Raw genomic sequence first — 57,671 nt, forward strand, 5'->3', positions numbered from 1 at the left:
ATCGAAGACCTTGCGGGCAATGATTTTGCCGGAACCAGCGCCTATGACTTTGCCACGGTTCCGCCTGCGGACACCGCCGAACCGGTCGCCACAAGCTTCTCGCCGACCGACGGCGCGATCAATGTCGCGGTGGGCAGCAATGTTGTCGTCAACTTCTCCGAGGCCATTCAGCGCGGCAGTGGCACGGTCGAGATCCGGAGTGGGTCTGCGACTGGGCCGGTGGTCGAGGCGTTCAATGTCGCCAGCAGCAACCGGATTGCGATCAGCGGATCAACCCTGACCATCGATCCGACGAGTGCTCTGGCACAAGGCACCACCTATTTTGTGGTCATCAACCCCGGTGCTATCGAAGACCTTGCAGGTAACGATTTTGCCGGAACCAGCACCTATGACTTTGCCACCGCCTTGCCCGAGAATCCTGGCGAGCAGCCGGTGATCACCTCCAGCGGCGGTGGTGCGAATTCGGCTGTTTCGGTTCTTGATGGCTCCGCCCTGGTTATCAGGGTTGAGGCGACCGATCCCAACAGCGATATCCTGACCTATTCGATCACAGGTGGGCTTGATGCAGGTTTCTTCACCATCAACCCGCAAACGGGTGCGCTTGCGTTTATTGCAGCGCCAGACTTCGAGACCCCGGCTGATAGCGACCGCGACAATCGCTACGAGGTGATCGTCACGGCATTTGATGGGGTATTTGCTGATAGCCAGACGCTTAATGTCACGGTTGATGATCGCAGCGTGGCCCCGCGGCTGATTGTGCCCGATAGCTTTGCCGGCGGGATTGGCGGGACCACAGCGGTGTTCCTAACCTCCGGCTCCCAGGATATCCGCATCATCGATGCACCGGGCAACATCACGCTAAGCGGCCCTCCGGGCGGTGATGACATCATCCGCTTCGATGGTGCTGCCGGCGCCTACACTATCACCCGTGTAGGGTCGCGGGTGGAAATTTCCGACGGCGATACACGGGTGAGCATCCCCGTTAGTCCGACGGGCATCAATGTCGTATTCGCGGATGGTCCGCGCACGCTGGCGATAGTGGGGGGCAACGTGCGGATCGGCAGCCAGGTGGTGAGCGCGACCGCAACCGAGATCACGTCACCGGCAGAGCCCGATCCCTTGCCTGACTTTGCTGATCCAGCTGTGCGTGGACGGCTGACCGTTTCCGAAGGTTCGCCGGTTCTGATCGATGCAAATGTCGATGTGTTCGGCACCAGCTTTGATGCTGAGAGCCTGACCATTATCGGCGGCGACGTGGCGATCCGCGGCGGCTTTACCGGCGGCAATGACACCATCAGTTTCACCGGATCGGCAAGCGACTTCACCGCAGTACGCATTGGCAGTATCGTAATCATCGAAGGCGGTGATACGCGCGTCAGCATTCCGATCAGCCCTACCGGCACGCGCCTGTTGTTCGGTAGTGACGAGCGCCTGCTTAAAGTCGATACCAACAGCGGCACCATCCTCATTGGAACGCAGGAGATCGGCGCGACGCCGCAGCCCCTGGCAACCAATGCGTCGTCCAGCGCCGAAATCTTCCTCGCTTCCAAAATGCCGAACGAGGGCGAGTTCATGGTCATCACCCCCACATCTTCCCCCGAAATGCTGGCCTTGGCCGGCGACAATAGCATCAGCGAGACCGACCTATCTGTGCTTGTGGCCCAGCTCGCTGGAGCTGACCCCGCGATGGTTGAACTGTTCAGCCCGGAAGTGCCCGAGCGTATCCAGGGCGGCGTGTTTGATCCCGAGAGCAGTTACTACTCCCCAACCGATTACATGCCCGCCGCTCTTGCTTTCGACAGCTTCAATCCGGGAGGGGGATAGCCATGACCCGCCAAGCACGGATTGAGCTGCGCGATCTTCACATCCCTGCGTGTATCGGGACATATGGGCCGTATGATATCGTTCCTGACTCCCATGCCCTCGATCTTGATCTGACCATCTCTCCTGACTTGGTGCAAGTTGCCTCCGACGACATGGCCAATGTGTTTGATTACGATCCCCTTATTGCGCAGATTGCTGGGATCGCCCGGAGCCAGAAGTTCGAGACGCAGGAATACCTCATGACGCTGATCGTGGAGGCCTGCGCGGCTTACAGCCAAATCGACAGCATTCAGATTAGCCTGAGGAAGCGCCCGGTGCTGGATGGCACAGGCTCGCTGGGAGTTCGTTTGACGCTCGAGGCAAAAGATCTCGCCGAATTGCGCGCATCGGCAAGCACGTAAAAGCCCGGTCGGACCCGATAGATCGTGTCCGCGTCGTCACATCACGCCGTGTTTACTTGTAGATTTCGCGGCGGTCCGAGAATTCACGAACGCGCTTGCGCCATGCCCGGTAGCTGCCCGGTTTCAATGATTGTCGCATGACGGCCCGTACCTCGTCCGCATCAAGGCCATGAACGGCCTTGATGTTGGCAAAACTGGCTGAGTCGCTCAGCGCCATTTCGACGATCTCGCCAAGGGTAGCATCGTCTAGCTTAGGCTTCGGCATCAGCTTTCTCGAAGTTTGAATTGCGCAGGCGTAGGACTGCGGCACCCGGCCAAGGACCGCAACCAGAGGAGCGACCGCTGTGCCGTCCATCAGGAGGTTAGCGAAGAAAGGCAAAGGTGGAGAGACCAGCCAGCACGAGGAAGGCCAGGGTGTGCAGAACTTTGTAGCCCGGATCCTCCGGGATCGCTGGCGGCCGCGGCAGGCTCGCATGTGGGCACGGGAGCAAGTTGCCGATGCTCCCGTGCACAAAGATCATCAGAAGCGGTAGCGCACCACTGCCTTGACGGTTTGCAGGTTGAAGTCGTCATTGGCCCGCTTGAAGTCGACACCGCCAGCCAGCACGAACGGGTTGGTGGCCGGGGCTGTGCCCTGGCCGACGCGGATCAGCGTGTCATCGTCATTGTAACCGGTGTAAAGATACTCGACGCCGATCGAGAACTGCTTGCCGACCTTCTGCTCGATGCCAGCGCCGAGCTGGTAGCCCCAGGTCTTGTCGTCGGCAATCACGGTGAAGGAGTTGGCGGTGTTGCTCGTCTCGAACTCCTGGTCGAGCTTGGCATAGGCAAGGCCGCCCGTGAGGTAGAGCAGGGTCGAGGTGGCCGGCGTGTAACCTGCCCGCAGGCGCAGCGCGGCAGTGTAATCGATCTCGCGCTCCATGTAGTAGAACGCCGGTGTCGTGCTGAAGGCTGAGACGGCATCGCGCACATTGGCGGTGCCGACCTCGCCCACCAGACCCACGACGAACTTCCCCATCTGGCTGTCATAGCCGAAGTGGCCGTTGAAAGAGACGCCGTCAGAGTCGGACTCGCAGTTCGCGTTCTGCGGCGAGGTCGCGGCACCGCCGCAGAACCCCGGTGAGAAGGCATTGGCGCCCGCAGCGGTGGTCACGGTTTCGCCGAAGCTACCGTTTGATCCGCGGTCGAAGGAGATGAATTCATCGCCGTCGCTCGCCTGGAAGTCATAGCCGATCGAGGCGCCGGCATAGAAGCCCTCGAACTCGTCTTCAGCGTTGACAGGCACGGCGACCAGAATGGTCGAAGCGGTGGCGGCGAGGAAAATTGCTTTCATGAGATACTCCTGGAAATCGCGATTCTGGTGAACTTCACGTGCGCGAGAAAGCGGGGCGATTGCTGAGACAATCATCCTGTCGGCACCGATCGGTCCAATCGACGTCAGCGCTTAGGGCGTCGCAGCCCACATTCTCTGGTGAAGATACGAGGATCTGAAGACGATCAGATGCGGCAGGCTCAGATCGCGGAAATTTTTCCTGTCGCGATCGGCGTGGCGCTCGGCGCAGCATGAGGTGCGCCTTGCGGGGACTCCAGCGAAACCGCGAGAATAGCGCCGTCGACCACCAGTGGCCTCAGGTTCTCAGGCAGCGTCACCTGTGTTGTACCGCTGCGTGCGATCAGACCCAGCGAACGGGGCACGCCATCGCCGGGAATGACCCAGAGTTCAGGCGTTAGGTCGGTTTCGGGCAGCGTGACCGCTCGAATGTCGAGATACTGGCTCTCGGGCCCGATGCTGGCAGCGAGCAGGGTTCCGTCTCCGCCTGCAAGTTGGGCGATGACCACGGGCGCGGGGCTGGCGGCTGCGGGCAGGGCGGCGTCCTCGCGAAGGGTAATTGGACCGAACAGCATGATTGCCGCAAGGCTTGCCGCTATCGCTCCCGAAAGCGCGGCGGCGCCTTGCCAAAGACGGAGCTTGCCAACCTCGGCGGTGTTCGGGTTATCGTCGAGCCGCGCGTCAATCGCGGCCCACAAATTGGGGGCGGGGACTTCTTCAAACGCTTCGCTGAGGGGATCAAGGCGTTGCTGCCATTCCACGACCTGCGCAGCGAAGGCTGGGTTGGCCAATGAAAGCCGCAAGGCTTCGGCTCGCTCCTCTCCTTCGAGCACCCCGAGAGCGAGCTCGGCTGCCAAAGCGGCTTGTTCGGGTGTGAGTTCGTCAGTCACCTTGGAGGCACCCCCGCAACTCTAGCAAGCCTCTGCGAATCCAGCTTTTGGTTGTCCCGAGCGGTGTGCGCATCGTGGTTGCAAGTTCCGAATGGCTCAATCCGTCGAAAAAGGCGAGGGTGATTGCGCGCTGCTGTTGGGGCGATAGTGCTTCAAGGCAGTCAAAGATCTGCGCACGATCCTCATCCGCCGCCATCACTGCCAGCGCTTCATCGAACCCCGCGTCGGCGGCTTCGGCTGTGCCGGGCGCCACCAAGGCAGGGCTGCCGTGCTTGCGCACCCAGTCAATGGCCGCATTGCGGGCGATGGCGCAAAGCCAGGTAATCGGGCTGGCAAATTCGGGATTGAAGCGCCCAGCACGGTTCCAGACTTTGAGATAGACCGACTGAAGGATGTCGTCTGCCGCATCGCGATCGCGGGCGATTTGAAGACACACGCCATAGAGTTTTGCCGATGTGCGATCATAGACGGCGTTGAGCGCTCTTCGGTCCCCGCGCGCGACCCGAGCAATTAGGCCGGACAGCTCTGCTCGGCGGACGTCGGCATTGTTGGCTGTCGGCATTGCTGGGGAGTATTGAGAGCTGCCCGACCTTGCAAGGCATAATCTCGTGCGAGCCAAGGCAGGGTTGTCACGCATAGGCTGCCCGCTCGGGCGGGTTGAACTATCGTCGGTTGACCGGTGTAAGATAACGCAGATTCGACGGCAATTGGGGGCGCTGCCCGTCCGGAATCCACCCAGATACATTCTTTCGCCGCAATCAACCGTGACCCTGAAAGCGGACGGGCCGCTATCGGCTCTCCAGCGCCGAAAGCGGACTTTCTGCGAACGAGCCTGAAGCGGTCATCGATATTCGATCTCTAGCTCGTCACGGCTTTCGTCCGCCGGGCAGCCCATGAGCATATGGCCAAGCCGAGGAACACTAGGCCGCCAACGATAACCTGAGGCCCCGGCAGGACCAGCCAGGCAGCGGCGAAGAAGCAACCCATAGCGAGGTTTATCGCGGTCAAAATCCATTGACGGCCCATTTCGCTCGACTGGAATCCGACAAAATTTGCAGCGGCTGCCACTACGATTCCCAAGCCGGAACCGACGAACCAAAGTGCTTCAAGCGTCCAATCGGCATAGGCCAGCGGCGTAAATGCAACATGGACCAACCCAAGTAGCCCGCCGACAATCGCCAACACCATTGCCAAGGTTTGCGAGCGCATTAGCGCCGCCCCTGCGGAACGTTGGCAAATCGTGACAAGGTACCTGCGACCACCAATGCGAACAGCAGAACCACAAGGTTCTCCACGATCAGCGCTAGGTAGATGTTCGACGTTGGCGTCGGAGCGTTGCCAAATCGGACAAATGCGGCCGTCAATGTCAGCACCGTGACCAATGGCCCAGCAAGGCCGATTGTTGCACGGTATCCGAACCGGGCCGTAGCGAGCGCGCCGATGAAAAACAGCAGTGCCATGCAATATCCATAAGCTTCCAGCACGATGGCATCAGAAACAGACATGCGCCCAGCGAAACGGATATTCAGGGCGGCCCAGAGCAACGCGCCGCTGATGAACAGGTTGCGTGCGGCGACCTGTAGGAATTGCGGCGAGCCCAAACGTTCTCTGCAGGCAGTGAGGAAACAGCCGGCGGCGAAATGCATCCGCTCGGCCTCTGGGACATGATCAAGTTCAGCGACCATGGCGTCGAACCAGGATCTCCGCTCTGGCGGCGCGATCTTGAAGGCGAGTGCAATTAATCGTTGCACCATTCGATTCCGTCTCGGGGTCATAGTGCAAATCCCTTTCCAAGGTTGTCCTGGCGCACTGCGTCTGCCTGAATGGTACGGGCGAGTGCCAAGCCTGATGGGGTCAGGCGATAGGCATGGCGCGGCGGCCTGCCTTCGTGTGGCGAAGGAACCCACCGGGCTTCGAGGTTACCCTGATCACACAGCCGGATCAGCATGGGGTAAAGGGTCCCCGAGGCGATCCCCGTCCGTTCCATCAACTCATATCCGTAACACCAATCCTGAGGCCGCTCGAACAGCGCCAGCAAGGCGGTTCGCGTCTGTTTCGAAATGTTAGAGCGTCTCGGCATTGCATTGATCTACATATGTAGAGTTTAGGGCGCAAGCAGCAATTTCAAGTAACCCAGTTCCGTGTAAAAAATTTGTCCTGATGGTTGGGAAAGGAAACCCGCCATTCCGGAAACCCCCAAGTTGCAGTCGTTCGTTGCGATCAGCCGCGAGCCCAGAAGCCGTCAGACAGCCATCGCTTCCCTTGGGCCGAAAGCAGACCTTCTGCAAATCGACCCCAAAGCAGTCAAACCTTGGGCGATCCACTCAATGCGCTTGGCAGATGCATATTGCGTGACGAAACAGTCAGCCAGGTTTGTCGATCATGAAATACAAGGCTGTAATCAAGGGCACGGTTGCGACCAAGCCCCAAGCGAGCCATTGACGTGCCAGTGCGCGGTATTCGACGGGAACTTGCCCAGCGCTGGCAAACTGCCGTGCCATGCGCGCCTGCCGCACCTGAATTGGGATCAGCACCCCGATCCATACCACACCGGCGGCGACGAAACATAATTGACTATACATCAGCCAGGCGGGCCCAGGAAAATCATAGCGGGCCTCATACATCGCCCCATAGCCACCGATTATGGTCAGAACGATGCCGGGAAGCGTGAGCCCGAAATCGGTCCCGGTCACCATCCGCTGACCGAAGGCGATGATCCCTGCATCGCTGGTTCGGTCGGCAAACACCTTCCAAACTGCGGTGACTGTGATGTTCCCCAGCAGCAGCACGATTCCCAGAATATGAGCGAATTTAAACAGGCTGAATGCGATCATTGGCCTGAACGCCTCACAACGCCGGGAGCGACTGCTCGGCAAATCCCCAGCCCTTCAGCGCGCTTGACTGCGCTCGAGTGAGAAGCATTCCGGCGTCACCAATCGCAAAGGGGTGAGCATTATCGAACCCGGCGAGTTCGTCCCAAGTGACCGGCACCGCCACCGGCGCACCGGCTCGCGAGCGGGCGGAATAGGGAACTACAGCGGTCGCGCCGCGCTGGTTGCGTAGCCAGTCAATGAAGATCTTGCCCTTGCGCTTCGCCTTGCTCATCGTCGCGATGAAGCGTTCGGGTTCGGCTTGGCTAAGCGCTCCGGCGAAGCGACGGGAGAAATCCGTATGCTCCTCCCAGCTATGCCCACGCGTCAGCGGCACGACCACGTGCACGCCCTTGCCGCCCGAGAGTAGCGGGAAGTTCACCAGTCCGATGTCAGTAAGGTGCTTGCTGATGTCGCGGGCGGCCTGTTTCACATCGCTGAATTCGAGGCCCTCGTCGGGGTCGAGGTCGAAGATCATACGATCTGGCGCTTCGACTGCGTCGGCCGGCGAGGCCCATGCATGGAATTCGATTGTTCCCATTTGCACGCATTGTAGAAGACCGCGCGAGTCTGTGACGTAGAGGTAGTCCTCGGCCGCGCCGTCCTTTTCGCGGATCGGCACGTGATGCACGGCATCTCCAAACGCCCCGGAGTCATGCTTCTGGAAAAAGCATTTCTTCGCGCGTCCCTGCGGGCAGCGAACCAAGCTGATGGGGCGATTGCCAAGGAAGGGCAGCATCAGCGGGGCTATGGCAGCATAGTAATCTGCAAGGTCGCCCTTGGTCTGACCGCCGTCAGGGAAGATTACCCGCTCGCGGTTAGAGATCGCGACGTCGCTTTCAGCAGGAGAGCCTGGCGCGGAGGTTGGGGTGGGCGCTGTTTTCTCGGGTTTCACCTCGCGCGCAGGCTTGTCAGCGCGCAATCCGATGAAACTCGCATGGCGCACGCGCTTCTCGGCTGTGAACTCGGCAAAGGCGATCTCCGCGACCAGCTTAGGGGTCAGCCACGTCACGCTGCGCGCTGCGGTGCGCTCCACCTCGACCGTCGGCGTCTTGCGAGTAAGCGGAGCCATTTTTCCGGCTAGGTCGGTCATCGCTTCGGCGTCAAACCCAGTGCCCACATTGCCTTTGTAGACGAGCGCCTTACCCTCATGCTGGGCGAGCAGCAGCGACGCGAAGGGCCGACCGCGTGCCGATGATGCCTTGAAGCCGACAATCACAAATTCCTGCCGCAGGTTGCATTTAACCTTGACCCAGTTGCGGCTGCGTCTGTGGGCGTAAGGCGCGTCAATCGCTTTGGAGATAATCCCTTCCTGCCCCGCTCCGCACATTGCCTCAAACAGCTGCTCGCCCGCGCCGATGACGTGGTCAGCGACATGGATCGGCGGCTGAGCATCTTCCAGCAGCGAAGCGAGCCGCTCCTTACGCTCGATATTGGGCATCCCGGTAAGGTCTTCGCCGTTTTCCTCGAGCAGGTCGAAAGCATAGAAAGCTAGAGCATCGCCCGCTCCTTGCGAGCCGTGGCCGCGCTTGAGGATGTTCTGGAGAGAGGAGAAATGGGGATTGCCGTTTTCGTCATGCGCGACGATCTCGCCGTCTATCAGCGCCGGGGGTAAATCCATCGCGGCGACCGCAGCGACGAGCGGTGCGAACTTCTCGGTCCAGTCCTTCCCGGTTCTGGTATAGATCCGGACGACGTCGCCCTTCACCGCCAGCAACGCGCGGTATCCGTCGAACTTGATCTCGTGCATCCAGCCATTCCCGGTCGGTACGGCATCGACGAGCGTGGCCAGTTGCGGCGGACGGAAGATTGGGAGCTTGCCACCACGTTTGGTTTTCGCCTTGGGTGTCGCCTTGGCTTTGGGAACGGGGGGAGATTTCTCATCCGCCGTCGCTCCAGCGGCGATTTCCGCCATCGAGCGGCCCGTCGCGACGCTGGTCAACGCCTGTTCGACCAGCACCTCGCCTTCCCGTGCGAATTTGTCAGTGACTTTGCGCAGCAGCCAGTTCTCGCGCTTCTCGCCCGGCTTCTTCTTGAGGCGGATCAACATCCATTCGCCCTTCATCCGCTCCCCCTCGAGCATGAAGTGGAGGTGACCTTCGTCCAGATCCTTGGCGCTCTTGCCCACGATCGGCGCCCATGTGCCGCGGTCCCAGAGCATCACCGTGCCACCGCCATATTCGCCCTTGGGGATAGTTCCCTCGAAGGTGGCATAACTCAGCGGATGGTCTTCGGTGCGCACTGCGAGGCGTTTGACCGAAGGGTCGAGGCTCGGTCCTTTGGTGACCGCCCAGCTTTTGAGCACACCGTCCACTTCCATGCGGAAGTCCCAATGGAGCCGGCTCGCATCGTGCTTCTGCACCATGAAGCTGTTGCCGCTCGGCGCTGGGTCATGCTTTCCCGCAGGCTCGGTCGTACGCGCAAAATCGCGTTTGGCGTTGTAGTCCGCTAGCGGATCTGCACGCTTTGCCATCGCCTGATCAGGCGCGCTTGCGCTTGGGGGCTGCGCCCTTCTTGGCAGGCGCAGCTTTCTTTGCCGGGGCCGCCTTTTTGGAGGCTGGCTTCTTCGCTGGAGCGGCACCAGTCGTTCCCACCGACTTCTTGAGCGCCGCCATCAGGTCGACAACATTGCTGCCGCGCCCTGAAGGCTCCCCGGTTTCCTCGATGATTGCCTTGCCGGTTTTCGATTTCGCCTTGCGGTCGATCAGCGCTCGCAGCGCATCGACATAGCGGTTTTCGAACTCGCCCGCATCGAAGGGCGCCGTACGCTTGTCGATGAGCGTGGTCGCAAGATCGAGCAACTCGTCGTCGGGCGTCAAGTCGTCGATCTCGCTGAAGAAGGCGCGCCCGGCGCGTACCTCGTCGGCATAGCGTAGCGTCTCCATCAGCAACCCTTTGCCGCACGGCTTGATCGCTACAAGCTTCTCGCTTCCGCGCACGGACAGCTGTCCTAGCGCGACCTTCTTTGCCTTCCTGAGCGCTTCGCGCAGCACCACAAAAGCCTCCTCTGCGAGCTGGTCTTTGGGCGCGACGTAGTAGGGCTTTTCAAAATAGAGCGGGTCGATCTCGTCAGCGTCGACAAATTGTACCAATTCGAGCGTGCGCTTGCTCTCCAGCTTCACCGCTTCGATCTCGCGTTCTTCAAGGAGGACATACTCGCCCTTAGCGATCTGGTAGCCCTTGATGATGTCATCACGGTTTACCGGGCCGACGCCGGGCACGACCTTCTCGTAGGCGATGCGTTTGCCGCTGGGCTTGTGAATCTGGTTGAAGTGGAGCTGCGCGCCGGGCTTTGTCGCGGCAAAGATCTCGACCGGGATCGAGACGAGCGCCAGACGGATCTGGCCTGACCAATAGGGGCGTGCTGCCAAGTCCCACTCCTTGCAGAAACTTTTGCGCGGCGCGAATGCCACGCGCATGATCTGCCGCGCTGCAGCTCTTTTCGCACTAACATAGGCATATGCCGGATCGGAGGTGGTTGGCGCAGCATCCACGGAGGGTTTGCGATGATGTTCGGTGCTCAAACCTTCGGCATGGCGGCCATCACCTTGTCGGGAGTCATGGGATAGCTGAGCACCCGCGCACCGCAGGCATCGTAGATCGCATTGGCAATCGCGCCTGCCCCGCCGCATAGGCCCAGTTCGCCGACCCCCTTGGCCTGAATGGGGCTCGCGGCCGCGTCACGCTCTTCGATGAGGAGGACTTCCAGATCTGGCACATCGCGGTGTACCGGCACGTGGTATTCGGCCAAATCGCAATTAGCAAGGTGGCCGTCCACAGGGTCGAAGTGTAAGCTCTCGGTCAGCGCGTTGCCGATGCACCACGTCATCCCGCCGAGACATTGGGAGCGGGCCGTCCGCGCGTTGAGCACCCGGCCGATACCGAACGCCCCCGTCATGCGCCGCACGCGCGTCTCCCCCGTCCACCGGTTGACCGCAACTTCAGCGAAGAAAGCCCCGTAGCTGGAAACCGTTACGTCCTCGGTCGAGGCGCCTGGTTCAAAGTGTCCGACGCAATCGATCACCTCGCTGCCGAGGATTTCATTCAAGGCCTTTTCACCTCCATCCCAGCGCGCCACGCCGTCCTTGAGCGTCAGGTCTTCCGAGGCGATATCAAGCCGCTTGGCGAGTTCCTTGCGAAGGCCATCGCATGCGAGAAACACCGCCGAGCCGCAGGACGCCGCGCCGAAGCTTCCGCCCGAGCCTGATCCGGGTGGGAGATCGGTATCGCCGAGCCGCACGTCGATGTCATCGGGCCTCAGTCCCAGCATCTCGCCTGCAACCTGGCCAAGGATCGCATAGCTGCCGGTGCCGATGTCCGTCATGTCGGTCTCGACAACAGCGGTGGCGTCGGGCCGCAGGATAACGCGGGCCTTCGCCTCGACGACGGAATGCACCCGCGCGGCGCTTGCCATGCCGGTGCCGATCCACCACTCGCCCTCTCGGGTGTGGCGGGGCGTGCGAGGGCGGGGCTCCCATCCGAATGCTTTGGCGCCCTTGCGGAGGCACTCTGCAAGCTTGCGTGAACTGAACGGCTTGTCCTTGGCCGGATGCTTTTCGGGAATGTTGCGCAGCCGCAGTTCGACCGGGTCGATCCCGATTTTCTCTGCAAGCATGTCCATCGCCTGTTCGACGGTCTGTACGCCAACAGCCTCGCCCGGAGCTCGTACCGATCCTGCGGTCATGCGGTGAATGCGTGCAAGGTCAAGTTTCAGCAGGCGATTGTCGCCAGCGTAAAGGAACTGGCTTGATTGCAGCACCGGCTCGGCGAAGTCCTCTCCGGGCAGGTTCGAGACTTGTGCCTCGTGTCCAAAGCCGGTGAGCTTGCCCTCGGCATCGGCCGCAAGCCTGATGCGCTGGTGTGTCTCGGAGCGGCGCATGATCGTCTGGAATACCTGCTGACGGCTCATCACCACCCGGACCGGGCGTCCCAATTGTATCGCGGCGAGGGAAGCTGCCACGACCTCCTGGCTGACCCCAAGCTTGGATCCGAACCCGCCGCCAACATAGGGCGAGAGCAGCCGAACTTGAGATTCGTCGAGGTTCAAGGAGTCGGCCAATTCCGCGCGATTGAACTTGAGCATTTGCAACGAGGCGTGAACTGTCAGGGCCTTGCCGTCCCACTGCGCAAGCGCCGCGTGCGGTTCCATCGCAGCCGAGGCATGGCCTTCGGTGGTGATGACGACATCGACGGTGTGTGCCGCATCCGCCATCGCGTGGGCGAGATCGCCGACCCGGGTGCTCTCGTTCTCTTCGGTCTCGGCAGTCTTTGGATCGAGCGGGGCATCCTCGACGCGCCATTGGAGCTTGAGGTGCTTGGCAGCGTCGCGCGCCTGTTCGAAGGTTGTCGCGACCACCAACGCGACCGGCTGGCCCCAGTAGCGGACTTCCCGCGCGGGCTGGAAAGGGGCCTCGCCCGCCATGCCTTGCGCCGGGCGACCGGTCATGCGCTCATCAGAAAGGACCGCCACGACGCCTGGCATGCCCAGCACAGATGCTTCGTCGATCATGGTAATTTCGCCGCACACTATCGGGACCGTGACGAGCACGCCTTCCAGCAGTCCTTCGGCGTCGTATTCGGCCGCATAGCTCGCGGTGCCAGTCACTTTCATCAGGCCCTCGGGCCGGGGCAGGGCGGCACCGATCACCCCCTGCACCATGGTGTCGAGCACATTGCGGTTGTCGGGCTGGTCCTGTTTGAGATGCACGCTCATGGCTCGACTCCAGTTGCTTCGCAGAGCACCGCGGCGAGCGTCCGACGCGCGAGCGGTATCTTGAAGTCATTCTCGCCGTAGCCCCGCGCCCCTTCGAGCAGCAGGTCTGCGGCCTTGTCGAACAAGGCGAGCGTCGGCTCGCTGCCGACCAGCAAGTCGGTGATGCGCGGATCGTGCCAGGGCTTGTGCGCGAGGCTCCCGAAGGCGAGGTCGGCGCGGGTAAAACGGCCTTCTGCAAGATCGATCACCGCCGCGACCGAACACAGCGCGAAGGCATAGGACGATCGCTCGCGCACCTTGCGATACAGCTGGATTCCGCCAACAGGTGCAGGGAGGGTGACAGCGGTGATGAGCTCGCCGGGTTCGAGCACGTTATCCTTTTCGGGCGTGTCACCCGGCAGGCGGTGGAAGTCGCGCACCGGCACGCTGCGGCTGCGGCGCTCGCTCGCGATCTCGACCGTCGCGCCCAGAGCCGCCAGCGCCACGGCCATGTCGCCGGGATATGTGGCGATACAATTGTCGCTCGCGCCGAGAACCGCATGGATACGCGCTATGCCCTTGATCGCGCCGCAACCCGAGCCCGGTTCGCGCTTGTTGCAAGGTTGGTCGATATTGGTGAAGTAGTAACAGCGGGTGCGCTGGCAGAGATTCCCGCCAGTGGTCGCTTTGTTGCGCAGCTGTTGCGTGGCACCAGAGAGGATCGCACGGGCAAGTACTGGGTATTCGCTGCGCACTCGCGGGTGGACGGCCGTTGCAGTGTTGGTGGCAAGCGCGCCAATTCTCAGCCCTTCACCTTCATCTGCGATGGTGCCAAGCGGCAGGCGCCCGATATCGACAAGGGTCTGCGGTGTCTCAACCTGAAGCTTCATCAGATCAACGAGGTTGGTCCCGCCCGCAAGCGCGAGAGTATTGGCCTCAGCCGTAAGCTGCGCCGCGTGTTCGAGACGCTCGGCCCGCTGGTAGTCGAACGGCCTCATGCCTCTGCCCCCGCCACGTCACGGATGGCTGCGACGATGTTGGGATAAGCCCCACAGCGGCACAAATTGCCGCTCATTCGCTCGCGGATCTCCTCGTCGGTCAGGCTCGGGGTCGCAGTGAGGTCTTGAGTTGCATCACTGGGCCAGCCTGCCGCGATCTCTTGCAGCATCGCGGTCGCCGAGCAGATCTGCCCGGGGGTGCAATAGCCGCACTGAAACCCGTCATGCGCGACGAAGGCTTCCTGCATTGCTCCCGGCGAGGTCAGAGAGCCGAGGCCCTCAATCGTCGTTATCTCGTCGCCTTCGTGCGTAATGGCGAGCGACAGGCACGAATTAATCCGCAAGCCGCCCACCATCACCGTGCAAGCTCCGCATTGCCCGTGGTCGCAGCCCTTTTTCGTACCGGTAAGCCGCGCCTCCCGGCGGAGAAAATCCAGCAAGCTCGTCCGCGGGTCTTCGGGAAGCGGGTATTCCTGCCCATTGATCGAAATTGCCATCGGCTCTCGTCCTGATCTGAAAAACGTTTCCTTTCGACGAGAATGGCCGGGACCCTGGCGCATATCTATAACATCGATCATCATCCCGCTGGCTTGGACGCGCAGCTCTCGACAAACCAGCGCCGCGTGCCGCGATGCACATGTGGCAACTGAGCCAAAGTAATGCCAGCTTTCAAAGGCTGGCTTAAGAGGTCTGAGCTTGGATAATTGCGATGTCCGTTTTCCACCCACGAACGGACATAAGCAGGATCGATGCGCGATCCCGAAATTCTGCCGACAGCTTCAACGGGTAGAGTGCTCAGCCAGCGATCCCGCTCTACCTCGGTCACCCGCCGCCGTGCCATTGGCGTATTGAGCAATATTCTAACATTCAAAGCAGGCTTGCCCGCTCTTTGCTTCTCTGCTGGTGCGGGTGCAATTCTTAACGAAACAACAAGTTCCTTAGTCTAGGCCACAGGTGCGGGCGATTAGCTTCGCATCGGGGAGGGGCCTTTGCCACATCTGAAAACCTCGGCAACGGAGACCGCAGATTGCATCGCGGAGCGACGGTTGCTGATCCTAGACGACGACCCAGCCGTTTTGCGGACGGTGGAGCTGATGGCGCGTCGGATCGGAGTGGTTGCGAGGACCTGTTCCACACTTGCCGATTTTGAGGCTTCTTTAGCGTCCTTCGACCCTGATGTGCTGCTGATCGACCTCATGATGCCTGATCTCGATGGCATTGATGTTGTGTCGCAGGTCGGTCCGAACTCTCGCGCCACCATTATTGTGATGAGCGGGGCGGACAAGCGGACGTATGAGGCATCACGGGATGTGCTCGCGTCCAGCACCGCAAAGATTGCAGGCTTTTTGCACAAGCCGTTTGGCACGACTGATCTGGCTGAGGTTCTTTCTGGATCACCGGCAAAAGCGCAGCCGTGTTCCGCGGATGGCCGATCAGATGCGATGAGCGAAGTGCTATCGCCCAAGAATTTTGAAGAGGCCGTCCGTGCCGGCCGGATCGAGCCGTTTTTCCAACCGATTTTTTACGCTGACGGACGCGGACTAAAGGGATTTGAGGCTCTTGCACGGGTGAAAGGATCACGGGCGTCCTCCTTTGCCCCTGAGTATCTTGATCAACTCGTCGCAGACGATCGGCTGTCCGCAGAGCTCACAGAGCTCGTCATCGAACGTGCGCTTGAATTCATGGCGAGCCTTCGAGGTTATGACGACTTATCGATCTCGATTAACATCTTCGGCATACACGCGATCGCTGACGGGTTCCGCGAACGGTTGGTGCGGCGCTGCACAAACTTCGGCATCGCTCGGCATAGGGTAATCCTGGAACTGAGCGAGGCGACCATTTTTGATCTCAACGAACATCAGTTGCGGAAGGTGACGCAGCTGCGGCTTGCCGGCTTCGGCCTATCAATAGATGATTTTGGAATGGGCAATTCATCACTGGGCCGGCTTGCCCACCTGCCTTTTTCCGAACTCAAGATCGACAAAGCGTTTTGCCTTGCGATGCCTCACTCCGAGACAGCTTCGGCCGTAATCGAGGCATGCTTGGGACTTGCCGCTCGGCTCGACATGAAAGTGACGGCAGAAGGAGTGGAAACGGGCGAAGTGGCGGCGTTGCTCGCCAAAATGGGTTGCGATGCGTTGCAAGGCCATCACTTCGGCCAGGCTATGTCAGCCGATAAGGTTTTGTGCTGGCTAAGCGAAGTCTCGCCTAAGGTTGCCGCCTAAGCGAGACGTCGCGGCCTTACTACAGCGCGACGCCCGAGCGGGCGCGCGACCAGATTATCGACTTTCTTGAAGAGCAACCGCCAATCAGGCTCAACTGCCCTGAGCGGGCTGCAAAATCTCTGCAAAGTTGGTGAGTTTGCTTACGCCAAGCTTCTGTATGGCCCGATGTCGGTAGGAATCGACGCTTCGCACACCCAGTTTCAGACTGTTTACGATCTATTTGTTTCGCATGAGCGAGTGGCGGGCATGCCGTTTCATGCTGCGGCAATCAGGCATTGATCATCGGCAACCTGGACCCGATTTCGGCCTCGTCTTTTTGCCTCGTAAAGGGCTTCATCTGCCTTCTTGAGCAGCTGGGCAAGAGTTTCGCCCGGCAACAAGGTCGCAACGCCAAAACTTGCGCTGCAGCGAAGCATGTCGTGCTCTGAAAATCGCAGTTGCGAGATCCGCAGTCTGATCCGTTCGGCAATCTCCAATCCCATTTCCGCGGAGGCATTGATGAGACAAATGGCAAACTCTTCACCGCCCAAACGCCCGGCAATATCGTGCTTCCGAAGCACTTTGCCGAACTCTGCGGCCGTTCGCTTAAGCACTAGGTCTCCCATTGGATGCCCAAAATTGTCATTTATCTGCTTGAAGTGATCAAGATCGAGCATGACAACTGAAAGCGATACTGGGTACCGCTTTGTCCGATCGATCTCCGCATCGACTTTGTTGGTCCAGGCGGTGCGTGACAAAACATTCGTCAGCCCGTCCATCGAGGCAATAGTGCGAAGCTCCAACTCGCCGGTGACAAGGCTTGCAAAGCTCTTCAGAATTTCGATTTCGCCCGATGAAAAAGCGCGCGGCTGTTGGTCGATCACGCAAAGGCTGCCAACCATATAACCGTCAGGCATCCTGAGCGGGATGCCAAGGTAGCTGCGGATATAAGGCTCGCCCAATACCAACGGGTTGTTGGCGAACCGGTGATCGCAGGTAGCATCTTCAACAATGAAGGGTTCGTCGGCCCGAATTGCGTGATCGCAAAAGGCAATGTCGCGAGGTGTTTGTTCGACGGCCAGACCGCGAGAGGCCCTGAACCATTGACGATCGTTATCGATCAGCGAGACGGCGCATATCGGCACATTGAGGGTGGTTTTGACCAAATCGACGATGCGCTCAAACGGCTTCTCTTTGGCTGTACCCACGACGTGAAGCCTGTCGACAGCCTGCTGACGGCCATATTCATCAAATTTGGCCTTACCGAAGTGATCCAATTCGCAAGTATGATTCACGATTGCAGCCCTTCTGCCTTTGTTTTCAACGCGATGGAGAAGCTTTCGGATGCCTTCTCCAAAATACTCACAACCTCATCCTCGCCCCGACCTGCTTGTATGAGCGCGGTGGCGAGATTGAGCAGCGTCTGGCGATGACGGTCGATGACCTCATTTATCTTCGGAGGAAGCTCGCCAAAGCCCTGGCTTCTGACAACCTGATTAACTAGATCGCTCGCATCGACTTTATCATCGCAGGCTAGATTGACGCGCGTCACACTGCTTCCTCTCCGTGGAGGTAAGGGTGGCCGCCAGTCACAAGTGCACGTGCGACTGGCGGCCGGGGGATATTCCGCAACACCGGCGACTCTTCGCAAAGGCCGCCTGTCTGCTGAGATTTGAAGTATCGCAAATGCCCTTTAATTTTCTGTGCGGATGCACTGCGGTTGTTACTGTACTCGCCGGTGAAAACAGGCCGCCGGACCAACGGAAAATTGAAAACTCCAGACCTCCACCGGTGCAAGATCGGGGGGCTGTGCAATCTTCCGTCAGACCCTACGAAAAGCGGTCACATTTCACGGGGGCAGGTCAGAGCCTCGCTACTTTTGCGTCACCTTTAGCCACAAATTGACGGGATCAGAGAGCGCCTGACGGTGTTGGCGTCACTCCAATCAGTGAGATTAGGCGCTAGATGGTCAATGCTCTGCCCGAAGCTTGATCCATCCAGTTTTCTGCGACTGCTCTATCCGGAACGATGATCGGCAATCGATGGCCTTAAGCGTGACGCGTTGATGTGAGTGGTTTGCTTGGGCCTGCGTATGACCGGGGAAATCAGCCTGCCGCATGCTCTCAGGCCGGCGTGCTGCCGAGGTATGGTCAGAACGGCAGCAAGGGTGCGGTTCTCAGGCAAACCCCTTGCCGATGCCAATTCCGCGGTTCTGCCAGGCGGCAAGGTGAGTTCAAAGATGGGACGCGGTGAACGCATTTCGGCCCGCGTCTCTTCCCCGCCATTCGTCATAAAAAGACGGCAGTTTGTCGAAATGCCGGCTGGATCATGTTGCGACCGCCAAGGCTTACACATCAGGACGCCGTCGTTGTTCATAGCGGCAAAATACCGCGGGCGCCCCCTGCCTGCTGGTGCCGCAGTTGGACAAGATCGAACAAAACCTCGCACAGGGAAATAATTTGATGATTTACAAGGATGTCAGGCGTCGGCGCGCTCACCTCATGCTTACAGTCGGCGCCATCGGGCTAAGTGTCGCCATGCCTTCGTTCGCTGCCGCGCAGGAAGCGGTGGCCTCCGACGCGGAAACGACCGAGGAGACCGGCGAGGCTATCGTCGTCACGGGTACCCGCATCCAGCGACCTGAAGCCGCGACCGCAACCCCGGTGGTCGCGATCACCGCCGAAAACATTATCCAATCCGGTATCAACAACGTCACCGAACTGCTCGCGCAGAGCCCCGCTCTGTTCAACTCAGAAACCAATTTCGATGCTGCCGGCTCGCAGGCGCGCACGGGCGCTGCTGGCGTCAACCTGCTCAACCTGCGCAATCTCGGCGCCAATCGCACGCTGACACTGGTCAACGGCCGCCGCCATGTCGCTGGTGTCTCAGGTGAGGCTGGTGTGGACACCAACACCATCCCCGTCAGCCTGATTGAACGAGTCGACATTCTGACCGGCGGCGTGTCGTCGGTCTATGGCGCGGACGGCGTGTCGGGCGTGGTCAACTTCATCATGAAGCGCGATTTCGAAGGCATCGACATCCGTGCGCAGAACGGGATTTCGGACTTCGGTGACGCCGAGAGCAACTTCTTCTCGGCGACAGTCGGCAAGAACTTCGCCGACAACCGCGGCAACATCGCGCTCAACTATGAGTTCCGCAAGGATGGCCGCGTCGGCTACGGAGACCGGCCCAACGGGCGCTACGAGGCCGACACGCTGGTCCGCAATCCCAACGACATCCCCGACGATCCGAACGTGCCGGACAACATCTTCCTCAACCGGATCGGCTATTCGGACAGCTCGCCGGGCGGCGCGCTGGTGATCGACGGGAGCTTCAGCCCCCGTTTCAACGGCGACGGCCGGCCCTATGATCCGGGACTCTTCCTGCCGCAGTCGGGCTTCCTCGCGCAAGGCGGCGACAACACGCCGGTGAACGACTATCAGGGTGACCTCCAGGCGGGAACCAAGCACCATTCGTTCAATGCACTGTTCAGCTTCGAGCTGACCCCCGACGTGCGCCTGTTCGCCGAGGGCAAATATGTGCGCTCGAAAAACTTCACAATCGCACAGCCCTCGTTCGACTTCTTCACGTTCATCTCGGAAGACAATCCCTTCATTCCGGCAAACGTCCGCGCCGCGGGTCTCGGCGAGTTCGGCGGGCTGCTGTTCAACCGTGACAACTTCGATTTCGGGACGCGGAACGAGAATTTCGAACGTGACCTCTATCGCACCGTGATCGGCCTAGACGGCAACCTCTCGGACAACGTGAAGTTCGAGGCGAGCTACGTCTACGGGCGCAACGACACCACTTACATCTCGACCAACCAGCGCATCGAGGACCGTTATTTCGCCGCGCTCGACGTGGTCGATGTCGGCCAGTTCAACACTGGCGTGGCGAACGGCGTGTTCGATTGCCGCGTCAACTTGGACGGCGGAGCGGTTGTGGATGCGGGCAACGGCAACTACGGCGAAGCGCCGCAGACATTCACGCCGGGCCAGTGTGTGCCGCTCAACATCTTCGGCGAAGGCGTTGCCAGCCAAGCGGCGCTCGACTTTATCCTGACCGACACCACCAACGACTACCGGATCGAGCAGCACGTCGCCAACGCCTTTATCTCGGGCGACTTCGGCAATTTCTTCGAATTGCCGGGCGGTGCGGTGAACTTCGCCTTCGGGGGTGAATACCGCAAGGAAAAGAGCAACTTCCAGCCGGATGGGATCTCCACCCAGGTCGCGGACTTCGATGAGGGCAGCGGCGTTCTGGCGGACCTCGCACTGCTCGCTCCCGAAGTCGGCAGCTTCGATGTCTGGGAAGTGTTCGGCGAACTCAACGTACCCCTGCTGGCTGACCGTCCTTTCTTCGACCTGCTCGAATTCACCGTGGCCGGGCGCTACTCGGACTACTCGACTGTCGGCAGCACCGAGGCGTGGTCGATCAATGGCCAATGGGCCCCGATCCGCGATATCCGCTTCCGCGGCGGCTATTCGGAATCTGTCCGCGCGCCGAATATCACCGAACTGTTTGCGCCGCGCAGCGGCACATTCGCCTTCATCGACGATCCCTGCGGGCCGGAACTCATCAACCAGGGGACCGAGTTCCGCGCAGCCAACTGCCGGGCGCTGATCGAGGGACTGGGGGTTGATTTCGATACCTTCGACCCGGCCAGCGACATCAACTCGAGCTCCAGCCGCGAAGGGGTGTTCTCGGGCAACCGCGACCTGACCGAAGAGAGTGCGACAACCTGGACGGCGGGCGTGATTCTACAGCCGCGCTTCGTGCCGGGGCTGACCATCACGGGCGATTGGTACGATATCCGCCTCACCAACGCGGTGCGCACGGCCTCCTTGAACGAGACGGCGCAGTTCTGCGTCGATTCCGCCTCGCTCGATAATGTGTTCTGCGATGCGATCACGCGTTCGGAGACTACAGGCTTCGTCAGCAATTATCTGCTCTCGCCGGAAAACGTCGCGTTCATCGAGACGGCTGGCGCGGACGTGACGGTGAACTACGCCTTCGAACCCGGCAACGGATCGCTGGGCCGGTTCAATCTGCGCGGAACGGTAGGCTATCTCGACAAGTTGCTGGTGCTTCCGGCAAATGGCGGAATTGTCGACGACAACCAGGGCGAGAACGGTGCGCCCGAGTGGGTCGGAACGGCGGACATCACCTGGACCCTGGACAACTTCACGCTCAACTATGGCGTGCAGTATATCGGCGATCAGCTGCGCTTCGAGAAGGACCAGATCGCTGGCGATCCGGATATTGCCGCGCCGGAGTTTCTGACGATCAACGATCGGTTCGTCCACGACATTCGGGCCGAGATCAGCACTGACGATGAACGAGCGAACTTCTTCCTCGGGGTCAATAACCTGACCAACGAGCTGCCAATCCGCGGGCTGGCCAATCAGCAGGGCGTGGGTTGGATGGGGCGGTATTTCTACGCAGGAATCCGCGTCACCACCGACCAGCTCGGCTTTTAAGCGAAGGGCCGCGAGGCGCGAAAATCGGGGCGGGTGTCCGGCAGAGGCGGACACCCGCCCTTTTTCTGTGGCGCAACAATGCTGTCGACTCGCGAGGCATCGGTCGACGCTGACTCGGTCTTGAAACGGACAGACCTGCGCAGATTGGCCCAGCTAATTCCTATGCCAGCTATGCCACCCACAGCTTAACCGAGGGCGGAGCCGGCGCGCGGCTGTCACCATCGGTCGGCTTTTGGTCGGTAGCCGACATTGCCCGTCTCGGGCCGCGAATGGTGATTAACTGAAGCCGCTCGCTCTGGGCCTAAATGCAGACAGTCCTCTTAACGACCCGGTTTGATGGAAACGAGTTCAACCTCGAAGATCAGGTCACTTCCGGGTGGAATATCGCGCTTCAGCGTTTCTTCGGGAGGTGTGAAACGCCGTCCCGCATGTCCGTAGCCGAGATATGCCGGGATCATGAAGCGCCATCGGTCGCCGGGTCGCATGAGCTGCACAAGCGAACTGAAGCCGGGTATGACGGAGCGAACCGAGAATGTGGAAGGGTCTGAGCCATTATTTGCCGATGTGCTGAAGACGCTTCCATCCACCAGACGTCCGACGTAGCGGATCGACACGTTATCCGAGCGCAACGGACGCGGACCTTCGTATGGACCTGAGCGAAGCACTTCATAGCTCGGCCCTGCCATGTGGATGACGCGGCCACTTTGGGCGTTAGCCGTACCCACGGTCGCAAGCGGACTGGGCGATGCAGTCCCGCCTTCGCCGGAGCAGGCAGCAAGGAAACTGCTCAGCGCTATACTGACGAGTGAAATCGTCCGAAATCTCATGGCTGAACTCCCTTCGTCCGTCATTTGCGACGGCGTCAATCAGCTTGGTTTTGTTGCGAAAGCAAGCCACAACAAACATATGAGCTTATTGATTCACATACTTGCTGGTCTTGCTTCGCAAGCCACCTCGACGGCGCAGGCTGCATCGCCCGTGCCGCCATCAGCACCGCCTGCGACCACTATTCATGCGGCCTCGACTTGGCCCATTCAGGAAGCAGACTTCGTCATTGACGACTTCCGTTTACAAACCGGTGAGCGCCTGCCTCGCCTTCGCTTGCACTACACAACGCTCGGCCAGCCCCATCGCAATGCCCAGGGCGAAATCGACAATGCCGTGATGATCTTGCACGGCACCGGGGGAAGCGGGAAGCAATTCCTGCGCCCCCAGTTTGCGGACGAACTTTATGGGCCGGGCCAACCGCTCGACATCAGCAGATACTGGATAATTCTTCCAGACAATATCGGCCATGGGGAATCTTCCAAGCCGTCTGACGGTGAGCGTATGCGGTTCCCCGCTTACGATTACAGGGACATGGTTGAAGCTCAGCACCAGCTGCTGACCAAGGGGCTTGGTATTCGTGAGATGCGCCTGATCATGGGCACATCGATGGGCTGCATGCACAGCTTTGTGTGGGGCGAGGTTTACCCGCGATTTGCCCGCGCCTTGATGCCGCTGGCGTGCCAGCCGGTCGAAATTGGCGGATTGAACCGGATGTGGCGGCAGTTGCTTGTCGATGGAATAAGGTCCGACCCCGCTTGGGCAGGGGGAGAATATACGACCCAGCCGCTCCAAGGATTGCGCACCGCCGCATCCTTGCTGATCATCGCGGGCGCGGCGCCCCTCAATCTTCAAGAGGCCTTCCCAACCCGTGATGCGGCAACGGCGCAGGCCCGCGCAAGGGTCGAGACTTCCATCGCTGCAATGGATGCCAATGACCTGATCTACCAAATTGAAGCGTCTCGAACCTACGATCCTTGGCCTAACCTTGAAGCGATCACCGCGCCGGTTGTCTGGATCAATTCAGCGGATGATTTCATCAACCCACACAATCTCGACATCCCGCAGCGCGCCGTTGCCCGCATGCCGAACGCGCGCTTTCGGTTGATCCCCGAGAGCGAAGAAACACAGGGTCATGGAACGCACTCTTGGGCTCGCTTCTGGAAGGAGGATCTCAGCGATCTGCTCGAGAGCACAGATACTTCTGCGTCCGAGAGGTAGGAGATACTGAGGACGGCGATGGTGGCAATTAAGCCGAATGACCGTGGCAGGATCCCATATCGCCAGCGACAACCGCCGTCGATGTAGGATTCTGAAAGCGGCATGGCGGCTTAGGGCGAAACTAGGGACTAAACCTGGATGTCGAGAATGACTGACATAGGGCCGAGAACTGCCATCGCTGATACACGCGGTTAACGAATGGCGGCTCTCGTGGTCCCTGTTCCCAAAAGCCGACATTCTGCGAACGACCCCGTTGCGGACGTTTGCTTGCGAGCGGCGATTCCTAGAAGCGGCCACGTCGTCATGGGTCCTGGAACCGCTTTAGTCGGAACTTCCGCCCATTCGGCCTAAGGTGTTCAACAGCATAGCTCGCAACTCGCCGCTTGCTCTGAACTCCCACTGCCTCCACAAGCGTCCGCGAAGCGATAGGGAGAAAGAGATTGCTGTTCCACACAATGGTAGGCTCCAACGACATCGAGCGGTCGCGGCAGTTCTACAACGCGGTTCTGGGTGTTCTGGGAATGCCAGAGCCGATGAACAATATTGCCGGCAGCGGGCATATGCGCCTCTTCTACCCGAACCCGGGCGGAACAAACTTCATCGTCACTCAGCCGATCAACGATGAACCTGCCACCGTGGCGAACGGGGCTACGGTTGCTTTCTCGTGTAATTCGCCCGAACAAGTTCGGCAATTTCATGATGTGGCCGTTGCCAACGGCGGAACGTCAATCGAAGACGCACCCGGCCCGCGGGAGTCTGCGATGGGTACGATCTACCTGACCTACGTGCGCGATCCTGACGGCAATAAACTGTGCGGGATCCACATCCCCGGATAGGGTTTTCACCAATCTTTGGACCGGTCCACCGAGCGATTGGACGTTCGGTAGGGCCGGGTTCCACCCTTCACACATGTGGTCAGCGAGCTGACCACCCAGACACAGTCATTCGTCGCGATCAACCGCGACCTTGTAAGCTGACGGGCCTCTATCGCCTCACCGGCGGTGAAAGCGGACTATCGGCAAACGAGCCTTTAGCGGACATCGTTGCATTGGCGGAACAGTGTGCGCCTTAGTCGATGTTCGAATGAGGGGGCAAAATGCAGAGGTCTCGTTTGAGAGCGGCCATTGCGCTTCGTTCAATTGCCGCTCTCATTTTCGAAGGTAGCCAGGATTGCCCCTGCAAACCTCACTGGATCGTGTTGATGGCGCGGCAGGTTTCCGGCGCCGAACGGGCGGCAGTGTTCCAAGTGACGGTGTTTCCGTTTCGTGCGAGCCGATTGCCCGCGCTTTCATAGATGCTTCCTGCGTTGCTCGGCGTTTCGCGGAAGGGGATGGCACGTGCGCCATTGACGCGTACGAGGGCGCCTTCACGCAGATAGCTCACTTGGAGCCTTGTTCCGCGATCACATTCGTAGGTAGTGCCAAGGTTCGCCGGCTGCGCGGTCATGCAGCCCGAAAGCAGAACCGCTCCCGTCGCTGCGAGTGTCGTAGTGAAAATTCGCATGTGCTTGTCCCCCTTCAGTAGTTCGATTTGACACACAGCACGTCTGCCAAGAACACGACCCGGCCAACTGTCTGCATGTGCTCCCGCGCCGAGCCGTTCCAGCCGATCGTCCGGCAATAATTGTCGGCAGTCCTCGCGGCGCAATTGGCCGTGACGCGGCCCACCGGGCAGGCTGGGATGCGGTAGCCCCTTGCAGCAGGTTCGGTGTGGAACTCGGCGAAAGTGCCGGTCGTGACCTTATCGCGTGCCTCGACACCGATAAAGCTGCCGCCGCTCGGCACAGATGGCCGCATCGACTGGATCGTCAGTCCGCTCGAACGCGATAGCAAGACTGGTGTGTTGCGATCATAGGTGCGGCATGTGCCCTGGAAATTGGGACGTTCACACAGCTCCCAGGTGCCGCTTTTGACGCGGATTGAATTGACGGGCCAGGCAAGGCCCAAATTGGCCTTCGCTTCGCCGACGTACACGGCTGGGCCGCGATAGTCGGCATCGCGGTAAATCGTGGCTTCGCCGCCCGGGCGGGCCATCTTGTCGTCTTGTGCAAGTCCAGCATCGGCGCTGACGAGGGCGGCACCGGCCAACAGCGGAATTGCGGCCAAGGCCGCACGTTTTGCAATCGCGTTCATGCTCCCATTCTCCTTCAAATGCTGCTCAATCGCGGCAGTAGCCTTCCCCTTCAGCAACCATCAGGCAGTTCGATTTGCCCGCTAAGTATTTGAGACCCGTCTCGTCCCCTGTCGCTGCCCTGAGCAGCAGCTGCTGGCCGCCGCGTTCAAAGGCGATGCCGCTTTCTGTGTCGGTGCCACGGTAGGTACCCACAGTGTCGAGGTCCGACTGCATTGTGAGCGAATAGCCGCCATTTGCGCTTGGCGTGATTTCGACAAACATGCCTTCTACGCCGACCCATTTGCCGGCCCATTCGGCGTGGCTCATGGCGGCAGCAGGAGCGGCTGTGGCTGTCGGCGCTGGGCCAACGATCTCATTTGTATCAGCATCGTCCTGTGCAGCCGGAGCGCAAGCCGCGACGAGTCCGGCAAGCGCTAGCGCGGTGGCAATCGGGAAATCGTTGTTCATCTTTATCTACTCCTCGAAAGATTGTGCGGGGTCGCGCGCTAACGAAGTGCATTGCAATCATCGGGTGGTGGTGCACCGGCAAAGCGGTCTTCGATCCATTGTGGCGTGGCATAGGCGCTTTGGCTGGCGGTGGTGGCGTGATCCTTGCCTGGCAGGTCGATCCAGCGAACTTTCAGGCCCCGCATGCACGCCTTGCGCGCGAAGCTCCGCGTCACCTCGGGCGATACCAGCGGGTCTTCCCGAGTTTGGGCCAGCAACAGCGGCACTGAGAAGCTCGGGCTTACTGAGTTTTCAGCCATGACCTGCGACCACGGTGCGCGCGCGGTGAAATCGTCGTTCTTCAGGTCGCTGCGCAGCGCGATCATTCCGACCAGCGCGCCCAGACGCGGTGTTGCTGTCGAGGAGATACAATTGCTCGCCAGCTTGCGAATGATCCCGGGCGTCCTGCGCCTGCCAATATCCAGCGGCATGTCGAAGTATCGCGACCAGCTATCGGCGGTCAGCGCTGTCAGGAAGGCGCGGGCATTTGGATCGCTCGCCTCGCGAAAATTGGCCGCAAGATCAGTCGGCGGAGCGCCAGCTGCCACACCGATGAGTTCAAGCTCTGGTGCGGCTGAAGCGATCATCGCCGTCCACAGCGCGGCGTGCCCGCCCTGACTCTCGCCCCACACCACATAGCGGGGGCCAGCGCTGGCGGCTGGCATGGCGCGCGCAGCACGAACCGCGTCGATCACGGATTGTCCGGTTGGTTGCCCGATCAGGTAGGGGTGCGTCGCATCCGTGCCGAGACCGGGATAATCCGGCGCGACCACCACATAACCCATCGCAACTGCGCTGACGGCTGGGGTCACCTCAAAAAACCGCGGGCCCTGCGAAGGCGCGCATTTGCTGGCGACCCCCCAGGTGCCGTGTGTCCAAGCGACAACTCCGCGCGGTGCACGATCTGTCGTATCGGCGGGAGCCATGATCACTGCCGTTGCTTCTTGACGTGCGACCCCGTCGCGCCCGCCGGTGAGGTAGCGGATGCGCCAAGCCGTGCCCCCGGCCGGTGCGCTAGCCATCGGCTCCTGCGCGAGGATTGTCCCTGGCTCCTGCGCGACCAAGACTGCCTGGTGCAACGGGACAAGTAGCGACAATGCGCATGCCAATAAGATAAGTGATCGCATCACCATCTCCACGCTCGCTGCCCGGCTAAGCTGCATTGCTGCATACACTGGCCAGCAAAGCCGAACGTGGTGCAGGCGCACTCATCGTGAACAAACCTCTCCGGCCGGATGATCCATACTTGAATGACTCCCCTCCGGCAGCGGAAAATAGCCCGCATTGCCGAGGAGATTGTCGGGAAAACGACAAATGGTGCGGAATTATTCCAGCACCAAGTCACCCGTTGCAATCAGGCCGAGGCGATGCAGATCGATCACCTCCACTGTGCGATAACCGACTTTGACAATGCCCTGTTCGGCCAGCCTGCCGAGGCACACATTGATCGTCTGGCGCGACAGGCGCGTGGCATTGGCAAGATCGGTCTGGGATATCTTCTCAAGCCGCGAAGCCTCGCCAGTCGCAACGGAATAGGGCCAGCGGCCCAGCCCGATCATCCGCTCTGCTAACCGGAGCATTGGCGGCCGGTAGGAAGTCTCGACGAAATAGTGATATGTCCCGCGCGAGACTACCAGTTCAGGCGCCAGCAGCAGCTTGAACCTTGCCAAATCTCTTTCGAAGATTCGCTGCGTTGCCGCCGCGTCCAACCTGGCCACGCGGCATTCTGTCATCGCTCGCACCGAGAAGGCGTAGCAGCCCTGATCTAGCGCGGCCAGAAACCCGGTCCAGTCATTTGGTCGAAGCACGCCCATCAGTAATTCGTCGCCGCAGCGTGCAGTTCCGATCACATGCATCTCACCAGTGAGCAGGCAGATCAGCCCCGAGAACGGCGCACCCTGCCGAATGACTTCGGCGTCCTGCTCGAGCCGGTGCGAGCTCGCCGCAGCCATGATTTCGGACTGAACATCGCGCGGTAAATTTCGCGACCACGTGCTGGCGAACAGGGACTGGTGCCAAGTCTGGTTCACGTGTGCGCTTCGGCGGCCTTGGGGATGATGCTCGGGCGTTATCGCACAAAATCTTGGATTGTCACAATGCTTCGCACTGCGAGCCATTACCCTGAGACAGACGCCTTCACGTCACGTTGCCGGAGCATGGTACGAGAGTTCGATGTCTCAAGCCTGGCCAATCCGATATACGGGTCTCACCCCGGAATGGCAGCTTCTCACCCAGTTGCGGCCGTTCCCGGTGTTCTTGACAGTTCCCGATAGCGGACAGGCAGCTTGCACGGGATTTTTGCCAAATGCTGAAATTCAAGGAGCGACCCCATTGCGGAAACTCTCACGGTCATTCATTTGCGAGGCAGACTGGTCGAAAGGAGCTTTATGACACGTCTATTCGACCGGCGTAAAACGATAGAGCCAGACCAAATGGAAAAGGTGGAGGATGTCTCTGCGGACCTTCCATACGAACTCCAGTCGAAAATGTTTGATCAGCTTGCCACGGTTGCAATCGCAGCCGCAGGCTTGTCAGTGACTTTGATCGGAAGTTTGTTGCGTGACTCTCCGCCGACAGTTTGGTTGACGGTCGCTGCTTTCGCAATAGCAGCAATGACTTCGGTCAGCGGTAACGTAATGTTGATCGAGAATTTGAGTCGAAGGCAGCCAGCTCTGAAAAAATCGAAGGTGCAAACGCAATTGGCTATCGGATTGATAGGTGCGGGTGCAGGCTTTCTGAGTATGGAGATTTACTCCGCAGGGGAAGCCACGCCAGCGCCACAGAGCGAAGCTAGTGTATCCGATGCACAAACCGAGCAAAATCCACGGTAATGGTTAAAGCAAAGAAGCTTTAATCTTCAAGATTTACTGTGCTGGCCAATAGGTGCACTTCCGCATGCCACCCATTTTCAGTTGTTCGTTGCGATCAGCCGCGAGCCCGAAAGCAGTCAGCCAACTATCGCCACACCTGGGCCAAAAAGCCGACATTCCGCAAACGACCCCATAGCGGTCAATTGGAGCTTGGGGCAGAATGCGGCTTTGACGCATCAACTGGTTGGGCGGTCTTAGTGAACGACGGCAGAAGCTTTGGAGAGACACTTGTCGCAGGGTTGGGCACTCCGAGGGACCATACAGCGGAGCTGCTAGGAGGCGGCGTGGTGCTGCTCCTACTGCTTGCCTATGTCGGTCTGGAGTTCGGATTAGGGCGAGCACTCATCAGGATTGCGCGTTCTATAAAGTCATGGCCCTCCCACGAACGGATCGATGACCAGTGACTGGCGTGGTAGCTGAAAACCACCCAGTTTCGGATGTCACGCTCGGCACGGCTCGCACCTGATACCGGACAGGCAACGACGAGCTCCGCCGGTGGCGACAGCGCACGTTGGCTTCGCTCGCGATCGAAATCGCTATCTTGCTCGGCGGATGAACCGCACCGCGCCGACGAAGAGCAGGACGGCGCCCGCGGCGGTCAGGTCGGCCAGCCAATCCATCAAGCTCGGCTCGCGGCCGATGTTGGGGATCGCCTGCACCAGCTCAATCGCTGCGCCAAATAGCGCAAGGCCGAGAAAGATCATCACGAGCCGCACACGCGGGTAGGCAAAGGCAGCTAGGCCCGCCAGCACCAGAAAGGCCAGGACGTGCAGAACCTTGTCGCCCGGATTCCCAGGGATCGCTGGCGGCTGCGGCAGGCTCGCCATGACGAAGGCAAAAGCGAGTGCACCCCAGAACAGGATTTGGAAGAGGCGTTCTAGCGGCATTGCAGGGGTCTTTTCATTATTTGGCACGGTCCCGGCGCAAACGCACGCCGGGTGAGGCGATGGGGTCGCCGATAAACTCGATGCCGGCCGCTTCAAGCGCCGACTTAACGCGCTCGAGTGTTCCGGCTCGTGATTGAGGGATACCTGCACATAGCTCAAAGCGCTTGATTGTCGCCCAGCTGACACCAGCGGTTGCGGCGAATTCGCGTGAGGTGACCGTCAATAAGCCACGCGCTGCCTTTATTTGAGCTCCAGAGATCACTGGCGCTATTCCTTTAAGAGCGTCAAGGCTCATAACCGGAGGTTGATGAGCGAAATGGACATAGATCGAATTCTCAAGCGTTGCCAAGGCGCATACGCTGAAATGACCTTGAGCGGCTACCGCGACCACCTCCAGCTTTTTCAAGCTTGGTGCAAAGAGCGCAGCGTCGCTTGGGCGCCAGCTTTTTTATCGCATTCACGCTGACGCTACTTTTGCGCCAACTTAGGTTATCGCGCGAGGGTGGCCCTGTCGGCCCTCCTGCGTCATCCTGACCATGCTGTCACGACCTTTGCTGGGGCAAGCTTCGAGTGGGCGAGCGCGAGACATGCGGATGTACGCTCAGGTTCGTTTTGCAGTTTTTGGACCGCGGAGTCGAAGTTATGTTCACTCTTTGTTCTTTGGAGCTCCATCGCAGGATCGTACCCTGTGCCCTAGGCTCAGAACTCATTGCGACAGTCAGAAAATGACGGTTGCGGGGATGCAGAAGGCTGACATAAGATCTGTGCGCAGTGGTCAGCCGGGGGTCTCCAAGCCTAGCTCGCAGTCGCTCAACGACGTTTGCAAGTCAGTCTTGGCCCTATCTAGGTCGTGACAACATGATTGGTGCTCCTGATACCATAGGAGCTTCAATGACTACCAAGACTAAGACCACCATTGTTCCGCCCACCGCGGCTGGCTCGCGTCTGTCGCTGCCGGGTCAGCATATTGATCGTGAGGCATGGCTGCGTGACGAACTCACCCGGGAACTGGCCCCGCAGGGCCTCATCGAAAAGCGGTGGGTCGAAGACATCGCTTACCGTTGGGTACGGATCGACGGCATCCGTGCACAGGTTGCAGGGTTGCAGAACAGGCTCGTGAAAGACGTGCTTTCTGAGCTCGACAAGGCGAAACATGTTCGCGAAGATGAAGAGTTCCCTTGCCCATTTCCTCTCACGCGAGAGGAACGGCGGGTTCTTGAGACCTACAACGCAATGGGCAAGCGGTTCGAGACCGACGACATCCTCGACAACCCCGAGTTTGCCTGGTTGTTGGGGCGGGTCACGCCGTCTGACATCGAACTCCTTCAGCGGCTCCAGGGTCTGGAACATGCCGAGGTGCGTGAGCGTGATCGCGTAATCAATCAGTTCGAGCGGCGGCGCCGGCTTCACGCCCAGCACCTTATCATGCTGATCGACGCCAAGCAGCGGGGTGCGCTGCCGGTCGTATGCGACTCTCATGAACTTGAGGCAGTGGTGGTGTTAGACGAAGAGGGCGGATCGGACGCCCCATCTGGCAGGGAGGCGTAAGTTAGATGGCACGCCGTCGCACCGAGGCAGCCGTTCGCGCAAGCCAGGCCAACGGCGCACGCAGCAGGGGCCCAGTCAGCCTGTCAGGAAAGGCCAAATCGGCGCGCAATGCGCGCAAGCATGGTCTCTTCTCGCCCATTGAATTTGACGCGCGGGTGTTGAGCAAGGGCGATATCGCATTGCTCGATCACCTCCGCAATCTGGGAGGGGGAGTTTGGAATGCGAATCTGCTTATTCGGGAGGCGCACCAGGCGCTTGTTCGTCTGCGCAGGGTTAGCGTCCTCATCGAGGATTCCAACAACGGTATCGACCTAATTCTGGCAGACAAGCTGTCTGATCTGAGGGTCCTTGGCCAGCGGGTAGAGGAACTTGTGCGGCTCTCGCGCTACGAACGCCGCTTTCGCGGAAGGCTAGACCGGTTGATCCGCACAGCGATGAAACTCGACCCCGACCGTGCCTGCGGAAGCCTAGCTAACTAGCCGCCAGCCCATTTCGCTCGACTTCTCCTTACCGGTATCAGTCTGTATTTCTGATTTAAGCACGCATGAGCCGGGATTATCGAGAATTTTCAAGACAGCTGTTTCATCCAGTTTAAACCCATAGCGTAGCGACTACACCTGTAAACCACCCATGAACGATCATTCGTAGCCTTCTAGCAAACTTTGAAAGCGGCAGGGCAGCTTTTGGGTGGATTCCGGCCAAACGCCTTTAGATCGGAGGAAGCCCAGACGGGTGTTCGACGTCGCCCATTCGACGCAGAATAACGTTCGTGAATCCTGCAGAACGCACGATCTTTGCCGCGCGCTCAACACACGCATGATGCTCGCCGGCAGTTACCAGATCGATTTGCCTCGATTTGCTTGGGAGCTGCATCATCCAATCCGAAAGGCTCGGGCTTTTCAAAATCATGTCTTGAACTTGAAAGATGCATTGTCGTTGATCGGCATTCACGAATACCGGATAGCCCGGCGATAAATCACGGGAAGCCAATGATAGGCTCTGTGATGTCGCGCATCCGGAAAGAGCCAGTCCGAAGAGGGTTGCATAGAACTTCATGATGGCAAAATAGCGCGGAACGCAGGAGTCAGCAAAGGGGTCGTTTGCAGAAGGTCCGCTTTTGGCCAAACCACCGCGAAAGCCGCCATGCCGCTTTCGGGACCGTGCATCGGCCCCGCTCATGGCAGGAGGTGGGTGGTAAGCTGCCTGACCGCTTTCGGGTGACAGAACGCGAAAGCTGCCGTTGATCCCGGCCTAGTAATGCGTCGCCTCTCGACCAAACCCGGTCGTTGAAATCAGCCACCCTAACCGTCGGCTCCAAACAGAAGTGGCCGATGAGATGTCGCGAAGCGGCCAGTCAGCAAAGCGCTGGAAAATTTCGCCAAGTTGGGTGTTTTAACTGATCCTAAATGTCACTGCTGTAGCCGTGCAACGTTCTGAATAATGGGGTAGCATTCATGGCTGTATATGTGCGTTCGAGTGGCGAGATTGTCGTGAATTCAACATATGCGAGGTCACAAGCGCAATCGGACGTGACACGGCTTGCCAATGGCGATTTCATCGTCACGTGGATTGACGCTGACTTCAGCACAACGGCCAACCGGTTTGTCAGGGCGCAGATGTTCAATGCCGATGGCAGCGCTTCCGGTTCGGAGTTGACTCTGTTCGGTCCGCTTAATGGTGCGATCAGCCCCACGATCACTGCGCTTGCCAATGGCGGCTTCGTTGTGACGTATGGCGGGCTGCCGCGGGCCGCCATCTTTGACGATACCGGCGTCCAGATCGGATCGACCCTTTCCCTCGGCACATCATTCGCATCGGCCATGGCATCGACGGGGCTTGCCAGCGGTGGCTTTGCCGTTGTGTGGAGCGACAGCCGCACCAGCGGTGCCGACACGTCCGGTTCGGGCATTCGTGTATCTACCTTCGATCAGGCCGGAAACGCCGTGATCGCAGATGTTCTGGTCAACACCACCACCAGCGGTAATCAGGCAGATGCCTCGGTCGCTCCGCTTGCCGGTGGCGGGTTCGTCGTCACCTGGACCGACCGGTCTACCAGTTCGTGGCTGATCAAGGCGCAGATATTCGATGCTACCAACAGCAAGGTTGGTGGAGAATTCACCGTCAATTCGTTGGCAGGCCCCAATGCCGGATCTGTTGAATCATCGGTAACTGCACTGACGAATGGTGATTTTGCGGTGGCCTGGTACGAGGGCTCGCTACACCGTATCCAGGTTTTCACTGCGTCAGGTGTTCCTGTCGGGGCTGAGATTGCCGTTGCTGCGGGCTTTTCCGGCACGCAGGTCGGGCCGGAACTGACGGCGCTGAGCACCGGCGGTTTCGTGCTGACTTGGGTCGGCAATGCTGGTGCGCTTTCCGACGGTTCGGGGACAGGCATTTATTTTCAAGCCTATGACGCCGCAGGCGCGCCGATCGGATCGGCGCAGCTGGCGAACACGACACTGGCAGGAGACCAGATCCTGCCCAGTGTGGTCGCGCTCGATAATGGCAGCTTTGCGATCACTTGGACCGACCTGAGCGTAGCCGGGAAAGACAATGATCAGATCCGCAGCCAGATTTTCGTTCTGAACGAACCGGGCACGCCGCCGAGCGAAGTTACAATCACGTCGGCCGGAGGCGGTGCTTCGGCAACCACCAATGGCGTTGAAGGCGACACCGCCGTGGCATTTGTCACGGCACAGGCTCCGCAGGGCAGCCCTGCTGTCCTGTATGCCATCACCGGCGGTGCCGACGCGGCTCAGTTCACCATCGATGCCTCGACCGGTCTGCTTCGCTTCGCTGTGTTGCCGGATTTCGAGGCACCGACCGATGCAGGGGCCGACAACGTATATGATGTGGTCGTGACTGCCAGCAATGGCATCACGTCAGATAGCCAGGCTTTGGCGATCCAACTGACCGACATGAATGATGCGCCGGTCATCACTTCACCGCTGGCTTTCTCGATCAACGAAAACACCGTTGCCGTGACGACCCTGGCCGCCGCCGATCTCGAAGGAGACGCAGTCTACTTCACCATCGCAGGTGGAGCTGACGCGGCACGATTTGCGCTTAATTCCCAGACCGGCGCGCTCAGCCTGATTTCCGCGCGCGATTTCGAAGCGCCGGGCGATGCCGACGCAAACAACGTCTACGTCGTCACGGTTAGGGCCGAGGACGCCAACGGCATGATCTCGGTCGAGCAGACCATTTCGGTCGCCATCAACAATGTCGTTGAAGGCACGGCAATCGTCTCGAATGGTGGTGGCGCTTCGGCAGCGATCAGCATGACCGAAAACCTGACTGCCGTGACGACCGTTACCGCTGTCGATTATGCGGGGTCTGCGGTCACTTACGCGATCAGCGGTGGAGTGGACGCAGCAAGGTTCACGATCAATGCCGCAACCGGCGCTCTGGCCTTTGTTGCTGCGCCCAGTTTCGAATCCCCGAACGATTCCGGCCTTAACCGCGTCTATGACGTCATCGTTTCAGCGAGCGACGGGATCGTCACGGACACGCAGGCTCTGGCAATCACGATCACCAACATTAACGAAGCGCCGGTCATCACCTCCAACGGTGGCGGCAGCACGGCAACCATCGCGCTCAGTGAAGGCTCGACTTATGTCGGCATGATCGCCTCGACTGACCCGGAAGGCACGGCGCGCACCTATTCGATCGTTGGCGGCGCAGATGCCGCACGGTTCGCCATCACTGCCAGCAGTGGCGTCTTGACACTCACCAGCGCTCCCAATTTCGAAGCCCCCATCGATGCCAATGGCGACAACATTTATGACGTAATCGTGCAGGCGAGCGATGGCGCGCTGGCCGATACGCAGGCCATTTCGGTCAACATCAGCAACGTCAACGAAACGCCGATCATTTCCTCGCCTGCTGCCCTTACGGTTCAGGAAAACACGGTGCTTGCGGGCACGCTGGTTGCCGCAGACCCCGATGGCGTGCCGCTGGCGTTCTCGATCACGGGCGGTCTGGATGCTGCGCGCTTCGCCATCAATGCCCAGACCGGCCAGCTTTCCTTCGTCGCCTCGCCCAATTTCGAAGCGCCGAGCGATAGCAATGCCGACAACATCTACCAGGTGATCGTGCGGGCCAGCGATGGCGTGTTGAGCGCCTCGCAGACGGTAAATGTTACCGTATCGAACGTGTTCGATTCGCCCGAGTTTTCTTCTCCAGCAAGTTACAGCGTCGCTGAAAACACGCTTGCGGTTGGCGCGCTGGCAGCAGTTGCTCCCGGAAATCTGCCGATCACCTACGCCATCAGTGGTGGGCTTGATGCGGCACGCTTTGCGGTCGATTCACAGACCGGTGCGCTGAGCTTTTTGGCCGCTCCCAATTTCGAGGCTCCGAACGACAGCGGTGCAAACCGTATCTACAACGTGACTGTCAGTGCCAGCAGCGGCGGCGAAACGAGCACACGCGCGCTGGCCATCACGATCACCAACGTCAATGAAGCGCCGATCATCTCCTCGAACGGCGGAGGGGACATCGCCAGCGTGTCGGTGGCGGAGAACGGTACGACTGTAACCACCATGGTGGCCAGCGATCCCGAAGGCACCGCGCGGACCTACTCGATCATCGGCGGGGCCGATGCCGCGCGCTTCTCGATCGTTTCGACGAGTGGCGCCCTGCGCTTTGTCACTGCGCCGAACCACGAAAGCCCGACCGACGCCAACGGCGACAATGTCTATGAGGTCATCGTGCGCGCAAGCGATGGCACGTTGAGCGACAGCCAGACCCTGCTGGTTGGCGTGACGAACGTGAACGAGGCGCCGACGATCACCTCCAACCTTGGCAACACCACCATCACGCTGGCCGAAAACACACTGGCCGTGACCACGGTTACCGCCAGCGATCCAGATGGCACCGCGCAGACCTATTCCATTACCGGCGGAACCGATGCCGTCCGCTTCACCATCAATGCCGTATCCGGCGCGTTGGCGTTTGTGCAGGCCCCCGATTTTGAAGCGCCTGGTGATGCTAATGCCGACAACAGCTATCAGGTCATCGTGCGGGCAAGCGATGGCACACTTTCGGCCACGCAGACGCTGACGGTCGTCGTAGGCAACATCAACGAAACGCCTGTTATCGTGTCTGATGGCGGGGCTGCGAGTGCCAGCCTTCAGGTGTTGGAGAACACCACCGCCGTCACCACGGTCGTCGCCAGTGACCAGGAAGGTACGCCGCGCAGCTATGCGATTGCCGGTGGCAGCGATGCTGAAAAGTTCACGATCGACGCAGCAACCGGCGTTTTGAGCTTTGCTGCGGCCCCGGATCACGACATTGCCGGAGATGCCGATGGCAACAATGTCTACGATGTGGTCGTGCAGGCCAGCGACGGTTCGACCGCCGATACGCAGGCATTGTCCATTACGGTCGGCAACGTAAATGAAGCGCCAGTGCTAGCGCCTTTGGCTACGCTCTCGGTGCTTGAAGGCCAGCTTGCCGCAGGAACCATCTTGGCCACCGACGTAGACGGGCAGGCACTCGTCTTCAGCGTGTCGGGCGGCGCAGATGCAGCACTGTTTGCCATCAATGCACAAACAGGCGCTCTCAGCTTCCTTGCTGCACCCGATTTTGAAGCGCCGGCCGATGACGATGCCGACAATCTCTACGATATCGAAATCACCGTAAATGATGGCAGCTTGTCCGCCTCACAGGCGCTGACAGTTGCTGTGACCCTGTCTGACGAAGCGCCTGTGTTCACATCGGGCGCAAGCATCGACGCGGTGGAAAACGCAAGCGCGATTAGCTTTGTGGCCGCCATCGATCCCGAAGGAGCCACGCTAGCCTATGCCATCAGTGGCGGCGCCGACGCCTCGCTGTTCTCAATCGATGCCGCAAGCGGTGCGCTGTCGTTCACCATGGCACCCGATCACGAAGCGCCAGCCGATGGCAATGGGGACAATCTCTACGAAATAGTTGTCACTGCTACCGATGGGGTCAACACCACGGCCCACACGTTGTCTGTGTCTGTGGCCGACGTCAACGAGGCCGTTGTCATCACATCTGCGCCCTCCTTCGTGCTTAGCGAGAACTTCACTGCCATTGGCAATGTCGCAGCGGTTGACCCTGAAGGTTCGCCCATCACGTTTGCAATCGCGGGCGGTGCCGATGCGGCGATGTTCGCGGTCGATGCCAATACTGGCGCGCTTTCTTTCGTCACGGCACCCGACTTTGAAGCAGCAGGCGATGCCAATGGTGACAACCTGTTCGAAGTGAACATAAGCGCCAGCGATGGTGCGTCCGACACGCTTCAAAGCGTAATTGTGGCAGTGAGCAACACCAATGAAGCGCCGCAGATTATCTCGGCGTCGGCCAGGACAGTAACCGAAGACAGCATTACAGTTGGCTTGGTGATTGGCACCGACATCGATGGCGACGCACTGACCTACGCCATCACCGGCGGCGCCGATGCACGCCGCTTTGCCATCAATTCCGCCAGCGGGGTGCTCAGTTTCGTCTCGGCACCAAACTTCGAGGTCCCTGACGATGCTGACGCCAACAACATCTATGACGTCATCGTCACCGCCAGCGATGGCGCGCTCTTGGGCAGCCAGACGCTTGCCATTACGGTAGGTAACGTAAACGAGGCACCAGTGATCTCGTCGTTCGGTGGCCTGAACGTTGTGAACTTCCAGCTCAGCGAGAATACCATTCCCGTAGCAGCTATATCCGCCAGCGATCCTGATGGATCGGTGCTGACCTACAGCATCGGCGGCGGTGCCGATGCGGCGAGGTTTGCAATCAATACTGTTACCGGACAACTTTCGTTTATCACAGCGCCCAACTTCGAAGCGCCGGGTGATGTAGGGGCCGACAATAACTATCAGGTGATCGTCAATGTCAGCGACGGCGAATTGAGTGACAGCCAGACCTTCTCCATAGGCATTCTCGATGTCGTCGATGGCATCACCCTTACGGGTACATCGGCAGGCAACACGCTGACCGGCGGCACGGGCGATGACGTGATCAATGGGTTGGCTGGTAATGATACGTTGAACGGCGGAGCCGGCGTCGACCGGATCGACGGTGGCAACAACAACGACGTGATTATCGGTGGGGCCGGCGCTGACCGGCTCACGGGCGGTACAGGCGCAGACACCTTCACATTCCAGAACCTCAGCGACAGCGGACTGGGCAACATCGATTTCATCACCGACTTCTCGACGTCACAAGGCGACAGAATTTCGCTCAGTGCCATCGATGCCAATGCCAACGTTGCTGGAAATCAGGCGTTTACCTTCATCGGTACAGCAGAATTCTCAAACGCAGCGGGCCAGCTTCGCTTTTACCAATCGGGCGGTGATACTTTTGTCACCGGAGATGTGAACGGCGATGGTGTTGGCGATTTCGTGATTCGGTTGGACCCGCTGTTGTTGCTGGCGTCATCACACTTCGTTCTCTGAGGTGGCAGATCAGTACGTTCGGATGTCAGCAGCGAACCTTCTGATCTGGTCGGGAACTGCCGTTGCCTAGGGCAAATCGGACCGCAGCTTTCCACATTTCGCCTCACTGAACCCGCCATCCAGCTGCCAGCCCAGTTGCGGTCATGGTACGAGCATAGCTGGGCGACATTCCAGTGTCGTGTTTTGGCAGAGAACCTGTCGCCTAACCGTTCGAAAGGGAACGACGGCTTCGTCCCAATTTCAGCTGTTCCGGGCCCCATGACCACGTGGCCGCTTTCGGGAAGTCGCAGGTCGAAATCGAACGTCTGAAACGGGGTCGCTTTCTGAATGGCAGGAATTTTCCAGAAGTGGGGTAGAGCCGCCCTTGGCGGTCTGATTTGAGCCGTGACGGCTCCCGGCTGATGAGCGCCAAGCCCTCTGCGCGCGCACTACGAAGAGGGGGCCAGATCAACCTGACGGGCCGTCGACCCCCTCCACACGCTCCGGGTCGTGACCGCGGCTTGCTAATACAGCGCCCGCCCGACGATGCAAGATATTGCCCGCGCCTAGCCGCCCTTCGCGGTCCGAGTTGTTCCTTGTCAGCTGTCGACCCAGACCCAGTTGCTCCTGATCATCGTTATGAACGTCAGGTTGCGCCGGAACCCGCTTGTCGGCTTTCTGGACTTAATAGCGACACCTAGCCACCCTGAAGGACCAATTCACCGCGATTGCTGCTCCCACGCAAAGGCATAGACGTCGGCCGCCTGCGCCGTGCGCACGTCCTCGGCGGTGCCGACCCCGTGCCCGGCTTGCATATCGCCCCGCAGCCAGATCGGCGCATCGGGCCACTTGGCGCGGGCGCGGGCGACCCACTTGGCGGTCATCCACGGTGAGACCCGACGATCGTTGAGGCCAATCACCATCAGCGTCGGCGGCGGCGGCGCAGGGCTGGCGGTGATCATGTGATAGGCATCCATCGCCACGAGATCGCGGAACTGCTGTGGATCGGACGGATCGCCGATCTCGGCGAACTGGTTGGCGCCGTTCTCGGCCGCGCCGATGCGCTCCGGATTGACGATCCCGACCCGCGTGATCATCGCCCCGAAGGCGTGCGGATGGCGCAGCGTGGCGGTGGGTACGAGCGTGCCGCCCATGCTTGCGCCGGTCACCAGCGGGCCGCGTTCGGGCGCAATGCCCATCGCGTTGAGCGTCTCGGCACAGGCGGCGAGGTCTTCCATCCCGCGCGGCTTGTTGGGCCCGCGCCCGCCCTCGTACCACTCGCGCCCGCGCTCGCCCCCGCCGCGGGTGCCACAGAAGGCGAAGGCGCCGCCCTTGTCGAGCCACGCCATCTGGTCGCGCAGATAGACCGGCTCGACATTGTCGGTGGCATAGCCGCCGTAGCCTTCGACGATCGTCGGCGCGCGCCCGCTCGCGCCCTTGCGGCGCAGCACCACCATCGGCACGCGGGTGCCATCCTTGCTGACGGCCTCTGCGCGGGTCACCGCCATGCCCTGCGCGCCGTCCCACACCTCGGCGGCAATGCCGGCGGGGGTGACCTTGATGCCATTGAGCCGGAACACGGTGGTGCCGTGCGTCCAGCCGACCATGATCAGGCTCGTGCCCTTGCCGTCGGCATCGCTCTGGATGTTGAGGATCGTGCCTTCGAACGGCAGGGCCACCTGCTGTGCGGGGCCGCGTCCGTCCGGCAGGAAGAACAGCTGGCCCGCGCCGTCCCGGCTGGCGGCGACATAGACCCCGTCGGCGGTGGTCTGGAACGCGCGCAGCAGGCTTTCGGGCGAGCCTTCGAACACCACCTCGGACGCGCCTGGCGTGCCGTCCGCTCCCAGCGGATAGCGCAGCAGGGTGCCGAGCGGATTGGTCCTCGTGGTTTGCACGAACAGCGCGTGCCCGCGGGTGGCGGCGAGCATGGCCTTGTCCTCGAGCGCCCCGACCTTGCGCCATTGCGGGGTTCCGGCCTGAAGGCTGGCGGCGGGTGCGATCCAGAACTCGTTATCGGCCCGCGCGCCCGCGGCAGCGCCGAGCGCGAAGGGCTCGCCCGCCGGCGCGAGGATGATCGGGAAGTTCTCGGGCGGCACCTCCATCCCGTTGCCCAGCACCTGTGTCGCGCTGCCGCCGGTGACGGGGGCGACATAGGCGGTCATCCCGATGATCGGATCGACCCCTTCCGCAGGGACGGCCATCTGGGTGTAGAGCACCTTGTCCGGCCCGATGAAGCTCACGGTGAACTCGCCCCAGATGCGCTCGATCGCGGGGCCGATCTGCTGACCGGTGGTGATGTCGAGCAGCAGCACCTTGCCCGCCTCCGATCCGCCGCTCGACACGTGGATCGAGACGCGGCGGCAATCGGGGGCGAATTCATAGGCCCCGAAGGCGGCCAGCGGATCGCCGGTCACTACCGCCGGATCGAGGAACGCCCGCTCGCCCGCGGCATCGCGGATGGTGAGCTTGGGCAGGCGGTCACCCTCGCGGCTGCGGAGGAACAGCGCGGTATCGCCGCACTGCTTGTAGCCGCCGACGCGTTCGAGGCTGGAGGAGACCTCGCCCAGCCGCCGCGCGAACCACGCGCGCTCGGGCAGGGCATCGAGCATTGCACGGGTGCGGGCGTTCTCGGCCTCGACGAAGGCAAGCAGCTCGTCGCGGTTGGCAGCGTCCTCCATCCAGCGGTATTCGTCGGTGATGGTGATGCCGTGTATGGTCTCGGTCACCGGCTCGGCGCGGACTGGTATCGTCTGCGCCGATAGCACGGATCCCATAGAACTTGCGGCGGCCAACAGAATAAGTGCTAGACTATGCGCCTTGCTCGGCTGCCCCATGCGTGTTCCCCTAACCCATTAGCCTTGTAAGGTTATCATCGCAGGCCGCGTTTTGTCACCCACGATTCAACGACATGACAGGAGCAATCGAGTAGTGAGCCGGCCTCGTCGGAAAGATAAGGCGAGATGGTTGATGGCGCGCGACCGATACTGCGCCAACACCGGCAGCTCTCGACCAGATTCGGTCGTTCACGTCAGCCGAAATGAATGTCCGGCCCTGTCAAAAGCTGTCGATTAGGCATATTGCAGCGGACTGTCGGCAATCTGTGGCGCTCTACTTGCGGACAGCCGTCTTATACAGGGCATCAACAAGCGCGAGGTTTCGCGGGTCGCCGATGAGATCGGAGCCCATCCGGTTCATGGTGTAGGCCACGGCCCAGCCTCGCTCGGGATCTGCGAAACCGAACGAGCCGCCCCATCCCGAATGGCCGAAAGCGCTTTCGTCGGGACCGTAGGCTCCGTTGGAGTTGCGAAGGAACCCGCATGCCCAGCGCGCTGGCTCGCCCAGCACACTGTCGGTTCCCTCGAACCTGACAGCGGTCGCTGCCTCGAAAGTCCTTGCGCTTACGAGCGTGCGCTCGGGGTCGCTGCGCGCTGCGATGAAGCTGTCGTAGAGACGGGCGATACCCCGTGCGGTGGCAAAGCCGTTCGCGGACGGGATCTGCGCCTGCTGCCAAGCAGGGTCATTGGCGATCAGCGGATCGAGCGGTGGATTGGCGAGGGCGGCGATCTGCGCTGAATTGAGTTCCATCGCCAGCGCCTCGGACGACATGGCCGGCGGTGCGATCACTGGAGCATGGCGATGCCATTGCGCGTCCGGCAGTCCGAGATGGATGTCATATGCGGCAAATTCCTCGGTAAAGAACTGCCTCACCGAGCGGCCTTCGATCCGGCGAAACAGCCCATCCGCCAGAAAGCCGATGGATATGGCATGATACCCCGCCTGCGTGCCCGGAGCCCAGAAAGGCTCGGCCTGCGCCAGGCGGTCTGCCGCTTCTTCCGGATCATAGAAGGCTTCCATGCTAACCGGGTCGCGAAAACCGGTCAGCCCGACCTGGTGCGACAGCAGCTGCGCGATTGTAACCTCTGCCTTGCCGTGCGCCGCGAATTCCGGCCAGATGTCGGCGATCTTGTCATCGTAAGCCGCGCGCCCGCGATCGACCAACATTGCAAGCGCAATTCCCGTCAGCCCCTTGGTGGTCGACCATACGTTGACGAGGGTATCGTGCTTCCAGGCGCGCGCCTCGTTCGGATCAGCAAGACCGCCCCAGATGTCGACAACCGCCTCGCCCTGCGCGAACACGCAGAATGCCGCTCCAACCTCACCGCGTTCGGTGAAGTTGGCGGCGAAAGCCTGCGCAACCGGTTCAAAACCAGGCGCGCAGGTGCCGTTGATCGTGATCGCCGCCATCGGATCAGAACGTCTTGGCAATGCTGACGCCCCAGGTGCGCGGCGCACCATAGACGCGGTTGCCGGTGCCGAGCGCAAGCTGGTTGATCCCCTGCGTCACATAGCGTTCGTCAGCGATGTTCTTGCCCCACAGCGAGAAGTCCCAGCCATCTGTTCGCATCAAAGAAATGCGCCCATTCAAGACCCAGAAGGCATCGGCTGCAATTAGCGGATCGTTGAGCCCGTCCTTAAAGGTCAGACCCTGATAGCGGCCATCGACGGCAAAGCGCATCGCGAAATCGCTGCTCAGATCGAACTCGTAGCCGACAAGGGTGTTGAAGCTGAATGTCGGTGCGTCGGGGAGACGGTTCCCGGCCGGCACTGCTCCGCCCGAAGAAGCGAAGGCGCCAAGCTCGCTTTCGAGAAGACCGACACCCACCGCCCAGTCCAGCCCGGGCAGAAAGGAGGGGCGGAATGTCAGTTCCCCGTCGATCCCGTAGATCTCGGCCTTGTCGACATTGCCCAACCGCTGGATTGGCAAATTCCCCACCGTGTCGCGGATGAAGGTCTGGACGTTGTTGTAGTCGTAGTAGAAGGCGCTGACAGCGTAGACCGCATTGAGCGCGTCGAGCCGCCCTTTGATCCCCGCCTCGTAGGATACGAGCCGCTCGGGCTCGTAGGGAATGAGCTGCCCCGAATTGGTCGCCACGCCCGCAAAGAAGCCGCCGCTTTTTACCCCTTGCGAGATGCTGGCATAGGCGAGAGTGTCGGCGTCGATGCTCCAGTTGAGGCCGAGCTTGTAGGACCAGTTGCGGTCGCTGATGGTGTCATTGACCACTGCCAGCGGGATTGGCGGGGTCCCGAACGGAGCACCTGTCAGAGCGCTGCCGGGAGCCTGCGACACCAGATCGCGTGTGCCGCCGACATTGCTGCGGCGCTCCCAAGTGTAGCGGGCGCCAGTGATGAGATCGAGATTGTCGGTCAGGCGCCATTCGCCATTAGCGAATGCGGCGGCGGTTTCGGTTTCCTGATCGGAGAACGTAAAGGTCGTGGTGTTGAACAAGTCGCGCAAGTCGCCATCGTAAGTCGATTGCACCCGGTCCCAGGAATAGAACCCACCGACCAGCCAGTTGACATCCTCGGCCTCGCCCGCAAGGCGCAACTCCTGCGAGAACTGCTCGACATTGTCGGCGGTAACGAAATCGGTCTGTCGCAGCGGGGTGGCATCAACATCGATGCCCCACACGCGGTCAAAGTCGATATAGCCCGTCACCGACGTCAGCTCCGCAAAGCCGAGATCGGCAGAGATCCGTGCCGTCAGGTTGAGCTGGTTGACATCGTAGGTGGGATCGACCGACCAGCTGCCGCGGAATGGATCGCCATCCGTGTCACGATAGCCGAAGAAATCGGTGCAGCGCGGCGAGCCCGGACAGACGAGGCCCGGTTCGGCCGGCACCGGCGGCGCAAGGCCGAAGAATTCCGGCTGCCCGATCTCGGATCGACCGCGCTGGATCTCGGCCTTGAACAATGCTTCAATGGCATCGGACGGCTCGAGCAGCAACTGGGCGCGGCCGAGAAAGACCTCCCGGCGGCCAATGTCGCGGCCTGTCGCTTCGTTGAAGTAGAAGCCTTCGTCCTGGATGATCGCCTTGCCGGCCAACCGCAGTGCGGTGGCATCCGACAGCGGCAGGTTGATCATCGCCTCGAAATCTTTCGTATCGTAATTTGCAAGGCTGGCGCTGACCCGCGCGCGAACGGCCCGGGTATCGGGGCGTGCGCTGACCACATTGAGCGCGCCTGCCGTAGTGTTGCGGCCATAGAGGGTGCCCTGCGGCCCCTTGAGTACCTCCATCCGCTCCAAGTCGAACAGATCAAAGTTCATCAGCGCCAACGAACTGAGCGAAACCTCGTCGACATAGACCCCGGCGCTGGGATTGTTGGTCGCACTGAAATCGTTGAGGCCGACCCCGCGGATGGTGATGACCGGCACCAGGCCCGGCACGTTTTCCTTTACTGAGACATTGGGTGTGAAGGCGACGATTTCAGTAGCGGACTCAATCCGCCGGGCGGCGATGGCCTCGGCATTCACCACCGAAATGCTGATGCCGACGTCGAGCACATCCTGCGACCGCTTCTGTGCGGTGACGAGGATGACGTTGTCGTCTGGTCTCGGCGCGTCTGAAGGATTGCCTGTTTCCTGCGCGTGCAGTCCCGAGGCCGCCCCTGCCACCATGATCCCTACCAGCCCTGTGCGCGCGAGCAAACGCGTTGCCACTGCCTTCATCATCCTGTGATCCTCCCCTTTGCGTCATTTTTCGACGTTATGGTATGACGACATACATCATCTTCGAAAGATGCGGCAACAATTTTTCGACATCAGGGTATGCAGAGCTTCCTTGTTTACAGTTGTCGCGGACGCACAGTTGCGCTTATTCAGGTGCCCATGACCATCGCAGGTGATGCCCCGAGAAGCCGAGGCAGGCCCAAGAAGCGGGCTCGCATGCGCGAGGCGCTACTTGATGCCGCCGCTAGGGAGATCAATCTGCGCGGCGCCGCTGCGGTCAGTTTGAATGCGCTTGCCGAACAGCTCGGCCTGTCGCGCAACGCGCTCTACTACTACGTCACGGATCGCAGTGATCTTGTGTTCCGGGCCTATTTGCGGACCTGTGAGACGACGGCCGACGATCTTGCGATCGCCTTCGAGGAAGGACGCGATCCGGCAGATTCGCTAAGGATCTACATCAACAGGGTGTTGGGTAGCAGCAATCCACCTTCGGCAATCCTGACCGACATCGACTTTCTGCCCGAGAACCAGCGTGAGACGATCGCTGACCTCAACCGCCGCAACACCGAGGCACTACAAGCCATCCTCAATTCCGGCGCGACGACGGGCCTGTTCCGGCTGATCGACCATGAAATCGCAGCCCAATGCATCGTCGGCATGCTGAATTGGGCGCAGCTTTCGGCGGCCTGGCTCGGATACCGCGACACCGCCAAAGTGCGTGCACGCTCGGCTGCTGCCATAATCGATATCCTGTTCGGGGGCCTTGCTGCAGAGCCAGCGGGCAGCTTCGTGTGCCCCGTCGATCTTGCGTCCCTAACTGCGCGCTCGTTCAACGCTTTCGATCGGACGGAAGCAACGCAAGAGAAGGCAACGCAGGTCGCAATCGCTGCGGCGCGACTGTTCAACAGCAAGGGCCTTGATGGCGCCTTACTCGACGAGATCGGCGCAAGCCTTGGCGCGACCAAGGGCGCGGTATATCACTATTTCGACGACAAGACCGATCTCGTGCTCAGCTGCTACCGCCTGGCCTTCGAACTCTACGAGCGCATCCTCAATGTGGCGGATGAGCTGGCCATCTCGGGCCTGGAACGCTCGCTTACGGTGATGTATCTGAACAGCGAGGCGCAGGCGGGAGACGAACCGCCGCTAATTCTTCAGGCAGGCTTGTTTTCCCTGCCTGAAGCCCCGCGCGCCCGTTTCATCGAACGCTCCCAGCGCCTGTGGGCAATGTCGGACGGAATGCTGCGAACGGGTATTGGAGATGGCAGTTGCCGCGACTGCGATCACCGCATGGTTGCGACGATCACAGCGGGTGCTTTCATGTGGATTCCAAAGTGGATCGATCAAAGCCGCACCTGCGATCCGAAGAGCGTTGCTGCATCGATTGCCGATCTCTTTGCTCAAGGTATTGTGAGCAAGGAAGCGAGGCTCTCCTGACCTCGGGGATCGTAAGCGGCGTTAGTCCGCTTTCTTTGGCGCTGCCTCAAGAAGCTGACCGTCAGCAACCGGTCCGGTTTCTGTCCCTTTGCCGTTCTGGTCGAATGAACGCTGCTTGTCCGCTCTTGGCGCAAACAGTCGTTTAATAGCTCGCTCGGACATGTCTTCTAAGTCCCACCGCTGGTAGGTCGGCTCCTCGGCGCTAACGAGGAGCCGAGTGCTCAGATTTCCGTGTTCTCGGCGAGGGCAAGTGCGTCCTCTACATCGATTCCGAGGTAGCGGACCGTATTCTCGATCTTGCTATGGCCGAGGAGTATCTGGACGGCACGCAAATTGCCGGTCGCCCTGTAGATGATCGACGCCTTGGTCCGCCGCAGAGAGTGAGTACCATATTCGCTTCGCATCAAGCCGATCCCGCTTACCCATTCATCAACAAGCCGAGCATATTGGCGGGTGCTGAGGTGCCCGTTGCGATCGACCCGACTTGGAAAGACATAATCGTCTACGGTGCCACCTCGATGCTCAAGCCATGCCAACAAGCTAGCCCGGGCATCCGGCAAAATCTCGAACTGAACAGGGCGGCTTGTTTTCTGCTGCATCACGATTGCGCGCGTTCGGATCTGCCCTCCACTTACAATGTCGCCGATCTTCATTCGCACAAGGTCGCAGCCACGCAGCTTGCTATCGATCGCGAGGTCAAAGAGTGCACGGTCACGCAATCGGCGGCGCTCATTCAGGAGAAATCGAATTTCCCAGATTTGCTTCGGTTTGAGCGCGCGCCTGGCGCCAACACTTCTTCCCGCGTTCCAGACGGGGCGCTTCGTTGCGTTCAAATCTGTTTCATGCGTCTCCATGATCATTCTCCAGTGACCACAATGGTCATCCGGAGAATGTCAGTCGCCCTGTAGATTGAAATATGCTGGGAAGCTCTCGACCCAATTTCAGTCGTTCACGATAGCCGGATGGAAGGTCTGGTTCCGCCAAAAGCCGCCACGCTGCTTTCGGTATCGCGGATCGGCCCTGCTCATGACCGATGATGGGTGGATAGCCGCCGCAAGTCAGACCATGTTCCGAAAGGCACGAGATCTTGAAATCTTGTATTCGGGGTCGCCACGCATCAGTGGAACCTACAATGGCCAAGACCACAGGATCAAAGGGGTTCCAACCAAGATAACCAACAGCGAAAGCGGTGCTCCAAGGCGTGCATAATCTCCAAATCGATAACCGCCGGCACCGAACACGAGGGTGTTACACTGATGACCAATAGGGGTAAGGAAGTCACATCCCGCCCCGACAGCGATCGCAATCAGGAACGGCTCGGGCCGGAACCCAAGCTCCTGGGAAAACACCACGGCGATCGGTGCCATGACCAACACGGTAGCCGCATTGTTGAGAAATGGCGTCACTGCCATCGCCGCAATCAATATCATCGCGACGGCGCCCCATGGAGGAAGTTGGGTTGCCAAGATCGCAAGCTGCTTCGCGATGACATCAGCTGCACCGGTGGATTGTAACGACGCACTGACCGGGATCAAAGCTGCCAGCATGATCAGGATAGGCCATTCTATAGCCTCGTAGGCTTCATCAAGAGGCAGTGTGCCCGTAATGACCATCATCGCTGCAGCGGCAAAGAACGCAGTGGCGACCGGCACCAACCCGCTTGCGGTCGACACAATGGCAACAGCAAGAATGGCGACCGGAAGCAGACCCCGGCGCGAGGATCCAAGGCGGATATCCCGTTGCGCTAGCGGCAATGCGCCGAGCTTGGCCAGTCGGTCGGGCAATAGCGCCATCGGTCCCTGAAGCACGATCACATCACCCGCCTGAAGCACGGTCTGGCCGATGCGCCGCGTCAGATTTTCGTCAGCACGCGACACGGCGATCAGATTGATGCCAAACCGCTCGCGCAGGAGAAGCCTTCCCGCAGTTCTGCCGATCAAGGCGGAATCGGCTTTGATGACAGCTTCCAGCACACCAATCCCGTCGCCGGGATCCATTCCCGGCTTTCCTTCACCTGCGAGGCTCAACCGGTCTGCCGCAATCACCCGCTCAAGTGCATCAGGCTCGCCGCCCAGGATCAGCACGTCGCCTTCGCGAACCTGGACCATCGGACCGATTTGACCGGGCAAGCTGCCGCGGATGAGGCCTGTAACGTCGATCTCACTTTCATGGCGCTTGGTGAACTCGTCGATAGTTTCCCCGATCGCCGGTGAACCCTCGGGAACGGTCGCTTCAGTCACATAGGCCGAAATATCCAGCGCTTCGCCCAACAATGGCGCCGCACGCCGATCTGCTGGTAGCAGCCGATATGCGAAACGCAGGAACACAAGTCCAACTACCAGCAACCCTAGACCAGTGGGGAGGTAATCGAACATGCCGAACGGCTCGCCGGTCATATCTTCACGAACCCGGCTGACAATGATGTTAGGCGACGTGCCGATCAAGGTTGTCAGCCCACCCAGAAGCGATGCGAACGACATCGGCATCAGATAGACAGACGGGCTGGTGCCGCTCTTCTTCGCCAGTTGAAATGCTGCCGGCATCATCATCGCCAATGCGCCAACGTTCTTGATCATCCCTGACAGGACGCCCACCGATGCGATGAGAAGTGAAAGCTGCGATGGCACCGTGCGTGTGAATTGGGCGACCCTGGCGAGCAACGCTTCCACCACACCTGATCGCTGTATGGCTGCGGAAACAACAAGGGCGGAGCCCACGATGATGACGATGTCATCAGAGAAGCCGGAGAAGGCATCCTTCGGTGATACGATCCCAAGACCGAGAGCTGCCAGGAGGGCGATGACTGCGGTCACATCATAGCGAAAACGCCCCCAAACGAAGAGCAACATCATCCCCGTCAGAGTTGCGATCGAAAGCCATTGCGGGATTGTCATTGAGGCACACGAACCCTTGATTGGTCTTAATTGGAAGAGGACCAGTTGCTATCATCGAGAGGTCGTTCGAACCTTCGGTCTGGCATATCGGATTGAATCTGGTTTTGGTCAAAGCAGCATAATCGTAGCATCAGGACGCGAGGTTAGCGATGCTGACGGTGTCCGAGACCCATGGGGGTTCGGGCCACCATGGCGCGCAATCCATTTGGAGGTGGGATGAACGCTGTCGACCAGACCCAGTCATCCACTTGAACGTCTGGTTCCGCCAGTTCCAGCCATGAGTGACGACCCGGCTCGATCCCGAAAGCTGCCCTCAGGGGAGCGGCTGTTTGGTCAGCGTGCCTTTGGCCGGGCCTTATGTCGATGCCTGGGTGAGGCCAACGAGATGCGCTCGGTTTGACGAACGTTCTTCTTCCTGGCCAATCACGGCCAAGGAGAAAAATGATGACCCACTCTCACCTCGACCCTGCCATGCAAAATCGGGTCTCGTGGAATGCTGGCAGAACCGTAGGAACAAAGCGGCCACTGACCCAGAAGCAGATTTGGGCAATCCGTTTCTTCCTCGACCGCGAAGAGCGGCTCCGCGACCGCGCGTTGTTCGACCTTGCGATCGACAGCAAGCTGCGTGGCTGCGATCTGGTGAAGCTCAGGATCGGCTACCTTGTGGCCGGATCTGAAGTCCGCAGCCGTGCAATGATCATTCAGCAGAAGACAGGGCGACCCGTTCAATTTGAAATCACCGCAGATGCTCGCGCTAGCCTTGCAACATGGCTTCTTCGGCGGAGCGGCACCATCGATGATTTCGTGTTCCCAAGCCGCATCCATTCGGGACAACCGTTGAGCACCCGGCAGTATGCGCGCCTTGTCGATGAATGGGTCACCGCAGCGGGGCTGCGGCGCGAAGATTATGGCACCCACTCCATGCGTCGCACCAAAGCAGCGATGATTTACCGCACAACCGGAAACCTTCGTGCCGTGCAGATCCTACTGGGCCATTCCAAGATCGAAAATACCGTCCGCTATCTCGGTGTCGACGTGGAGGATGCGCTTGTTCTGGCTGAGCGTATCGAGATCTGAACATCATGGCGGCCGTCGGGCAGGCTCCGATGGCCGCTTTTGGTGAAGAGCAAAAGTCGCCGAACCGGCAACAACTGGGTGGAAAACGGAGCAGCAGCTTTTGGATCCTCGCCGTTCCTTGAGGGTGCGAGCCATCCGTTTTTGCGCCTCGGCGTTGTGCCAGACTGTCACTCTGGTCCACTTGGCGAAGTGCCTTGACCATTTCACGTAGCGTGGACGGTCAAAGCGTCGCATTCTGCGAAGGATCGACGCAGATTGCGAAGCCGTGATGGCACAAACAGGCGAAGCTCTTCAGACAGAGGTGGTCATCAACCAACACAATTCGAAGGACCTCCTGCCATGACTCATTGCCGCCCGACGATCGCTGCCGTTCTTGGCCTTGCTCTCCTGATCCAAGCCCCCGGCCTTGCTGCGCAAGACGCAGCCCCGCCGCCGCCACCCGCTGCCAAGATTGGCCCTGCCACTGGCGGTCTGGTTGCCAATACCACCACGCTGGAGATCAACTTCGTCCAGATCGCCAACCCGACCGGCCAGATCATGCTGGCGCTGTTCGACAGCAAGGAGGCCTATGACAGCGGCGCTGCACCGGTCACGGCAATTGTCGTTCCGGTCACGGGCGATACCGCAACCGCCGCGATCCCCAATGTCCTTCACGGGCGCTACGGGTTCAAGATCGTGCATGATGTGAACGGTGACGGAGCCATGAACACCAATCCGTTCGGGATGCCGATCGAGCCCTTTGCCTTCTCCAACAATGCAGTGGGCAACATGGGTCCGGCCACGTGGGAGGCCGCCGCCTTCGACATTGCTGGGCCGGCCGTGCAAACCATCGCCTTCCGTTGAACGACTGCCTACAGGAGCCCAGCCTATGATCAGCCTGCAAGCCTCTGCCGATCGCCGCCAGTTCATCCAGTCGCTGCTCGCAGCGGCGGCGGCGAGCGCGGTCATCACCCCTGAACGCCTTCTGGCCGGAGCTGCGCCAGCGGACTGGACGCTGGGGGTCGCCGATGTCGAAGCCGATATCGCCCCGCGCGCCCTGACCCCGATTGCGGGCCGTACTCCTGCCGATTTCTCGGGCGTGCTGTACCGCAACGGCCCGGCCAAGTTCCGGCGCGGCGGATCGAGCGCAGGCCACTGGTTTGATGGCGATGGGCTGATCCGTCGGTTCCAGATCGCCGATGGCCGCGCCAGCCTCGTCGCGCGCTTTGCCGACACGGCCAAGCGGCGGCTCGAAACGCAGCTCGACCGGATCGTCATGCCCGGCTTCGGCACCGCTCCGGGATCAGGGGCAGTCATCAGCAACAATGACGATGCCAACGCCGCCAATACCAATGTGCGGCTGATTGGCGGTGAATTGCTTGCGCTGTGGGAAGGTGGCTCGGCCACCCGGATGGACCCCGAGACGTTGATGACCGACGGGATCAAGACCTTCCGCGACGATCTCAAGCACGTGCCCTTTTCCGCGCACCCCCGGATCGGGGCCGATGGATCGGTCTGGAATTTCGGCGGCAATGGCAAGGTCACCGGGCTGTGGCATCTGGGCGCGGACGGGCGACTGATCGATTTTGCCGTGCTGCCCTTGCCGCGCGCCAGTTACTTCCATGATTTCACCATCACTGCGCGGCATATCGTGATCGTGCTGCAACCCTGGCTGCAAACCCGCTTCGGCTTTCCGATCAGCACCACGATGGAATGGCAGCCCGATCTGGGTACGCAGGTCATGGTCATCGCCAAGGACGACCTCAACCAAAGGCGCATCTACGAACTGCCCGCCTTCAGCGCGTTTCACTATGGCGATGGCTGGGAGGAGTCCGACGGAACGATCCGCTTTGCCGGGTGTCTCGAAGCCGACCCTACCTTCGGCCAGACCAGCGCCAGCGCACTGCTGCGCGGCGAATATGTTCCGCCCCCGCGTGCGATGCTGCATGAGATCGTGCTCTATCCCGATGGCAAGGCCGCAGTGGTGCCGACCGGGGTGGCGGGTGAGTTTCCGGCCAGCGATCCCCGCCGCGCTGAACAGCCGCACTGCCTGACTGCGCATGTCGCCGGTTATGACGAGGCAGGCCCATTTCCCCACGCGATTGCCACATGGGACTGGCAGCGCGGTCGCAGCGACAGCTTTGATTTCGGCGCGCATCAACTTGTCGAGGAGTTCCAGTACGCCCCCGGCAACAGCGCGCGCGAAAGCGATGGCTGGCTGATTGGTTCAACCCTTAATCTGAAAGCGGGGGCGAGCGAACTGCATCTGCTTCGCGCCGGAGACGTGGCCGCTGGTCCCGTTGCCAGCTGGCGCGCAGATGTGGCACTGCCGATCAGCTTTCACGGAATGTTCGTCAAAGCCTGATGGCTGGCCACCCCTCCTTCGCCGCAAGCCTTGCCCTTTGGCTGGGCGCCGCCTGACTTGCGTCAATCACAGCTTAGGGGTCGCTTCCTGAACGGCTGCAATTTTTCGCGAGAGAGGCCAAGCCGCCATGCGGCTTTCGGGATCGCGCGTCGGACCGGCTCATGACCGCAGATGGGTGGAAAGGCGAACAACGGCTGTCGGACTGCCGAGAGTTTTGAGTGACCTGGCTGACGCAGTTGGAAGTTCAGGATTTGATTGAATTAGAGACAGACATATGTTCGGATTCAACCTGATCGATCGAAACGCGGATTTTTCAGAACCCTGAATATGCTCGCGCTACTGTTTGAATACTCAGAAGATGGAGCCCTCATGCGCTTGATTCAAAACGCATTGCTAATTGTTTTTGCCGCACTTCCGGCGCTTGCGATCGCACAATCACCTGCTGGTACGCCCGCTTTCGATCCCAAATCCCTGCGTGGTACACAGGAAGGCCAGATCACCGAAGTGCTGACCATCGGTAGCGCCCATCTTTCTCAGCTGGAAAAGAAGCCCACTGCGGCCGAAATGGACAGCCTGCTCGACAAGCTGGAGACCTTTCAACCCTCGATCATCACACATGAAGGGCTGTCGGGCGAACAATGCGACCAGGTTGAACGCTACAAGGCACGCTACGCCGGAATATTCGAAGATTATTGCTGGGACACCGAGGTGGTTGAAGCCTCAACCGGTTTGACAGTGCCGCAAGCGATGGAAGCAATCACGGCCACCTTTAGCGACTGGCCCACGGCCCCATCGCCCGCGCAGCGCCGCAAGCTCGCGTCGCTGTTTTTGGCCGCGAATGACCGGCCTTCGGCATTGGTTCAATGGCTGCGCCTACCAGTCTCTGAGCGAAGGCTTGGAGACGGGATAGATCAGCCCTTGATGGACATTCTTGGAAAGGTCGAAAGCTGGCCCAATGAGACAGTCGCAATCGGGGTCGCCTTGGCGGTTCGGTTAGGGCTGGAACGGCTTTATGCGGTGGACGACCACACCGCCGACAGCATCCAGACCGCCGCCGGCCCGGAATTCGCGGAAGCACTTCAAGCGCATTGGAGTTCGAGTGGTGCCGAAACTGTTCCTGCCATAACGCGGTATTATGCGGCGCAAGCCGATGCAGCGAAGACCGGCGACTATCTCGGGCTGTATCGGATCATGAACGAACCTGAGACGCTGCGGGTGTTCATCGAATTCGACTATGGCCGCGCGATCAAGATGTCGGGCGATGGCCTGCATGGCCGCCGCTATGTCGCTTGGTTTGAGGCGCGCAATCTGCGGATGGTGGCCAATATCCGCGAAGCCTTCGGCAATGCGCCCGGTGCGCGCGTGCTCAACATCGTCGGCGCGTCGCATAAGGGGTATTACGATGCTTATCTCGATCAGATGTCGGATGTACAGATTATAGATGCCTTGGCGGTGCTGAAGTAACGTCAGCGGCGCCCCCGGACGTTTTGCAGCTCCGTTGATAGACAACGAGTTACACTCAGACTTCACTGCCGCAGTTCATAGCTCTGGCGCATAAGGAACGGTTCGCCCGCAGCGCGCGTCTGCTTGGTGATCCGCTACCGATTGCCATCGCGGGTAAGGATTTTGCGCGCGATCACGGTGCGGCCGTTTTCGAGGCTCTCACCTTCGAGCACGATGGTGATCGAGTCACCATCGCCCAAGGTACGCGATTCTCCCACCCGCCATTGATCAGGAGCGTTGCTGCCGCTGGTGATGGTGAGCATTTGGCCCGAAGGGTCGAACGCCCACGTCTCGGATGAACGCACAGTCTTGTCCGGCCCATCGTCGAACGTCCAAGCCAGCCCCGCTCCGTCGCTTTGCATCAGGGTGGGTAGGGTTTCACGGGTGTCGTAGCTGTAATCGCGGTAGTCGAGCGTGTCTGTCCACTATCGGGAACGCGCACCATGACTGGGAACGGCTGCTAATGGGTGGAAAGGCGAATGGCAGCTTTTCTGCCGCAACTCCGGCATGGCTCCAGCAACGCGTCCCTGTCCAATCCGATTTTCAGCGTTAGCCACCCCTATCCGGTGTCGGATCGCTTGCGGCAGTCAAGGTCTTCACCGCGGCATCGGCGTTTGTCTGCGTTTCCCGAATACACCTGCGCTCTCTGCGGATGTTCTGCGGCAGGTGTTCCAACGCTTGGGCTTTGCACATCGCCCTGGCGGCGCGCTGAATTCGCAGCGCGAGAATGCGCTGCCCCTTGTCCGATCCAAAATCTAGGTCGCCGGCTTCGACTGCGATGCTCTGCGGAACAGGGGCAGCGGTTGTGACGGCCGGAACCGCCAAAGTGGCAAACCCGGGCAGAATATGAATGAGCTTCATGATCGTTTCCTTCAACATGGCACCGCTCACCAATTTGAGCGGCGATGCATCGGAGGTGGCCGCGCGGCGCCCTTGACGCTTCCCAGTTTCGAAATCGGGCTGGTCATTTTCGGATCGCACAAGGCTGATGGATTCCGGACAGACTGGGCGATTCCGGAATCGGCTTGCCGCTCCTGCAGGGTTCTGGCAGCCAGATGCCCATGACCGCTTTCGAACAGGTCGATCAGATGGCGCGCGGCGGGTCGATCGCTTTGCTGGCCTTGTGGAGCTGGATCTTGATCCGCGACCATTGGCGCGATGTCCCAGCGCGCCTCGCTGTGGCGATGAACGCGGCGATCTGCAGCTATCTGCTCGTGACCGCGGGCTGGTATGGAGAGCGGAACATTGTGGGCCTTGCCTTCGCGCTGGGTGCGGGAGCGACGCCGGGGCTGTTCTGGCTGTTCGCTAAGGCCTGGTTCAACGATGAAAAGCAGGTCGCCCCGATCAGCGCGTTGCTGGTTGGCCTGTCGGTAGTCAATACATTGGTGGTGCAGCTGACATTCCCCACCGGCGGAATCGCCAACACGATTTCTGCCGTGTTGTTCAGGGTCTCAATGCTGGGTTTTGCGGCCGCGGCGCTGTGGGAAGTCTGGCGCAGCCGAGAGGGCGATCTGGTCGAACGGCGGCGGCGGATCCGGCCCTTGCTCGTGTGCGTTGTGGCGATCTATGTCATTGTGATCGCCATTGTCGAGATGGGCACCTCCCGCGGCCTGCCCAGTGGTTCTTTGCAGCAGGTGGTCGCCAGCGGCTCTTTGTTCGGTGTTTTCGGCTTTTGCGCAGTGCTGCTGCGTATGCGTCAGGCCGACATGTTCGGCGCGGCAGAGGTCTCGGGCACGCCGGCGAAACCTCCACCGAACCCGGGCGATGATCCGCTGTCCACCCGCTTGCTGCAGTTCATGGCGGATCATCTGCCGCACCGCGATGAGACCTTGTCGATCGCTAAGCTTGCCGCGCTGCTGGGCGAGCAGGAATACCGCCTGCGCCGCACGATCAACCGCCAGCTGGGCCACCGCAATTTTGCTGCCTTCCTCAATGGCTATCGGCTTGCCGAGGTGAAGGCGGCGCTGGCCGATCCTGCGCAAAAGGACGTGCCGATCATCACCATCGCGCTCGATGCCGGTTTCGGCTCACTCGGTCCGTTCAACCGCGCCTTTCGTGAGGCCGAGGGCATGACCCCAAGCGAATTTCGCGCCCGCGCCGCTGGCTGATTTCGAAATCGGCTAGCCGATATTGGAGATAGACGCGCAGAGAAGTGCAGAGAGCGCCAGATGGCGGCCATCACCGAACGAAAGATGAGATCATGCCCACCGGAATTCCCCCGCTTGATATCCTGCTCACCAAGGGGCATTTTATATTCGCGTTCGATTTCGGGCGCTATCTGGCCGCCGCCTCGGTCACCTTTGCGGTGGTCTGGTTGCTACGGCGAACGGCGATGAGAGCGCGCAAGATCCAGGCGCGGGAGGCCACGGCTGCCGACATGCGCCGTGAATTTTTGCAGTCGGTGCAATCAGCGCTCGTCTACGTGGTTGGTGCCTGTTTCCTGATCTGGGGGCGCGAGGTCGGGCTGCTTCATTCGGTGTTCGGCGAGGGCTTTGGCCTTGGTATTGATCTGCTAATCCTGGCCGGGATCATCATCGCGCATGACGCCTATTTCTACTGGTCGCACCGGTTCATGCATCATCCCCGGCTGTTCAAGCACTTCCACCGCGCACATCACCGCTCGATCACGCCGACGCCCTGGGCCGCCTACAGTTTCGCGATCCCCGAGGCGGCGGTGATGTTCATGTTTGTGCCCCTCTGGCAATTTTTCGTGCCGACACCGGGTTGGGTGATGTTCACTTGGCTGAACTTCCAGATCATCCGCAACGCTATGGGTCATGCCGGTTTCGAAGTCTTCCCGCGCTGGTGGCTGGATTCGCCGCTCACCCGCTGGATCAACACGACTGTGCACC

General features: G+C 60.2%; 48 protein-coding genes (1 of these 48 running past the window's edge). 17 read left to right on the top strand and 31 right to left on the bottom strand.

Annotation, left to right across the window (positions count from 1 at the left end; genetic code table 11):
• On the top strand, positions 1 to 1,824 hold a 1,824-nt coding region (locus GVM20_RS00005), incomplete at its 5' end, for an Ig-like domain-containing protein (RefSeq protein WP_199799373.1).
• A gap of 2 nt (positions 1,825 to 1,826) precedes the next feature.
• Positions 1,827 to 2,225 (top strand): dihydroneopterin aldolase, encoded by a 399-nt coding sequence (locus GVM20_RS00010; protein ID WP_166545261.1) that lies wholly within the window; start codon positions 1,827 to 1,829, stop codon positions 2,223 to 2,225.
• 52 nt (positions 2,226 to 2,277) lie between these two features.
• Here the strand turns inward: GVM20_RS00010 and GVM20_RS00015 are convergent, their stop codons facing one another.
• The 13 genes from GVM20_RS00015 to GVM20_RS00075 form a co-directional block, all read right to left on the bottom strand.
• On the bottom strand, positions 2,278 to 2,580 hold the full coding sequence (locus tag GVM20_RS00015; protein ID WP_234031769.1) for a DUF2805 domain-containing protein: 303 nt from the start codon (positions 2,578 to 2,580) through the stop codon (positions 2,278 to 2,280).
• Between the two features lie 165 nt (positions 2,581 to 2,745).
• On the bottom strand, positions 2,746 to 3,558 hold the full coding sequence (locus tag GVM20_RS00020) for an outer membrane protein (protein WP_166545262.1): 813 nt from the start codon (positions 3,556 to 3,558) through the stop codon (positions 2,746 to 2,748).
• Positions 3,559 to 3,737: 179 nt separating this feature from the next.
• A complete protein-coding gene (locus GVM20_RS00025) occupies positions 3,738 to 4,445 on the bottom strand; it encodes an anti-sigma factor (protein WP_166545263.1) in 708 nt (235 codons plus the stop codon).
• Complete coding sequence (locus GVM20_RS00030; RefSeq protein WP_166545264.1) at positions 4,438 to 5,007, bottom strand: sigma-70 family RNA polymerase sigma factor; 570 nt, start codon at positions 5,005 to 5,007, stop codon at positions 4,438 to 4,440. The genes GVM20_RS00025 and GVM20_RS00030 overlap by 8 nt, the downstream gene beginning before the upstream one ends.
• 296 nt (positions 5,008 to 5,303) lie before the next feature.
• Entirely contained in the window at positions 5,304 to 5,654 is a 351-nt protein-coding gene (locus tag GVM20_RS00035) for a hypothetical protein (protein ID WP_166545265.1), read from the bottom strand.
• Complete coding sequence (locus GVM20_RS00040; protein ID WP_166545266.1) at positions 5,654 to 6,220, bottom strand: hypothetical protein; 567 nt, start codon at positions 6,218 to 6,220, stop codon at positions 5,654 to 5,656. The genes GVM20_RS00035 and GVM20_RS00040 overlap by 1 nt, the downstream gene beginning before the upstream one ends.
• Positions 6,217 to 6,525: a PadR family transcriptional regulator gene (locus GVM20_RS16400; RefSeq protein ID WP_166545267.1), complete on the bottom strand. Its 309-nt coding sequence runs from the start codon at positions 6,523 to 6,525 to the stop codon at positions 6,217 to 6,219. Before GVM20_RS16400 ends, GVM20_RS00040 begins: the two co-directional genes overlap by 4 nt.
• A 283-nt stretch (positions 6,526 to 6,808) precedes the next feature.
• Positions 6,809 to 7,279 (bottom strand): DUF2269 family protein, encoded by a 471-nt coding sequence (locus GVM20_RS00050; RefSeq protein WP_166545268.1) that lies wholly within the window; start codon positions 7,277 to 7,279, stop codon positions 6,809 to 6,811.
• A gap of 13 nt (positions 7,280 to 7,292) precedes the next feature.
• Positions 7,293 to 9,788 carry a DNA ligase D gene (ligD, locus tag GVM20_RS00055; protein WP_166545269.1) on the bottom strand — a complete coding sequence of 832 codons (2,496 nt, stop codon included), beginning with the start codon at positions 9,786 to 9,788 and terminating at the stop codon, positions 7,293 to 7,295.
• Between the two features lie 7 nt (positions 9,789 to 9,795).
• Positions 9,796 to 10,686, bottom strand: a complete 891-nt coding sequence (ku, locus tag GVM20_RS00060) for a non-homologous end joining protein Ku (RefSeq protein WP_166545270.1) — start codon at positions 10,684 to 10,686, stop codon at positions 9,796 to 9,798.
• 149 nt (positions 10,687 to 10,835) lie between these two features.
• Positions 10,836 to 13,028 (bottom strand): xanthine dehydrogenase family protein molybdopterin-binding subunit, encoded by a 2,193-nt coding sequence (locus GVM20_RS00065; RefSeq protein WP_166545271.1) that lies wholly within the window; start codon positions 13,026 to 13,028, stop codon positions 10,836 to 10,838.
• Entirely contained in the window at positions 13,025 to 14,005 is a 981-nt protein-coding gene (locus tag GVM20_RS00070) for an FAD binding domain-containing protein (RefSeq protein ID WP_166545272.1), read from the bottom strand. The genes GVM20_RS00065 and GVM20_RS00070 overlap by 4 nt, the downstream gene beginning before the upstream one ends.
• Positions 14,002 to 14,502, bottom strand: a complete 501-nt coding sequence (locus tag GVM20_RS00075; RefSeq protein ID WP_166545273.1) for a 2Fe-2S iron-sulfur cluster-binding protein — start codon at positions 14,500 to 14,502, stop codon at positions 14,002 to 14,004. Before GVM20_RS00075 ends, GVM20_RS00070 begins: the two co-directional genes overlap by 4 nt.
• A 492-nt stretch (positions 14,503 to 14,994) precedes the next feature.
• Between GVM20_RS00075 and GVM20_RS00080 the strand changes: the two genes are divergently transcribed.
• A complete protein-coding gene (locus GVM20_RS00080) occupies positions 14,995 to 16,230 on the top strand; it encodes an EAL domain-containing response regulator (protein WP_166545274.1) in 1,236 nt (411 codons plus the stop codon).
• Between the two features lie 254 nt (positions 16,231 to 16,484).
• On the opposite strand, the gene GVM20_RS00085 is transcribed toward GVM20_RS00080, so the two are convergent.
• Both GVM20_RS00085 and GVM20_RS00090 read right to left on the bottom strand, forming a co-directional pair.
• A complete protein-coding gene (locus GVM20_RS00085) occupies positions 16,485 to 17,504 on the bottom strand; it encodes a GGDEF domain-containing protein (protein WP_166545275.1) in 1,020 nt (339 codons plus the stop codon).
• On the bottom strand, positions 17,501 to 17,761 hold the full coding sequence (locus GVM20_RS00090) for a hypothetical protein (protein WP_166545276.1): 261 nt from the start codon (positions 17,759 to 17,761) through the stop codon (positions 17,501 to 17,503). Before GVM20_RS00090 ends, GVM20_RS00085 begins: the two co-directional genes overlap by 4 nt.
• Before the next feature lie 949 nt (positions 17,762 to 18,710).
• Between GVM20_RS00090 and GVM20_RS00095 the strand changes: the two genes are divergently transcribed.
• On the top strand, positions 18,711 to 21,689 hold the full coding sequence (locus GVM20_RS00095; protein ID WP_166545277.1) for a TonB-dependent receptor domain-containing protein: 2,979 nt from the start codon (positions 18,711 to 18,713) through the stop codon (positions 21,687 to 21,689).
• 320 nt (positions 21,690 to 22,009) lie between these two features.
• Here GVM20_RS00095 and GVM20_RS00100 read toward each other — a convergent pair whose 3' ends face one another.
• Positions 22,010 to 22,516, bottom strand: a complete 507-nt coding sequence (locus GVM20_RS00100) for an FKBP-type peptidyl-prolyl cis-trans isomerase (RefSeq protein ID WP_166545278.1) — start codon at positions 22,514 to 22,516, stop codon at positions 22,010 to 22,012.
• Here GVM20_RS00100 and GVM20_RS00105 point away from each other — a divergent pair.
• Positions 22,515 to 23,735, top strand: a complete 1,221-nt coding sequence (locus GVM20_RS00105) for an alpha/beta fold hydrolase (RefSeq protein WP_234031770.1) — start codon at positions 22,515 to 22,517, stop codon at positions 23,733 to 23,735. The two genes, GVM20_RS00100 and GVM20_RS00105, sit on opposite strands and share 2 nt — an antisense overlap.
• Positions 23,736 to 24,175: 440 nt before the next feature.
• Positions 24,176 to 24,571: a VOC family protein gene (locus tag GVM20_RS00110; protein WP_166545279.1), complete on the top strand. Its 396-nt coding sequence runs from the start codon at positions 24,176 to 24,178 to the stop codon at positions 24,569 to 24,571.
• Positions 24,572 to 24,920: 349 nt separating this feature from the next.
• Here the strand turns inward: GVM20_RS00110 and GVM20_RS00115 are convergent, their stop codons facing one another.
• The 5 genes from GVM20_RS00115 to GVM20_RS00135 form a co-directional block, all read right to left on the bottom strand.
• Positions 24,921 to 25,181, bottom strand: a complete 261-nt coding sequence (locus GVM20_RS00115) for an MliC family protein (protein ID WP_166545280.1) — start codon at positions 25,179 to 25,181, stop codon at positions 24,921 to 24,923.
• 71 nt (positions 25,182 to 25,252) lie between these two features.
• Positions 25,253 to 25,867, bottom strand: coding sequence for a beta/gamma crystallin-related protein (locus GVM20_RS00120; protein ID WP_166545281.1), 615 nt, complete (start codon positions 25,865 to 25,867; stop codon positions 25,253 to 25,255).
• Positions 25,868 to 25,892: 25 nt separating this feature from the next.
• Positions 25,893 to 26,315, bottom strand: a complete 423-nt coding sequence (locus tag GVM20_RS00125) for a hypothetical protein (protein WP_166545282.1) — start codon at positions 26,313 to 26,315, stop codon at positions 25,893 to 25,895.
• A 38-nt stretch (positions 26,316 to 26,353) separates the two neighbouring features.
• The gene (locus tag GVM20_RS00130) at positions 26,354 to 27,376 is read right to left on the bottom strand and encodes an alpha/beta fold hydrolase (protein WP_166545283.1); all 1,023 of its coding nucleotides are present in this window, start codon (positions 27,374 to 27,376) and stop codon (positions 26,354 to 26,356) included.
• A gap of 303 nt (positions 27,377 to 27,679) precedes the next feature.
• Positions 27,680 to 28,384, bottom strand: a complete 705-nt coding sequence (locus tag GVM20_RS00135) for a Crp/Fnr family transcriptional regulator (protein ID WP_166545284.1) — start codon at positions 28,382 to 28,384, stop codon at positions 27,680 to 27,682.
• A gap of 357 nt (positions 28,385 to 28,741) precedes the next feature.
• On the opposite strand from GVM20_RS00135, the gene GVM20_RS00140 reads away from it, so the two are divergent.
• Positions 28,742 to 29,185: a hypothetical protein gene (locus GVM20_RS00140; protein WP_166545285.1), complete on the top strand. Its 444-nt coding sequence runs from the start codon at positions 28,742 to 28,744 to the stop codon at positions 29,183 to 29,185.
• A 575-nt stretch (positions 29,186 to 29,760) separates the two neighbouring features.
• On the opposite strand, the gene GVM20_RS00145 is transcribed toward GVM20_RS00140, so the two are convergent.
• On the bottom strand, positions 29,761 to 30,051 hold the full coding sequence (locus GVM20_RS00145) for a VanZ family protein (RefSeq protein ID WP_166545286.1): 291 nt from the start codon (positions 30,049 to 30,051) through the stop codon (positions 29,761 to 29,763).
• A 76-nt stretch (positions 30,052 to 30,127) separates the two neighbouring features.
• Positions 30,128 to 30,517, bottom strand: a complete 390-nt coding sequence (locus GVM20_RS16195) for a hypothetical protein (RefSeq protein WP_199799374.1) — start codon at positions 30,515 to 30,517, stop codon at positions 30,128 to 30,130.
• A 485-nt stretch (positions 30,518 to 31,002) separates the two neighbouring features.
• Here GVM20_RS16195 and GVM20_RS00155 point away from each other — a divergent pair, with 485 nt between their 5' ends.
• Together GVM20_RS00155 and GVM20_RS00160 are read left to right on the top strand one after the other, a co-directional pair.
• Entirely contained in the window at positions 31,003 to 31,659 is a 657-nt protein-coding gene (locus GVM20_RS00155) for a hypothetical protein (protein ID WP_166545287.1), read from the top strand.
• Between the two features lie 5 nt (positions 31,660 to 31,664).
• On the top strand, positions 31,665 to 32,138 hold the full coding sequence (locus GVM20_RS00160; protein ID WP_166545288.1) for a hypothetical protein: 474 nt from the start codon (positions 31,665 to 31,667) through the stop codon (positions 32,136 to 32,138).
• Positions 32,139 to 32,367: 229 nt separating this feature from the next.
• Here the strand turns inward: GVM20_RS00160 and GVM20_RS00165 are convergent, their stop codons facing one another.
• The gene (locus GVM20_RS00165) at positions 32,368 to 32,838 is read right to left on the bottom strand and encodes a hypothetical protein (protein ID WP_166545289.1); all 471 of its coding nucleotides are present in this window, start codon (positions 32,836 to 32,838) and stop codon (positions 32,368 to 32,370) included.
• Between the two features lie 275 nt (positions 32,839 to 33,113).
• On the opposite strand from GVM20_RS00165, the gene GVM20_RS00170 reads away from it, so the two are divergent.
• The gene (locus GVM20_RS00170; protein WP_166545290.1) at positions 33,114 to 39,077 is read left to right on the top strand and encodes a hypothetical protein; all 5,964 of its coding nucleotides are present in this window, start codon (positions 33,114 to 33,116) and stop codon (positions 39,075 to 39,077) included.
• 698 nt (positions 39,078 to 39,775) lie between these two features.
• Here GVM20_RS00170 and GVM20_RS00175 read toward each other — a convergent pair.
• The 3 genes from GVM20_RS00175 to GVM20_RS00185 form a co-directional block, all read right to left on the bottom strand.
• Positions 39,776 to 41,782: a prolyl oligopeptidase family serine peptidase gene (locus tag GVM20_RS00175; protein ID WP_353653078.1), complete on the bottom strand. Its 2,007-nt coding sequence runs from the start codon at positions 41,780 to 41,782 to the stop codon at positions 39,776 to 39,778.
• A 382-nt stretch (positions 41,783 to 42,164) separates the two neighbouring features.
• A complete protein-coding gene (locus GVM20_RS00180) occupies positions 42,165 to 43,301 on the bottom strand; it encodes a serine hydrolase domain-containing protein (protein WP_166545292.1) in 1,137 nt (378 codons plus the stop codon).
• A gap of 4 nt (positions 43,302 to 43,305) precedes the next feature.
• Positions 43,306 to 45,567, bottom strand: coding sequence for a TonB-dependent receptor (locus GVM20_RS00185; RefSeq protein WP_166545293.1), 2,262 nt, complete (start codon positions 45,565 to 45,567; stop codon positions 43,306 to 43,308).
• 156 nt (positions 45,568 to 45,723) lie between these two features.
• On the opposite strand from GVM20_RS00185, the gene GVM20_RS00190 reads away from it, so the two are divergent.
• Entirely contained in the window at positions 45,724 to 47,001 is a 1,278-nt protein-coding gene (locus tag GVM20_RS00190; RefSeq protein WP_166545294.1) for a TetR/AcrR family transcriptional regulator, read from the top strand.
• A 221-nt stretch (positions 47,002 to 47,222) separates the two neighbouring features.
• Here the strand turns inward: GVM20_RS00190 and GVM20_RS00195 are convergent, their stop codons facing one another.
• Both GVM20_RS00195 and GVM20_RS00200 read right to left on the bottom strand, forming a co-directional pair.
• Positions 47,223 to 47,855, bottom strand: coding sequence for a tyrosine-type recombinase/integrase (locus tag GVM20_RS00195; protein WP_166545295.1), 633 nt, complete (start codon positions 47,853 to 47,855; stop codon positions 47,223 to 47,225).
• A gap of 273 nt (positions 47,856 to 48,128) precedes the next feature.
• Positions 48,129 to 49,895, bottom strand: a complete 1,767-nt coding sequence (locus GVM20_RS00200) for an SLC13 family permease (protein WP_166545296.1) — start codon at positions 49,893 to 49,895, stop codon at positions 48,129 to 48,131.
• 444 nt (positions 49,896 to 50,339) lie between these two features.
• Between GVM20_RS00200 and GVM20_RS00205 the strand changes: the two genes are divergently transcribed.
• The 4 genes from GVM20_RS00205 (at position 50,340) to GVM20_RS00220 (ending at position 54,780) form a co-directional block, all read left to right on the top strand.
• A complete protein-coding gene (locus tag GVM20_RS00205; protein ID WP_166545497.1) occupies positions 50,340 to 50,972 on the top strand; it encodes a tyrosine-type recombinase/integrase in 633 nt (210 codons plus the stop codon).
• Between the two features lie 339 nt (positions 50,973 to 51,311).
• Complete coding sequence (locus tag GVM20_RS00210) at positions 51,312 to 51,815, top strand: DUF2141 domain-containing protein (RefSeq protein WP_166545297.1); 504 nt, start codon at positions 51,312 to 51,314, stop codon at positions 51,813 to 51,815.
• A 25-nt stretch (positions 51,816 to 51,840) separates the two neighbouring features.
• Positions 51,841 to 53,316 (top strand): carotenoid oxygenase family protein, encoded by a 1,476-nt coding sequence (locus GVM20_RS00215; protein WP_166545298.1) that lies wholly within the window; start codon positions 51,841 to 51,843, stop codon positions 53,314 to 53,316.
• A 327-nt stretch (positions 53,317 to 53,643) separates the two neighbouring features.
• On the top strand, positions 53,644 to 54,780 hold the full coding sequence (locus GVM20_RS00220; RefSeq protein WP_199799375.1) for a DUF5694 domain-containing protein: 1,137 nt from the start codon (positions 53,644 to 53,646) through the stop codon (positions 54,778 to 54,780).
• A 134-nt stretch (positions 54,781 to 54,914) separates the two neighbouring features.
• On the opposite strand, the gene GVM20_RS00225 is transcribed toward GVM20_RS00220, so the two are convergent.
• Both GVM20_RS00225 and GVM20_RS00230 read right to left on the bottom strand, forming a co-directional pair.
• The gene (locus tag GVM20_RS00225; RefSeq protein ID WP_166545299.1) at positions 54,915 to 55,181 is read right to left on the bottom strand and encodes a hypothetical protein; all 267 of its coding nucleotides are present in this window, start codon (positions 55,179 to 55,181) and stop codon (positions 54,915 to 54,917) included.
• 187 nt (positions 55,182 to 55,368) lie between these two features.
• Positions 55,369 to 55,680, bottom strand: coding sequence for a UrcA family protein (locus GVM20_RS00230; protein WP_166545300.1), 312 nt, complete (start codon positions 55,678 to 55,680; stop codon positions 55,369 to 55,371).
• 200 nt (positions 55,681 to 55,880) lie between these two features.
• Here GVM20_RS00230 and GVM20_RS00235 point away from each other — a divergent pair, with 200 nt between their 5' ends.
• Both GVM20_RS00235 and GVM20_RS00240 read left to right on the top strand, forming a co-directional pair.
• On the top strand, positions 55,881 to 56,927 hold the full coding sequence (locus GVM20_RS00235; protein ID WP_166545301.1) for a helix-turn-helix domain-containing protein: 1,047 nt from the start codon (positions 55,881 to 55,883) through the stop codon (positions 56,925 to 56,927).
• Positions 56,928 to 57,019: 92 nt separating this feature from the next.
• On the top strand, positions 57,020 to 57,671 hold the 5' portion of the coding sequence (locus GVM20_RS00240; RefSeq protein WP_166545302.1) for a sterol desaturase family protein. The gene runs 167 nt beyond the window's last position; 652 of the gene's 819 nt are visible here — the first part of the coding sequence; the start codon lies at positions 57,020 to 57,022; the stop codon falls past the right edge of the window.

The sequence above is a fragment of the Porphyrobacter sp. SLTP genome, assembly GCF_009905735.1.
GTDB lineage: Bacteria > Pseudomonadota > Alphaproteobacteria > Sphingomonadales > Sphingomonadaceae > Erythrobacter.

What these genes read in the sequence shown, in the direction of transcription:
- GVM20_RS00010 (WP_166545261.1), top strand. Translation starts at nt 1,827, where the DNA reads ATGACCCGCCAAGCACGGATTGAGCTGCGCGATCTTCACATCCCTGCG.
- GVM20_RS00015 (WP_234031769.1), bottom strand. Translation starts at nt 2,580, where the DNA reads ATGGACGGCACAGCGGTCGCTCCTCTGGTTGCGGTCCTTGGCCGGGTG.
- GVM20_RS00020 (WP_166545262.1), bottom strand. Translation starts at nt 3,558, where the DNA reads ATGAAAGCAATTTTCCTCGCCGCCACCGCTTCGACCATTCTGGTCGCC.
- GVM20_RS00030 (WP_166545264.1), bottom strand. Translation starts at nt 5,007, where the DNA reads ATGCCGACAGCCAACAATGCCGACGTCCGCCGAGCAGAGCTGTCCGGC.
- GVM20_RS00035 (WP_166545265.1), bottom strand. Translation starts at nt 5,654, where the DNA reads ATGCGCTCGCAAACCTTGGCAATGGTGTTGGCGATTGTCGGCGGGCTA.
- GVM20_RS00040 (WP_166545266.1), bottom strand. Translation starts at nt 6,220, where the DNA reads ATGACCCCGAGACGGAATCGAATGGTGCAACGATTAATTGCACTCGCC.
- GVM20_RS16400 (WP_166545267.1), bottom strand. Translation starts at nt 6,525, where the DNA reads ATGCCGAGACGCTCTAACATTTCGAAACAGACGCGAACCGCCTTGCTG.
- GVM20_RS00050 (WP_166545268.1), bottom strand. Translation starts at nt 7,279, where the DNA reads ATGATCGCATTCAGCCTGTTTAAATTCGCTCATATTCTGGGAATCGTG.
- ligD (WP_166545269.1), bottom strand. Translation starts at nt 9,788, where the DNA reads ATGGCAAAGCGTGCAGATCCGCTAGCGGACTACAACGCCAAACGCGAT.
- GVM20_RS00065 (WP_166545271.1), bottom strand. Translation starts at nt 13,028, where the DNA reads ATGAGCGTGCATCTCAAACAGGACCAGCCCGACAACCGCAATGTGCTC.
- GVM20_RS00070 (WP_166545272.1), bottom strand. Translation starts at nt 14,005, where the DNA reads ATGAGGCCGTTCGACTACCAGCGGGCCGAGCGTCTCGAACACGCGGCG.
- GVM20_RS00075 (WP_166545273.1), bottom strand. Translation starts at nt 14,502, where the DNA reads ATGGCAATTTCGATCAATGGGCAGGAATACCCGCTTCCCGAAGACCCG.
- GVM20_RS00095 (WP_166545277.1), top strand. Translation starts at nt 18,711, where the DNA reads ATGCTTACAGTCGGCGCCATCGGGCTAAGTGTCGCCATGCCTTCGTTC.
- GVM20_RS00105 (WP_234031770.1), top strand. Translation starts at nt 22,515, where the DNA reads ATGGCTGAACTCCCTTCGTCCGTCATTTGCGACGGCGTCAATCAGCTT.
- GVM20_RS00100 (WP_166545278.1), bottom strand. Translation starts at nt 22,516, where the DNA reads ATGAGATTTCGGACGATTTCACTCGTCAGTATAGCGCTGAGCAGTTTC.
- GVM20_RS00115 (WP_166545280.1), bottom strand. Translation starts at nt 25,181, where the DNA reads ATGACCGCGCAGCCGGCGAACCTTGGCACTACCTACGAATGTGATCGC.
- GVM20_RS00120 (WP_166545281.1), bottom strand. Translation starts at nt 25,867, where the DNA reads ATGAACGCGATTGCAAAACGTGCGGCCTTGGCCGCAATTCCGCTGTTG.
- GVM20_RS00125 (WP_166545282.1), bottom strand. Translation starts at nt 26,315, where the DNA reads ATGAACAACGATTTCCCGATTGCCACCGCGCTAGCGCTTGCCGGACTC.
- GVM20_RS00130 (WP_166545283.1), bottom strand. Translation starts at nt 27,376, where the DNA reads ATGGCTAGCGCACCGGCCGGGGGCACGGCTTGGCGCATCCGCTACCTC.
- GVM20_RS00140 (WP_166545285.1), top strand. Translation starts at nt 28,742, where the DNA reads ATGACACGTCTATTCGACCGGCGTAAAACGATAGAGCCAGACCAAATG.
- GVM20_RS00145 (WP_166545286.1), bottom strand. Translation starts at nt 30,051, where the DNA reads ATGGCGAGCCTGCCGCAGCCGCCAGCGATCCCTGGGAATCCGGGCGAC.
- GVM20_RS00155 (WP_166545287.1), top strand. Translation starts at nt 31,003, where the DNA reads ATGACTACCAAGACTAAGACCACCATTGTTCCGCCCACCGCGGCTGGC.
- GVM20_RS00160 (WP_166545288.1), top strand. Translation starts at nt 31,665, where the DNA reads ATGGCACGCCGTCGCACCGAGGCAGCCGTTCGCGCAAGCCAGGCCAAC.
- GVM20_RS00165 (WP_166545289.1), bottom strand. Translation starts at nt 32,838, where the DNA reads ATGAGCGGGGCCGATGCACGGTCCCGAAAGCGGCATGGCGGCTTTCGC.
- GVM20_RS00170 (WP_166545290.1), top strand. Translation starts at nt 33,114, where the DNA reads ATGGCTGTATATGTGCGTTCGAGTGGCGAGATTGTCGTGAATTCAACA.
- GVM20_RS00180 (WP_166545292.1), bottom strand. Translation starts at nt 43,301, where the DNA reads ATGGCGGCGATCACGATCAACGGCACCTGCGCGCCTGGTTTTGAACCG.
- GVM20_RS00185 (WP_166545293.1), bottom strand. Translation starts at nt 45,567, where the DNA reads ATGATGAAGGCAGTGGCAACGCGTTTGCTCGCGCGCACAGGGCTGGTA.
- GVM20_RS00190 (WP_166545294.1), top strand. Translation starts at nt 45,724, where the DNA reads ATGACCATCGCAGGTGATGCCCCGAGAAGCCGAGGCAGGCCCAAGAAG.
- GVM20_RS00195 (WP_166545295.1), bottom strand. Translation starts at nt 47,855, where the DNA reads ATGGAGACGCATGAAACAGATTTGAACGCAACGAAGCGCCCCGTCTGG.
- GVM20_RS00200 (WP_166545296.1), bottom strand. Translation starts at nt 49,895, where the DNA reads ATGACAATCCCGCAATGGCTTTCGATCGCAACTCTGACGGGGATGATG.
- GVM20_RS00205 (WP_166545497.1), top strand. Translation starts at nt 50,340, where the DNA reads ATGACCCACTCTCACCTCGACCCTGCCATGCAAAATCGGGTCTCGTGG.
- GVM20_RS00210 (WP_166545297.1), top strand. Translation starts at nt 51,312, where the DNA reads ATGACTCATTGCCGCCCGACGATCGCTGCCGTTCTTGGCCTTGCTCTC.
- GVM20_RS00215 (WP_166545298.1), top strand. Translation starts at nt 51,841, where the DNA reads ATGATCAGCCTGCAAGCCTCTGCCGATCGCCGCCAGTTCATCCAGTCG.
- GVM20_RS00220 (WP_199799375.1), top strand. Translation starts at nt 53,644, where the DNA reads ATGCTCGCGCTACTGTTTGAATACTCAGAAGATGGAGCCCTCATGCGC.
- GVM20_RS00225 (WP_166545299.1), bottom strand. Translation starts at nt 55,181, where the DNA reads ATGCAAAGCGACGGAGCGGGGCTGGCTTGGACGTTCGACGATGGGCCG.
- GVM20_RS00230 (WP_166545300.1), bottom strand. Translation starts at nt 55,680, where the DNA reads ATGAAGCTCATTCATATTCTGCCCGGGTTTGCCACTTTGGCGGTTCCG.
- GVM20_RS00235 (WP_166545301.1), top strand. Translation starts at nt 55,881, where the DNA reads ATGACCGCTTTCGAACAGGTCGATCAGATGGCGCGCGGCGGGTCGATC.